The organism is Pseudomonas fluorescens group sp. (genome assembly GCF_020093335.1).
GTDB lineage: Bacteria > Pseudomonadota > Gammaproteobacteria > Pseudomonadales > Pseudomonadaceae > Aquipseudomonas > Aquipseudomonas petroselini.
Map to the genome: position 1 here is coordinate 1 of NZ_JAIOKW010000038.1, position 55,795 is coordinate 55,795.

At 60.9% G+C, this 55,795-nt stretch carries 45 protein-coding genes, 1 tRNA gene and 2 pseudogenes; 24 read left to right on the forward strand and 24 right to left on the reverse strand.

Translation table 11 applies throughout. The annotated features are described in order from the left end of the window. The 3 genes and pseudogenes from K7431_RS25575 to K7431_RS25585 form a co-directional block, all read right to left on the reverse strand. Positions 1-273 (reverse strand): annotated as a pseudogene (locus K7431_RS25575) (DUF1493 family protein); the annotation flags it as partial. A 350-nt stretch (positions 274-623) separates the two neighbouring features. Beyond that, a complete protein-coding gene (locus K7431_RS25580; protein ID WP_012721695.1) occupies positions 624-1,223 on the reverse strand; it encodes a putative adenosine monophosphate-protein transferase Fic in 600 nt (199 codons plus the stop codon). Continuing rightward, positions 1,223-1,393 (reverse strand): YhfG family protein, encoded by a 171-nt coding sequence (locus K7431_RS25585; protein ID WP_003236014.1) that lies wholly within the window; start codon positions 1,391-1,393, stop codon positions 1,223-1,225. Before K7431_RS25585 ends, K7431_RS25580 begins: the two co-directional genes overlap by 1 nt. 176 nt (positions 1,394-1,569) lie before the next feature. Between K7431_RS25585 and K7431_RS25590 the strand changes: the two genes are divergently transcribed. From K7431_RS25590 to K7431_RS25605, 4 genes are all read left to right on the forward strand, one after another. Further along, positions 1,570-2,745, forward strand: coding sequence for a tetratricopeptide repeat protein (locus K7431_RS25590; RefSeq protein ID WP_012721696.1), 1,176 nt, complete (start codon positions 1,570-1,572; stop codon positions 2,743-2,745). Positions 2,746-3,028: 283 nt separating this feature from the next. Next, complete coding sequence (locus tag K7431_RS25595) at positions 3,029-4,972, forward strand: RecQ family ATP-dependent DNA helicase (protein WP_012721697.1); 1,944 nt, start codon at positions 3,029-3,031, stop codon at positions 4,970-4,972. A 128-nt stretch (positions 4,973-5,100) separates the two neighbouring features. Then, positions 5,101-5,955 carry a M15 family metallopeptidase gene (locus K7431_RS25600; protein WP_012721698.1) on the forward strand — a complete coding sequence of 285 codons (855 nt, stop codon included), beginning with the start codon at positions 5,101-5,103 and terminating at the stop codon, positions 5,953-5,955. Between the two features lie 61 nt (positions 5,956-6,016). Beyond that, a complete protein-coding gene (locus K7431_RS25605; RefSeq protein WP_012721699.1) occupies positions 6,017-6,448 on the forward strand; it encodes an acyl-CoA thioesterase in 432 nt (143 codons plus the stop codon). Positions 6,449-6,670: 222 nt separating this feature from the next. On the opposite strand, the gene K7431_RS25610 is transcribed toward K7431_RS25605, so the two are convergent. From K7431_RS25610 to K7431_RS25625, 4 genes are all read right to left on the reverse strand, one after another. After that, positions 6,671-7,150, reverse strand: coding sequence for a glycine zipper domain-containing protein (locus K7431_RS25610; RefSeq protein WP_012721700.1), 480 nt, complete (start codon positions 7,148-7,150; stop codon positions 6,671-6,673). A 367-nt stretch (positions 7,151-7,517) separates the two neighbouring features. Then, positions 7,518-9,866 (reverse strand): FdhF/YdeP family oxidoreductase, encoded by a 2,349-nt coding sequence (locus K7431_RS25615; RefSeq protein ID WP_012721701.1) that lies wholly within the window; start codon positions 9,864-9,866, stop codon positions 7,518-7,520. Further along, positions 9,863-10,702, reverse strand: coding sequence for a formate dehydrogenase accessory sulfurtransferase FdhD (fdhD, locus tag K7431_RS25620; RefSeq protein WP_012721702.1), 840 nt, complete (start codon positions 10,700-10,702; stop codon positions 9,863-9,865). Before fdhD ends, K7431_RS25615 begins: the two co-directional genes overlap by 4 nt. 97 nt (positions 10,703-10,799) lie before the next feature. Beyond that, on the reverse strand, positions 10,800-11,687 hold the full coding sequence (locus tag K7431_RS25625) for a LysR family transcriptional regulator (protein WP_012721703.1): 888 nt from the start codon (positions 11,685-11,687) through the stop codon (positions 10,800-10,802). Positions 11,688-11,819: 132 nt separating this feature from the next. On the opposite strand from K7431_RS25625, the gene lysM reads away from it, so the two are divergent. Beyond that, positions 11,820-12,260 carry a peptidoglycan-binding protein LysM gene (gene lysM / locus K7431_RS25630; RefSeq protein WP_012721704.1) on the forward strand — a complete coding sequence of 147 codons (441 nt, stop codon included), beginning with the start codon at positions 11,820-11,822 and terminating at the stop codon, positions 12,258-12,260. A 45-nt stretch (positions 12,261-12,305) separates the two neighbouring features. On the opposite strand, the gene yrfG is transcribed toward lysM, so the two are convergent. Then, on the reverse strand, positions 12,306-12,968 hold the full coding sequence (gene yrfG / locus K7431_RS25635) for a GMP/IMP nucleotidase (RefSeq protein ID WP_012721705.1): 663 nt from the start codon (positions 12,966-12,968) through the stop codon (positions 12,306-12,308). Between the two features lie 87 nt (positions 12,969-13,055). Between yrfG and nudE the strand changes: the two genes are divergently transcribed. Both nudE and cysQ read left to right on the forward strand, forming a co-directional pair. Then, positions 13,056-13,622, forward strand: coding sequence for an ADP compounds hydrolase NudE (gene nudE / locus K7431_RS25640; protein ID WP_012721706.1), 567 nt, complete (start codon positions 13,056-13,058; stop codon positions 13,620-13,622). After that, the gene (cysQ, locus tag K7431_RS25645; protein ID WP_012721707.1) at positions 13,619-14,455 is read left to right on the forward strand and encodes a 3'(2'),5'-bisphosphate nucleotidase CysQ; all 837 of its coding nucleotides are present in this window, start codon (positions 13,619-13,621) and stop codon (positions 14,453-14,455) included. The genes nudE and cysQ overlap by 4 nt, the downstream gene beginning before the upstream one ends. A 66-nt stretch (positions 14,456-14,521) precedes the next feature. On the opposite strand, the gene K7431_RS25650 is transcribed toward cysQ, so the two are convergent. The 7 genes from K7431_RS25650 to rfbB are packed head-to-tail and all read right to left on the reverse strand — an operon-like array spanning position 14,522 to position 21,584. Further along, positions 14,522-14,977 carry a YiiD C-terminal domain-containing protein gene (locus K7431_RS25650; protein ID WP_012721708.1) on the reverse strand — a complete coding sequence of 152 codons (456 nt, stop codon included), beginning with the start codon at positions 14,975-14,977 and terminating at the stop codon, positions 14,522-14,524. Positions 14,978-15,003: 26 nt separating this feature from the next. Continuing rightward, the gene (locus tag K7431_RS25655) at positions 15,004-16,380 is read right to left on the reverse strand and encodes a sigma-54-dependent transcriptional regulator (protein ID WP_012721709.1); all 1,377 of its coding nucleotides are present in this window, start codon (positions 16,378-16,380) and stop codon (positions 15,004-15,006) included. Further along, complete coding sequence (locus tag K7431_RS25660; protein WP_012721710.1) at positions 16,377-18,185, reverse strand: sensor histidine kinase; 1,809 nt, start codon at positions 18,183-18,185, stop codon at positions 16,377-16,379. The genes K7431_RS25655 and K7431_RS25660 overlap by 4 nt, the downstream gene beginning before the upstream one ends. A gap of 36 nt (positions 18,186-18,221) precedes the next feature. Further along, positions 18,222-19,091, reverse strand: coding sequence for a dTDP-4-dehydrorhamnose reductase (gene rfbD, locus K7431_RS25665; RefSeq protein ID WP_012721711.1), 870 nt, complete (start codon positions 19,089-19,091; stop codon positions 18,222-18,224). Further along, on the reverse strand, positions 19,088-19,633 hold the full coding sequence (gene rfbC, locus K7431_RS25670) for a dTDP-4-dehydrorhamnose 3,5-epimerase (protein ID WP_012721712.1): 546 nt from the start codon (positions 19,631-19,633) through the stop codon (positions 19,088-19,090). The genes rfbD and rfbC overlap by 4 nt, the downstream gene beginning before the upstream one ends. Beyond that, entirely contained in the window at positions 19,630-20,505 is an 876-nt protein-coding gene (gene rfbA / locus K7431_RS25675) for a glucose-1-phosphate thymidylyltransferase RfbA (protein ID WP_012721713.1), read from the reverse strand. Before rfbA ends, rfbC begins: the two co-directional genes overlap by 4 nt. Then, positions 20,502-21,584: a dTDP-glucose 4,6-dehydratase gene (rfbB, locus tag K7431_RS25680; RefSeq protein WP_012721714.1), complete on the reverse strand. Its 1,083-nt coding sequence runs from the start codon at positions 21,582-21,584 to the stop codon at positions 20,502-20,504. The genes rfbA and rfbB overlap by 4 nt, the downstream gene beginning before the upstream one ends. Positions 21,585-21,735: 151 nt before the next feature. Between rfbB and K7431_RS25685 the strand changes: the two genes are divergently transcribed. From K7431_RS25685 to K7431_RS25695, 3 genes are all read left to right on the forward strand, one after another. Then, positions 21,736-24,645, forward strand: a complete 2,910-nt coding sequence (locus tag K7431_RS25685) for an aminotransferase (RefSeq protein WP_012721715.1) — start codon at positions 21,736-21,738, stop codon at positions 24,643-24,645. 121 nt (positions 24,646-24,766) lie between these two features. Then, complete coding sequence (gene aguA, locus K7431_RS25690; RefSeq protein ID WP_012721716.1) at positions 24,767-25,873, forward strand: agmatine deiminase; 1,107 nt, start codon at positions 24,767-24,769, stop codon at positions 25,871-25,873. A 233-nt stretch (positions 25,874-26,106) separates the two neighbouring features. Then, a complete protein-coding gene (locus K7431_RS25695; RefSeq protein WP_043204643.1) occupies positions 26,107-26,322 on the forward strand; it encodes a hypothetical protein in 216 nt (71 codons plus the stop codon). Between the two features lie 64 nt (positions 26,323-26,386). On the opposite strand, the gene K7431_RS25700 is transcribed toward K7431_RS25695, so the two are convergent. Then, complete coding sequence (locus K7431_RS25700; protein WP_012721718.1) at positions 26,387-28,474, reverse strand: TonB-dependent receptor; 2,088 nt, start codon at positions 28,472-28,474, stop codon at positions 26,387-26,389. A 411-nt stretch (positions 28,475-28,885) separates the two neighbouring features. Here K7431_RS25700 and K7431_RS25705 point away from each other — a divergent pair, with 411 nt between their 5' ends. Continuing rightward, positions 28,886-30,187 (forward strand): OprD family porin, encoded by a 1,302-nt coding sequence (locus K7431_RS25705; RefSeq protein ID WP_012721719.1) that lies wholly within the window; start codon positions 28,886-28,888, stop codon positions 30,185-30,187. Between the two features lie 147 nt (positions 30,188-30,334). Continuing rightward, positions 30,335-30,730 (forward strand): annotated as a pseudogene (locus K7431_RS25710) (SDR family NAD(P)-dependent oxidoreductase); the annotation flags it as partial. Positions 30,731-31,018: 288 nt separating this feature from the next. Here the strand turns inward: K7431_RS25710 and K7431_RS25715 are convergent. Further along, positions 31,019-31,094: transfer RNA gene (locus K7431_RS25715), tRNA-Thr, on the reverse strand. 181 nt (positions 31,095-31,275) lie between these two features. On the opposite strand from K7431_RS25715, the gene K7431_RS25720 reads away from it, so the two are divergent. The 11 genes from K7431_RS25720 (at position 31,276) to bcsQ (K7431_RS25770) (ending at position 47,977) form a co-directional block, all read left to right on the forward strand. After that, positions 31,276-31,683, forward strand: a complete 408-nt coding sequence (locus K7431_RS25720; RefSeq protein WP_012721720.1) for a hypothetical protein — start codon at positions 31,276-31,278, stop codon at positions 31,681-31,683. A gap of 736 nt (positions 31,684-32,419) precedes the next feature. Continuing rightward, positions 32,420-33,454, forward strand: coding sequence for a cellulose biosynthesis protein BcsQ (gene bcsQ / locus K7431_RS25725; protein ID WP_012721721.1), 1,035 nt, complete (start codon positions 32,420-32,422; stop codon positions 33,452-33,454). Next, positions 33,451-35,670, forward strand: a complete 2,220-nt coding sequence (gene bcsA, locus K7431_RS25730; protein ID WP_012721722.1) for a UDP-forming cellulose synthase catalytic subunit — start codon at positions 33,451-33,453, stop codon at positions 35,668-35,670. The genes bcsQ (K7431_RS25725) and bcsA overlap by 4 nt, the downstream gene beginning before the upstream one ends. Next, entirely contained in the window at positions 35,667-37,934 is a 2,268-nt protein-coding gene (gene bcsB / locus K7431_RS25735) for a cellulose biosynthesis cyclic di-GMP-binding regulatory protein BcsB (RefSeq protein WP_012721723.1), read from the forward strand. Before bcsA ends, bcsB begins: the two co-directional genes overlap by 4 nt. Next, positions 37,931-39,127 carry a cellulose synthase complex periplasmic endoglucanase BcsZ gene (bcsZ, locus tag K7431_RS25740; protein ID WP_012721724.1) on the forward strand — a complete coding sequence of 399 codons (1,197 nt, stop codon included), beginning with the start codon at positions 37,931-37,933 and terminating at the stop codon, positions 39,125-39,127. Before bcsB ends, bcsZ begins: the two co-directional genes overlap by 4 nt. Further along, positions 39,109-42,948: a cellulose biosynthesis protein BcsC gene (locus tag K7431_RS25745; protein WP_012721725.1), complete on the forward strand. Its 3,840-nt coding sequence runs from the start codon at positions 39,109-39,111 to the stop codon at positions 42,946-42,948. Before bcsZ ends, K7431_RS25745 begins: the two co-directional genes overlap by 19 nt. Positions 42,949-42,964: 16 nt before the next feature. Continuing rightward, positions 42,965-43,630, forward strand: a complete 666-nt coding sequence (locus K7431_RS25750; RefSeq protein WP_012721726.1) for an SGNH/GDSL hydrolase family protein — start codon at positions 42,965-42,967, stop codon at positions 43,628-43,630. Continuing rightward, positions 43,630-44,295 (forward strand): cell division protein FtsQ, encoded by a 666-nt coding sequence (locus K7431_RS25755; RefSeq protein ID WP_012721727.1) that lies wholly within the window; start codon positions 43,630-43,632, stop codon positions 44,293-44,295. The genes K7431_RS25750 and K7431_RS25755 overlap by 1 nt, the downstream gene beginning before the upstream one ends. 17 nt (positions 44,296-44,312) lie before the next feature. Further along, entirely contained in the window at positions 44,313-45,728 is a 1,416-nt protein-coding gene (locus tag K7431_RS25760) for an MBOAT family O-acyltransferase (protein ID WP_012721728.1), read from the forward strand. A 12-nt stretch (positions 45,729-45,740) separates the two neighbouring features. Further along, positions 45,741-46,865 (forward strand): alginate O-acetyltransferase AlgX-related protein, encoded by a 1,125-nt coding sequence (locus tag K7431_RS25765; RefSeq protein WP_012721729.1) that lies wholly within the window; start codon positions 45,741-45,743, stop codon positions 46,863-46,865. A gap of 176 nt (positions 46,866-47,041) precedes the next feature. Next, on the forward strand, positions 47,042-47,977 hold the full coding sequence (gene bcsQ / locus K7431_RS25770) for a cellulose biosynthesis protein BcsQ (protein WP_043204645.1): 936 nt from the start codon (positions 47,042-47,044) through the stop codon (positions 47,975-47,977). 241 nt (positions 47,978-48,218) lie between these two features. Here bcsQ (K7431_RS25770) and K7431_RS25775 read toward each other — a convergent pair whose 3' ends face one another. The 5 genes from K7431_RS25775 to K7431_RS25795 form a co-directional block, all read right to left on the reverse strand. Continuing rightward, complete coding sequence (locus tag K7431_RS25775) at positions 48,219-49,406, reverse strand: methyltransferase (RefSeq protein WP_043204646.1); 1,188 nt, start codon at positions 49,404-49,406, stop codon at positions 48,219-48,221. Continuing rightward, a complete protein-coding gene (locus K7431_RS25780) occupies positions 49,387-50,076 on the reverse strand; it encodes an ABC transporter permease (protein ID WP_012721732.1) in 690 nt (229 codons plus the stop codon). The genes K7431_RS25775 and K7431_RS25780 overlap by 20 nt, the downstream gene beginning before the upstream one ends. Continuing rightward, on the reverse strand, positions 50,076-50,768 hold the full coding sequence (locus K7431_RS25785) for an ABC transporter permease (protein WP_012721733.1): 693 nt from the start codon (positions 50,766-50,768) through the stop codon (positions 50,076-50,078). The genes K7431_RS25780 and K7431_RS25785 overlap by 1 nt, the downstream gene beginning before the upstream one ends. A 74-nt stretch (positions 50,769-50,842) precedes the next feature. Continuing rightward, positions 50,843-51,595, reverse strand: coding sequence for an ABC transporter substrate-binding protein (locus K7431_RS25790; protein WP_003187758.1), 753 nt, complete (start codon positions 51,593-51,595; stop codon positions 50,843-50,845). 13 nt (positions 51,596-51,608) lie between these two features. Continuing rightward, positions 51,609-52,382: an ABC transporter ATP-binding protein gene (locus K7431_RS25795; RefSeq protein WP_012721734.1), complete on the reverse strand. Its 774-nt coding sequence runs from the start codon at positions 52,380-52,382 to the stop codon at positions 51,609-51,611. A 554-nt stretch (positions 52,383-52,936) separates the two neighbouring features. Between K7431_RS25795 and gabP the strand changes: the two genes are divergently transcribed. Beyond that, positions 52,937-54,328 (forward strand): GABA permease, encoded by a 1,392-nt coding sequence (gene gabP / locus K7431_RS25800; protein WP_012721735.1) that lies wholly within the window; start codon positions 52,937-52,939, stop codon positions 54,326-54,328. Positions 54,329-54,446: 118 nt separating this feature from the next. On the opposite strand, the gene K7431_RS25805 is transcribed toward gabP, so the two are convergent. Both K7431_RS25805 and K7431_RS25810 read right to left on the reverse strand, forming a co-directional pair. Continuing rightward, the gene (locus tag K7431_RS25805) at positions 54,447-54,860 is read right to left on the reverse strand and encodes a hypothetical protein (protein ID WP_012721736.1); all 414 of its coding nucleotides are present in this window, start codon (positions 54,858-54,860) and stop codon (positions 54,447-54,449) included. Positions 54,861-54,863: 3 nt separating this feature from the next. Further along, a partial coding sequence (locus tag K7431_RS25810; RefSeq protein ID WP_224316752.1) for an alpha/beta hydrolase family protein occupies positions 54,864-55,795 on the reverse strand: 932 nt, incomplete at its 5' end.

Here is a 55,795-nt window from a genome sequence, read left to right on the forward strand (position 1 = left end):
ACGCAGGAGTGGGTGAGGGGGATGGTTGCGTTGGGGGCGATATTTGTTTCGGGTGATCAGCAAGCGAATGCCGTAGCTAAAAGCAAGCACCGGAATGCTGTCGAATTGTAGCTCGGTTATCCAGCGTGTGGCGCCAAACAGAAGTAGTGGACCTGCAACTATCAGGGCGAATCCAACCCATGTTCTGAGGGCAGGACGCTTGATCTTTCTGTCGAGCAATACGGCGAGTGTGACGAGGGTGATGAGAGTGATCCAAGAAGCATATTCGGTCATCGTTTCATCCACCTTGGTAAGGTCGGACGAAGGATGAGGGTGATCGCTGAGGGCTGACCCCAATGGGGTGATTACCTGGCACCCCTGCGAAGGTGGCGCCATAGTGGCCGATGTGTTGAGTCCTTTCGATGTTCACGGGTTTCTGCCGAGAAAGTGGAGACCGCACTATTTTCATTCAGCAGCGGGTAACTTCTGTAGAGGGGAGAGTGGGTGTTTGAAGCAGTTTGGGAAGAGGATGTCGCAGCGTTTGGAGATTTCTTACAGCGGTTTCCGGCATTTATGGCTTGGCAGCGAGGCAACAGGTAAAAGCGGCCAAATGTGGGCGCCGAGCTTGCCCATGATGACAATGCTCAGGCGCTGGCAGGCCGACTCACACACCGTTCAAAAATCGCCTCCAACCCCCGGTAATCACACGCCACCGCATCAATATTCGCCGGTACCCACGCCGCGTGTTTGACCAGCCACCAGTTCACCGAAAAACCCGCATTCACGATGATCTGTTCGAATAGGATCCGCTGCGCCCGACCATTGCCTTCTCGGAAGGGGTGGATGACGTTGAGGTCGCCGTAGGCTTCAGCAATCTGTGTGATCAACTCGGCCTGACTCGCGCCGACATACCAGTTCGCCTCTGCCATGCGCCGGATGATTTTCGCCGCTTCCGGCGGGATGCGTTCCGGGGTGCAGAACAGGGTGTCGCCTTTCTGGATGTTGACGCTGCGCAGTTCGCCGGCCCAGTCGTAGATATCGCCGAACAGGGTGCGGTGGATATGTTGCAGGCGCTCAAGATCGTAGGGCGGTGCGAAGAGGGGGAGGCTGCCTACGGCGATTTCGGAAAGCTCCCGCTCGGCCTGGTGCAGGCGCGTTTCGTCGAGCAAATCGAGGCGGTTGCGCAGGACGCTGCTACCGGGATAGCAGTACGGATCCTGGCCCACCCCGTATTTGTCGAGCATCAGCGTGGGGTGTTGCGGTACTTGGCGAGGACGGCTTCGCGGGTCGGCAAGGGTTTGTCGACGTCCGCCGGTTGGGTGTCGAACCCTTCCAGGCGCAGGCTGGCCAGGTAATTGGAACGGCGGATCTTGTGGTAGTGATCCTGTTTTTGCTCAAACGTCAGTTCGCTCATCGCAGCGTACTCCTGGGTGGCAAAGCTTGATTGTAGCGCAATGCTTCAATGGGCAGGCGGGATAAAAACCACGTCACATTTTGTGCAAAAAATCCGCCAGTAGCCTGATTTCAGGGTATGTTTCACCGCAAAATCTTGTAGGGCGATTCCGCCCACTACTTAAAGGGAAGTTAAGCATGGGTTTGCTGCGTATCGCCTCGGCGGTGTCTTTGTGTGCGGTGGCTTTTTCGGTTCAGGCCGAGCAATTGCCGATTGAAGTGCTCAGTGCAGTGGTCAAGGATCAGAAGATCGCTGACGCCGAAGTGTTGCTGCAACGCAATGGCGCGCAGAACATAGTGGGCCGCACCAACGTCCAGGGTCAGGTGACGCTCACCAGCGAAGGTGCAGACGATGGCACCAACCTGCTGATCATCAAGAAGCCCGGTTACTCCAATCTGGTGGTGAAGTGCCCGTGCGCAGGCATGACGTATGCCATCAGCCCGGTAATGGAAAACCTCGACGGCCTGCGCGTGGTGCTGACGTGGGGCAAGACCCCGCGTGACCTCGACTCCCACATGATTTTCCCCGGCAATAACATCTATTTCGAGAACAAGAACGGCACCGATGCCGAGCTGGATGTGGATGACACCGACAGCTACGGCCCGGAAACCATCACCTTGCAGAAGAAGCACTACGGCGAAAGCTACGTGTACGCCGTGCACGACTTCAGCAATGGCGGCAATCCGGGCTCGCGTCAGCTGTCCAACAGCGAAGCCAAGGTGTTCGTGTACATGGGGCAATCGCTGGTACGCACCTATTACGTGCCGAAAAACCGCAGCGGTAACCTGTGGACGGTGTTCCGCATGACCGGCAGCGGTGACTTCCAGGACATCAACACCTTCAGCGGCGTGACCGTGAATGCCGCGAGTGTACTGAACGAAGTCAAACCGTTGCTGGACGACAGCGTGGCGATTACCGCTGTCGCGGTCAGTTCTTCCGCACAAACCGATGCGAAACGTCTGAACCTCCAAGGTGAGGCGGCCTACCAGGCGGGTAACCTGGACCAGGCCATCGACCTGTTCCGTCAGGCGATCGAACTGGACAATGGTTTCGGCAAGGCCTACGGCAACCTGGGCCTGGCGTATCAGAAAGCCGGCAATACTGCCGAGTCTATCTGGGCCAACCGCAAGGCCATCGCCCTGGCGAACGGCGCGAACGCTGCGACGGTGCGGGCTGGCGCTTATTACAACATTGCGCGGATCTACGAAGCGGCAGGGCAGTTTGCCGATGCGTTGCGTCACTACCAGTTGGCCAAGGAACAGAAGGCCAATCCGGTGTATGACACGGCGATTGAGCGGGTGCAAAATCGCTGATTCAGCTGCCGTGCAGAGTTAAGGTGCAGGAGGGGGCTTGCTCCCGATGGTGGTGTGTCAGTACAGAGGTACTGCTGACACTCTGCTATCGGGAGCAAGCCCCCTCTCACATTTGGTTGGTGTTATTCCTACAACTGCATTCGACCTTGTCGCATTTGGCCCAAGGCCACCGCAGTACCCTGTGTATCATCCTGTCTCTTTTTTCCTCGCGACCTTTCTCGATTCGCTGAGATTCCCAGGCTATGTTTTGGAGCCAACTCAGCGGTCAATGGAGTGACAGCCTATGCACGACACCCTCCAGCAGGTCTTCGGTTATCCACAGTTTCGTTTGGGCCAGGAGCAAACGATCAGCGCTGTACTGGCCGGCCGTTCGGCGGCGGCAATTTTCCCCACCGGGTCGGGCAAGTCCCTGTGTTACCAGCTGTCGGCGGTGTTGCTGCCGCACCTGACAGTGGTGGTGTCGCCGTTGTTGGCGTTGATGCAGGACCAGTTGGGTTTCCTGCAGCGGCATGGCATTTCGGCAGGCAGTATCGATTCGGCCCAGAGCCGTGACGAGGCCAATGAAGTGATGGCCCGTGCGCGCTCCGGTGAGCTGAAAATCTTGATGATTTCGGTGGAACGCTTGAAGAACGAGCGATTTCGCAACTTCCTGCAAAGTGTGCAGATTTCGCTGCTGGTCGTGGACGAGGCGCACTGTATTTCCGAATGGGGCCACAACTTCCGCCCGGACTATCTGAAGCTGCCGGACTACCAGCGTCAGTTCAATATTCCACAAGCGCTGCTGCTGACGGCTACAGCGACGCCTAAGGTGATTGCCGACATGCAGGCGAAGTTCGCCATTGCGCCGGACGATGTGGTGACTACGGGCTTCTACCGGCCCAATCTCAACCTGTTGGTGGAGCCGGTCAGCGGCTCTGACAAGCGCCGACGCTTGGTGGAGTGGATGAACGAGCGCGCCAATCAACCCAGCATCGTCTACGTCACCTTGCAGAAAACCGCCGAGCAGATTGCCGAGCACCTGAACCGTAATGGCATCCAGGCCGAGGCTTATCACGCGGGTTTACCTCACGATAAGCGCGAGGGCATCCAGCAGCGTTTCATGGGCGGGCGCTCCCATTGCATTGTCGCTACCATCGCGTTTGGCATGGGCATCGACAAGAGTGATATCCGCAACGTGGTGCACTTCGACCTGCCCAAATCCATCGAGAACTACAGCCAGGAAATCGGCCGTGCGGGGCGTGATGGGCAGCCGTCCGACTGCCTGGTGTTGGCCAACCGCGACAGCCTTAATGTGCTGGAAAACTTTGTGTACGGCGATACGCCCGAGCAGGACGGTATTCGCCGGGTACTCGATGAGTTACAGGCAGCACGCAGTGAGGGGCAGTGGGAGTTCCTGCTGAGGTCGCTGTCGGACCACAGTAATATCCGCGAGCTGCCGCTCAAGACGTTGCTGGTGCAGCTGGAGCTCAAGGGCGTGATAGCGCCGCGCTACGCGTTCTACGCCGAATACCGTTTCAAATACCTGATCGAACCTGAGGCTTTGCTGGCGCGTTTCTCCGGCGAACGACAGCAGTTTGTCGCGGCGATCATCCAAGTCTGCAAACGGGCAAAGACCTGGGCGACGGTGGATTTTGACGCGCTTTATCAACAGCACAATGCCGAACGTGGGCGGGTGGTGAAGGCGCTGGACTATTTCCAGGAGCAGGGCTTGATCGAGCTGGAAAGCAAGCAGATGACCGAGGTCTACAGTTTGCTGAATACAGATTTTGACCCACAGGCACTGAGCGAAGCGTTATACACAGGCTTCAAGCAGCACGAGGTGGGCGAAGTGGCGCGAATTCACGCCATGCTCGATCTGTTCGCCACCGAGCACTGCCTGGGGCAGCGCCTGGCGAAGTATTTTGGTGATGAAAACGCACCGCAACGTTGCGGTCATTGCTCGGTGTGTCACGGGCACGTTGCGCACCTGCCGCCACCGCCAAGCTTGCCGCCGCTTGTGGATAAAAACTTCATGGGACTGTGCGGTGATTTTATCCACAGGCATCATGAACACACCGGCCAACTGCCAGGTGCGGAACGCCTGACGCGTTTCCTTGGTGGCATCAGTGTGCCGTTGTTTACCAAGTTGAAGGCGCGGGGGATACCGGGTTTTGCAGCCTTGGAAGAGTACCCGTACGCAGCGGTAAGAACGTGGGCGCAGACGGGGCTGAGTGCTTTGGACCAGTAACCCTGTGTGAAGATATTTCTGTCTCGTCGTGTGGATTTCATCGGGGCTGATCAGCGAGTCGGATGACAGTCGCGATGCGTTCGGAATGCGAGTCTATGGGGCTCTATCTTTCTACATAGGCAATTCCCATGGACATCCCTTCACCGAAGCTTCTCACTGCATTACTGGCGGTCTGTGGTCTGGTGACTGCCTGGCCGCTGATGGCTGCTATCGAGCCGTTGAAAGACGCCGACTGTCGACTGATGACGGAGCGCAGTACCATCAGCGAGAAGAACCCGCTTGCGTGCCAGCGTTTGAGCCGGGTTTCGTTCAGCTATGTGAACTTTGACGGTGTGCGCCAGGACGATGGAAGTATCGTGGTAATGGACGCCGTCGCGCCCTTTGTGCAGGAAATCTTCAGCGGCTTGTTGCAACGCGGGTTTCCGTTGAGGAAGGCCATACCGCTTGAGCATTACAAGGGTGATGACAAGGCATCGATGGATGATAACAACACCAACAGTTTCAATGGGCGAGCGCTGACAGGCCGCCCCGGCTGGTCTATCCACGCCTATGGTGCCGCCATCGATATCAACCCGGTGCAGAATCCGTACGTATCGTTCATGCGTGACGAAAAGGGCGAATACACAGGGATGGCTAAGATCGAGCCTAAGTCTGCGACGCCCGTGGGGCTCAACCGCCTCAACGTCCGTGCTGACGAGCCTGTCTACCCAGGTAGGACAGAAGATGTCATCGATCTGTTTGCTAACAACGGTTTTTTGACATGGGGGGGTTACTGGGACACCCGCATCGATTACCACCATTTCCAGATCGGCCGGGCGTCGTTCGCGGAGTACCTGGCCAGCGTTTCACCTAAAAAGGCAAAGCTGGCCATGGAGACCTATGTTCAGTCCTATCGAGATTGCGTGTCGACCTCGCTGGAGAAGGACCATGGCATGGCGCGTGCCGTCTGCGTACGCCAGGTAGTTGAGGCCAGCCCTGAGTAGGTGGTTGCGGGAGCGCTCGGAAACCCGTATCTAAGAGGCACGACTCTCCAGGGCCTCATCGATGACTCAAACCACGCCACAACGCTCGGACTACCGTCATTTTCAGCCGATCATCACGCGCTGGCACGACAACGATGTGTATGGCCATGTGAACAACGTGACCTACTACAGCTTTTTCGACACGGCGGTGAATACCTACCTGATCGAACACGGTGGGTTGGATATTCATGACGGCGAAGTGGTGGGGTTTGTGGTGAGCTCAGCGTGCGATTACTTTGCGTCGATTGCCTTTCCCGAGCGCATTGAAATCGGCCTGCGGGTGGGCAAGTTGGGCAATAGCTCAGTGCAGTACGAGTTGGCGGTATTCAAGGCCGGCGAGGAAGAGGCCTGTGCGGCAGGGCGCTTTGTGCATGTGTTTGTGGATCGGGGGTCGAACCTGCCGGTGAGTATTCCGGGGTCGTTGCGTGAGGCGTTGCAGCGGTTGGTGACCTGACCTGATACCCCGAACACCATGGCGCTAAATGTGGGAGGGGGGTCGTTGTGGTGAGCAGGCTTGCCCTGCGCCGGGCCGCGAAGCGGCCCCAAAACCCGACAATCAGTTCTGACTGAAAGAACGCGGCGCCTGGATCAGGGGCGCTTCGCGCCCCAGCGCGGGGCAAGCCCGCTCACTACGACAAACCCGCACACACCTTGGGTGTGGGGTGTATTTCAGATGTTACCGGTGACGGTAGTGATGCTTGTTTTTGCGATGCCCATAGGCATGCCCGCGTCCACGATGATCATCCCGGTCATAACGACGGTTATCACGCCCACGATAACGACGATCATCGTCATCGCTCTTGTTGCCCATGTAGTTACCCAGCGCGCCACCTGCACCACCACCCGCGGCTGCGCCGATCAGGCTGCCGGTGTTGCCGCCCATGCTACGGCCTACCACGTTGCCGCCGGCTGCGCCGAGGGCACCGCCAATGGCTGCTTCGCCGCGGCTGCGCTTGTCTGCACCGACCGCACTGCCGCCTGCGCCGCCGAGAGCTGCGCCGATGGCCGAGCCGGTGTTACCGCCGATCTGCTGGCCGACAACCGAACCGAGTACCCCGCCCAATGCGCCGCCCACACCGGCTTCGGTGGTGCCACCGGCCATGGCTGCGCCACTGACCAGGCCAAGGGACAACAAGAGAATCGAGGAGAACTTCATAGAGAGACCTCAAGAGGATGACGGCGCGATCCTGAGGCTGTGTCGAGATTGTGACAATAGAAATCCGACCAGTAACACGAGTTGTACACAATTCTATAAGTTACTGTTTTAACACGGGAACTTAAGTTGAATTCGTCAGTCTTTAGCTACTTGGGAACGGCCGCTTTTATGCAAAAGCGGCCTTTTTTGTGCCCGCAATTCAGGATGATCAACACGCCATCGTTGTAGTGAACGGGCTTGCCCCGCGCTGGGCTGCGCAGCAGCCCCAATAAGAACGCCGCGTTGTCTCAGACACTCTGCGGCGCCTGGTTTTAGGGCCGCTTCGCAGCCCCGCACGGGGCAAGCCCGCTCACTACAGGTCCGGTGATCAGGCCGAGCGTGCCATGATCAAGCCATTGTTACTTGCCGCTTCCAAACGGATCGCCACGAACTTCGACGTCGGCGTATGGCTGCCATCCCCGGTGCTTTCCAGCGGCACCAGCGGGTTAACCTCCGGATAGTAAGCCGCTGCCTGCCCTGCCGGGATATCAAACGCCAGCAAGGTAAAGCCCTTCACGCGGCGTTCACGGCCGTCTTCCCACAATGACACGATGTCGGCCTTCTGCCCCGGCTTGAAGCCCAGGCGAATAATGTCGGCTTCGTTGACGAACAACACATCACGCTGGCCCTTGACCCCACGGTAGCGGTCGTCCAGGCCATAGATCGTGGTGTTGTACTGATCGTGCGAGCGCATCGACTGCATGATCAGGTCCGGCACGCGGCCGGTGGCGTGGGTGCGTTCGTGGATCAAGTCCTTGGGCAGGATGTTGGGGCGGAAGTTGGCACGGCCCGATGGCGTGTTCCAGCGGCGCGCACCGGCGGAGTTGCCCAAGTAGAAGCCGCCTGGGTTTTTGATCTTCTCATTGAAGTCCTTGAAGCCTGGGATGGTGTCGGCGATCAGGTCGCGGATGCGGCTGTAGTCGGCCACCAGCCAGTTCCAATCCACCGGTTTGCTGCCCAGGGTCGCGGCGGCGATACCGGCCAGGATCGCCGGCTCCGATTTCATCAATTTCGACAGCGGCTGCAACTGGCCGTTGGAGCCGTGGACCATGCTGAACGAGTCTTCCACCGTCACCGCTTGCGGGCCTTCGGCCTGGATGTCGATGTCGGTACGGCCCAGGCACGGCAGGATCAGCGCGTCTTTGCCGTGCATCAAGTGGCTGCGGTTGAGCTTGGTGCTGATCTGCACGGTCAGGTCGCAATTGCGCAGCGCTTCGAAGGTGCGCGGGCTGTCCGGCGTGGCTTGGGCGAAGTTGCCGCCCAGGCCGATAAACACTTTGGAGCGGCCTTCAAGCATGGCGTGAATCGCTTCCACCACATTGTGGCCGTTGTCGCGCGGCACCTTGAATTGGAAGCGACGTTCCAGTGAGTCGAGGAACGCCACCGGTGGGCGTTCGTTGATACCCATGGTGCGGTCGCCCTGCACGTTGCTGTGGCCACGCACCGGGCACAGGCCGGCGCCCGGGCGACCGATATTGCCGCGCAGCAGCATCAGGTTGGCGATTTCCTGGATGGTCGGGACCGAATGGCGGTGCTGGGTGATGCCCATCGCCCAGCACATGATCACGTTCTTGCCTTTGGCGTACATGCGCGCGGCTTGTTCGATCTCGACCAAGGGCAGGCCGGACTGCGCGACGATTTCATCCCACGAGGTGTCGTCGATCTTGCCCAGGTAATCCAGCACGTTGGTGGTGTGTTCGTTGAGGAAGTCGTGGTCGAACACGGCCTCTTTGCCTTCGGCCTGGGCCTCGCGTTCCCACAACAACAGGAACTTGGCCATGCCGCGCAGGATGGCCATGTCGCCACCCAGCGCCGGGCGGAAGTACGCGGTGTTGGTCGGTTTGTCGCCGTTGGTGAGCATTTCCAGCGGGTGTTGCGGATGCTGGAAGCGTTCCAGGCCGCGCTCTTTCAATGGGTTGATACACACCACCTGAGCACCGCGCTTAACCGCTTCACGCAGCGGTTCGAGCATGCGTGGGTGGTTGGTGCCGGGGTTCTGGCCCCAGACGAAAATCGCGTCGGCGTGTTCGAAGTCATCAAAGGTCACGGTGCCTTTGCCCACGCCCACGCTTTGTGCCAGGGCAACGCCGCTGGCTTCGTGGCACATGTTCGAACAGTCCGGAAAGTTGTTGGTGCCGTAGGCGCGCACGAACAGCTGATACAGGTACGCCGCCTCATTGCTGGCGCGGCCCGAGGTGTAGAACTCGGCCATGTCCGGGCTGGGCAGGGCGTTGAGATGCTTGCCGACCAGGTCGAACGCCGCCTCCCAACTGATGGGCGTGTAGCGGTCGGTTTCGGCGTCGTAGCGCATCGGCTCGGTCAGGCGGCCTTGGTATTCCAGCCAATAGTCACTCTGCTCCAGCAAGGCAGTGACGCTGTGTTTGGCAAAGAACGCAGCATCCACACGGCGCTTGGTGGCTTCCCAGTTCACCGCCTTGGCGCCGTTTTCGCAGAACTTGACCATGCCGCTTTCGGGCGAGTCGCCCCAGGCACAGCCGGGGCAGTCGAAGCCGCCGTTCTGGTTGGTCTTGAGCATCATGCGCAGGTTTTTCAGCGCGTTGTCGCTGGTCAACCAGGCTTGCGCCACGCTGATCAGTGCCCCCCAGCCGCCCGCCGGGCCTTTATAAGGCTTATAGCGCGGGGTTGGGGTTTGGTCGGCTTGATGATGATTGCTCACGGCTGGTTCTCCATCGCAGGGCTGTAGACCCGCGGCGCACTTTTCTGCGGCAGGTGGATGAGATTGAGGTTATGCCGGCGTGCCCATTGCAGGGCCAGGCCGGTGGGCGACGACAGGCTGACCAGGGTCTGGATGCCCGCGCGCAGGACTTTCTGGATCAATTCAAGGCTGCAACGGCTGGTGACAATCGCCAGGCCGCCTTCGGTCGGAATCTTTTGGCGGATCAGCGCGCCGATCAGCTTATCGAGGGCGTTATGCCGGCCGATGTCTTCGCGACCCAGGAGCAATTCGCCTTGGCTGTTCATAAATACCGCGGCGTGCACGGCGCCGCTGTACTGGCCCAGGGGCTGGAACGCACTGATGCGCTGACGCAGGCCATCGAGCCATTCGGCGGGCGGCAGCGGCGCACCGGGCAGTACCTGAAGGTCTGGCAGCGCTTGTTCCACGGCTTCCACACCGCACAGGCCACAGCCGCTGGTACCGGCCAATTGGCGGCGTTGCTGCTTGAGGTTCCAGAAGGCGCGGCTGGAAATCTGCACCTGTGCATACTGGGTAGAGCCGGTTCCGCTGAGTTTCAGGTCATAAATATCGCTAACGTCGGCAATAATGCCGCTGCCGATGCTGAAGCCGACGATAAAGTCTTCCAGGTCCGTCGGCGTCACCAGCATCACCGCCTGGCTGATATCGTTGAAAGCAATCGCCAACGCCACTTCTTCCGCCAAGGCTGTGCTGGCGGATTCCGTGTGATCGAGGTTGCAATACTGATAGCTCTGGCTGGCGGCGGGCGCGGGCGTTTCAAGAGCGGGCGCCGCGCAGACTGGGCGCTTGGCGTTCATGGGGCAGTACCACCGGCGGATTGGTCAGTGTTTAGACTAGGCGCGACAAAGCGTCGCGTCTAATTGCCAGTACTGATCTACCGATAGATGACGTCGATCAAGACTCTTTTTGCGATTTCTGAAACAGCGCGAAACACGCTTCCGCCAAGGCAGAGCGGGGTGCGCTGCGGCGCATGATCAGCCCCAGGCGCGCCAGGGTGTGGGCGTCGTCGATGGGTTGCAGGCGCAAATGCTCGGTGAGCGCGTCCAGGCCCCCGTCCAATGGCATCACCGCGCAACAGAGTCCGCCGTGCACGGCTTGTAACAACTGATGGACGGCATCGGTTTGTAACAGCGGCTGCGGGTGCAAGCCCCGGCTGTGAAAGTTGTGGTCGATGGACTGGCGAAAGTGCATGCCGCTGGTGAGCATGCCCAAGGGCAGTTCGATCAGTGCTTCCCAGCTCAGCGGCGTGTCGCCGAAGCTGAAAAAGCGCTGGTCGTAAAGCAGGCCCATACGGGTTTCGCCCAAGGCCAGCGAGTCGAAGCGTTCATTGTCCAGCCGCTCCAGGTAGGACACGCCTAAATCCAGGCGATTGCTCGCCAGTTGTTCAAGGATTTGTTCGGAGCTGAGTGCCGACAGCTCGAAACGCAGGCTTGGGTGCTCTTTGTGCAGTTGCTGCATTAGTGCCAGTGGATCAAAGCTCGACAGTGGCACCACGCCCAGGCGCAACGTACCCACCAGGTTGCCGCGACAGGCGGCTGCTTCAGCCTGCAAGCCGTCATACGCCGCCAGCACGGTGCGTGCCCAGGCCAGTACCCGTTCGCCAGGCGCGGTGAACCCCTCAAAGCGCTGGCCGCGATTGACCAGGGGAAGATCAAGTTCTTCCTCAAGGCTGCGCAGGCGCATCGACAGGGTCGGTTGGGTGATATGGCATCGTGCCGCCGCCTGGCCGAAGTGACGCGTCTCGTCGAGGGCGATGAGGAATTTCAGCTGTTTGATGTCCATCTTCGCTCCAGGGCTTATTCCAATGGCGGGGGGATTCTAGCGCGTTTGGGTCTTTGGTCGGGCTGGAACCCAAGTCTGTGGGACTGGTCTAGTCTTTGGCATCTGGAAACCAAACATCAAGGAGAGCGCACCATGAGTCTTATTAGCTTTATTAAGGAAGCGGGCGAGAAGTTGATCGACCTGTTGACGCCGGGTAATGCGAACGCGAGTGAGCAGTTGAAGGAGCACGTGGCGAAAGTGGGTCTGGGTAATCCGAATGTGCAGACCACGGTGGATGGCGACAAGGTAACCGTCACCGGTGAAGTCGCCACCCAGGAAGAGAAAGAAAAGATTTTGCTGGCGCTGGGCAATATTGCCGGTGTGGCCAGTGTGGATGACCAGATCACCGTATCCGGCCCGGCCGTAGCTGCCGCCCGTTTCGTCGTGGTGAAAAAGGGTGACACCCTGAGCGCGATTTCCCTGGCGGTGTATGGCAACGCCAACCAGTACAACAAGATCTTTGAGGCCAACAAGCCGCTGTTGTCTCATCCAGACAAGATTTATCCAGGGCAGACGCTGCGTATTCCTGAGTAAGCCCAATACGAAAGGTGGGAGGGGGCTTGCCCCTCCCACATTGGTTCAAAGTCCGACAATGAGATCACGGTAGTCGCCGACGGCGGCAAATTCTGCCGTGTCCTTGGGCCCTTTTTGGCTGTCCGGCTCCTTCACCGCGAGCAAATGCTCCACACCAAACGCCTGGGCACTGCGCAGGATCGGCAGGGTGTCGTCGATAAACAAGCTGCGGGCCGGGTCGAAGTTAATGTCGGCTTGCAGGGCATCCCAGAACTGCGGGTTTTCCTTGGCGAAACCGTAGTCGTGGGAACTGATCAATCGCTCGAAATACGGCGCCAGTTCAATGCGTTCCAACTTCAATGACAGCGAATCACGATGAGCGTTGGTGATCAGGATCACACGCTTGCCGGCCTGTTTGATCGCCGCCAGAAAGGTATCGGCGTCTGGGCGCAGCGCGATCAGGTGGGCGGTTTCCAGCTTGAGTTCACGTACCGGGATATTCAGCTCGGCACTCCAGAAATCCAGGCAATACCATTGCAACTGTCCCGCGTTACGCTCGAACAGTGGCTGCAACTCCATCTCGGCCATGGCGCGGCTCACCCCATGCAACTCGGCGTAACGCTGCGGCAGGTGCTCCATCCAGAAGTGGTTGTCGAAATGCAGGTCGAGCAGCGTGCCGTCCATGTCCAGCAGGACAGTGTCGATGGCGTGCCAAGGCAAAGAGGGCATGGGACGTTCTCATGTAAGTAAAGATATCCGACACAGACAATCGGAAAAGCCACGGTATAGTAACCCGATCACGCCAAGGAGCCGCTTATGCGCCAGAAACCCACCGTCCTCGCCCGCGAAATAGTCGCCAGTAGTCGTTTGTTCCGCGTGGAGGAAGTGCAATTGCGCTTTTCCAATGGCGTTGAACGGACCTACGAGCGCCTGGTGGGCCGCGGTGCCGGCTACGGGGCGGTGATGATTGTGGCGATGATCGACGAAGATCATGCGTTGCTGGTGGAAGAGTATTGCGGCGGCACGGATGAATATGAATTGTCCCTGCCAAAGGGCTTGATCGAGCCCGGCGAGGATGTGCTGGCGGCGGCGGACCGCGAGTTGAAAGAAGAAGCGGGCTACGGCGCGCGACAGTTGGAGCACATCACCGAGCTGTCGTTGTCGCCTGGTTATATGAGCCAGAAAATCCAAGTGGTGCTGGCCACCGATCTGTATGAAGAGCGCCTGGAAGGCGATGAGCCTGAGCCCATGCGTGTGGAGCGGGTCAACCTGCGTGAGCTGTCGCAGCTTGCGCAAAACGAGCAATTCAGTGAGGGCCGCGCCCTGGCCGCGCTGTACCTGGTACGAGACCTGCTGACCCAGCGAGGAGCGTTTAGCGCATGAGCGAACTGTTTTTAGGTCACCCGTTTATTGCCCCTGTGATCGAACTGGCCCGCCAGGCCGGTGAAGTGATATTGCCGTACTGGCGCGCCGACGTGGCCGTCACCTCCAAGGCTGACGATTCGCCCGTGACGGCAGCGGACTTGGCCGCTCACCATCTGATTCTCGCCGGCCTCACCGCGCTGGACCCAAGCATCCCCGTGCTGTCCGAGGAGGATGCCGATATCGACCAAAGCGTGCGTGCCGGCTGGCAGCGCTGGTGGTTGGTGGACCCGTTGGATGGCACGAAGGAGTTCATCGCTGGCAGTGAAGAGTTCACCGTCAACATCGCCTTGATCGAACAAGGCCGGGTGATATTTGGCGTGGTGTCGATGCCCACCAGTGGCCGTTGCTACTTCGGTGGCGCGGGCCTGGGCGCCTGGCGCTCGGATGTGAATGAAGCGCCCAAGCAGATTCAAGTTCGCGAGGCGCCGGCGGCGGGCGAGTCGTTTACGGTGGTGGCCAGTCGTCGGCACACCAGCCCCGAGCAGGAACGCTTGTTGGACGGTTTGAGCGAAGGCCTGGGCGCACTGAAGCTGGCGAATATAGGCAGTTCGTTGAAGTTTTGCTTGTTGGCCGAGGGCAGCGCGGATTGCTACCCGCGCCTGGCGCCGACGTCGCAGTGGGACACCGCAGCCGCCCAAGGCGTGCTGGAAGGCGCGGGCGGTGAGGTGTTGGAGTTGAGCGGTGAACCGTTCAGTTATCCGGCGCGGGCATCGTTGTTGAACCCGTTCTTCCTGGCGTTGCCGGCGAAGGCAGCATGGCGTGAGCGGTTGCTCACCCTGGCCAGGTCGTAAGGCCACAGCCGATCAAAATGTGGGAGAGAGCAAGCCCCCTCCCACAGGTGTTTTGTGTTGGGGCGGTTAGCGGTGCAGGACGTACTGGCCAGTAAACGTCACCGCTCGTTCCTCACTGCCCTCATTCACAATCCACGTCTCCAACGTCAATCGCGCGCGGCCATAGCGCTTGTACGTCGCCACGAAACGTTTCCACACCTTCTCCTCCGGCGCCTGGCACACCACCGTCGCATCCCGCGTAACCGGCAGCGGATAACTGATCTGCCCCTCCTGAATCACGATATGCCCGTCTTCAATGCCTTCTTCGCGCAACTGCAAGTGCAGCCAGCCCCAGCCCGCCAGCACCGCGCCGCAATACAGGCTGCCGCCGAACATGGTGCTCTTGTGGTTGATGTTGGCGTGCAAGGGCAGATGCAGTTCCAACCGTTGGTCGTGCCAGTCGAGCACCTTGAGGCCCATTTCCCGGGTAAGGGGGATGTCATGGTGAAGGATGGATTCCAGGTAACGGCTGTCGCGGCTCATGGCGGCCTCATGGCGGGTGGGAGTGGTCATTCGTCGTCGCCACTTTGGTTGGCGAAATTCAGGCCGTGCTTGCGCAGTTTGTCGTGCAGTGTCTTGCGCGGTACGCCCAGGGCTTCGGCGAGGCTGCGCATGGAACCGTGGGGGCGAGTCAGTTCGGCAGCGATCAGGCTCTTTTCGAACTGCTCGACTTGCTCGCTCAGGCCGCCGGGTGTGGAGGTCAGGACGCCAGCCGCTGGGTTGTCCGGCGAGCTGTCCAGCGCCAGTTCCAGGCCCAGCGCGAAGCGTTCGGCGGCGTTCTGCAATTCACGTACGTTGCCCGGCCAGCTATGGCGCAACAGCAGCGCGCGCTGCCCCGGTTGCAGCTCATGCAGTGGCAGGCCGTGGCGGCTGCTGGCTTCATCGGCGAAGTGCTGGAACAACATCAGTGCATCTTCACCGCGCTCACGCAGTGGCGGAATGCGCAGCGGCGCGACGTTGAGGCGGTAATACAAGTCGGCACGGAAGCGGCCCTGGTCGGCGGACTGGCGCAGGTCTTCCTTGGTCGCGGCGATGATGCGGATATCCAGCGGGATCAACTGATTGCCGCCCAGGCGCTCCACCACGCGCTCCTGCAACAGGCGCAAGAGTTTGACCTGTACATCCAGGCTCATGCTTTCAATTTCATCGAGGAACAAGGTGCCGCCGTTGGCGAATTCGAACTTGCCGATACGGCGCTTCTGCGCGCCGGTAAAGGCGCCGGGCTCATGGCCGAACAGCTCGCTTTCGACGACCGATTCGGCCAACGCCCCGGCGTTGATCGCCACAAAGGGGCCGCTACGACGACTGGACAGGTCGTGCAGTGCGCGGGCGACCACCTCTTTGCCGGCGCCGGTTTCGCCGAGAATCAGCACATCGGCCTTGGTCGCGGCCAACGCGCCGATCTGTTCGCGCAGGCGCAGCATTTGCGGGGAGTGCCCCACCAGGCGCGTGCTCAGTTGCTGGCGGTCGCTGAGGGCCAGGCGCAGGCTGCGGTTGTCCAGCACCAGGCGGCGCAGGGCGAGGGCGCGACGCACGCTGTCGAGCAGGGCGTCGCTGGCGAACGGCTTTTCCAGGAAATCATAGGCGCCGGCGCGCATGGCCTGCACCGCCAGCGGCACGTCGCCGTGGCCGGTGATCAGCAGCACCGGCAGGTCCGGGTCCTGGCCGTGCAGTTCTGCCAGCAACTCCAGACCGTCCATGCCGGGCATGCGGATGTCGCTGACCACCACGCCTGGCCAGTCCCGCGACAAGCGCGCGGTGAGGCCGGTGGCTTCGCCCAGGGTCAGGACTTTCAGCCCGGCCAGGTCCAGGGTCTGGCACAAGGCCTGACGCAGGTGTGGATCGTCGTCGATCAACACCACCTGAATCTGGTTATCGATACTCATACACTGCGGTCCTCGGACGGTTGCAGACTGACGCCCGGCGAGCCGGCACGCAATTTCAAGGTTAACAGCGCGCCGCCTTCCTTGTGGTTGGCGAACAGCAGTTCGCCGCCAAAGGCACGCATCAGGGTGTCACAGATCGCCAGGCCCAAGCCCAGGCCCTGGGTGCGTGTCTTGGTGGTATAGAACGGCTCGCTGGCGCGGCCCAGGGCCTCCATGCAAAAGCCCGGGCCGTTGTCGCGAATGTACAGGTTGACGCCCTGTTCGGTGGTTTCGGCACTCAGCCACAGTTTGCGCGGCGGGCCTTTTTCGGTGAGGGCGTCGAGGGCATTGGCCAGCAGGTTGCCGAGCACCTGTCGCAGGCGGGTTTCGCCGGCTTGCACCCACAGGGTCGCTTCCGGCAAGTCGCGGATCAGCTCCACCTCCATCGACCGCCGCCGCTTGGCCAGCAACGCCAGCGCATCGTCCAGCGCCGGTTGCAGGGCCACGCTCTCTGGCGCATGGCGGTCGCGGCGGGCAAAGGCGCGCAGGTGGGCGATGATCGAGGCCATGCGCCCGGTCAGTTCGCTGATCAGCTTGAGATTGCCGCGCGCATCAGTGGTGCGCTCATGGTCGAGCAGGATCTCGGCGTTTTCCGCGTAGCTGCGAATCGCCGCCAGGGGTTGGTTGAGTTCATGGCTGATGCTCGCCGACATGGTGCCCAATGCCGACAGTTTGCCCGCCTGCACCAGGTCATCCTGGGCGCGCACCAATTCCTGCTGGGCGTGTTCGCGTTCCAGCACTTCCTGTTTCAGGCGACGGTTGAGGCCTTCCAGGTCGCTGGTCCGCTCGACCACGCGCGCTTCCAGCTCGCGACGGGCCTTGGCTTCAAAGGCAATGCGTTCCAGGTAATGGCGGCGGCGTTGCATCATCAACCCCAGCAGCAACATCAAGACCAAGAGCGTGGCGCCGCCCACCGCAACGACTGTACGCACCGGCCGGTTGATCAGCGAGCGCGGCGCGAGGATCTCCACGTTCCAGCCCGTCTCGGCGATGGCCGTGGATTGACGCAGCCAAGCGGTGCTGCTCAGGCTCAGCGGCTGCGGATCGCGGGTCGGGTAGGGCTGGATGGCGATGATGGCCTGGCGCTCTGCGGCGGTCAGCGGCCGGGTGGCGCGGAATCGCCATTGCGGGCGCGACGTCAGGATGACCACGCCGTTATGGTCGGTCACCAAGAGCTGTTCCGGGGTGTTGCCCCACAGGCTTTCGGTGTGGTCCAGGTCCACCTTGACCACCAGCACACCGATGATTTTCTCGCCATCACGCACGGCGGCGGCAAAGAAGTAACCGCGTTTGGCCGAGGTGGTGCCCAGGCCGAAAAAGCGCCCCAGGCGTCCGTCCATGGCTTCGCTGAAGTAGGGGCGGAACGAGAAGTTGCGCCCGACAAAGCTGTCCTGTTTATCCCAATTGGACGCGGCGAGGGTCTTGCCGCGGGTGTCCATCAGGTACATCACTTCCACTCCGGCCTGGGCGGCGACGTCCTTGAGCAGCAGGTTGGCGTTGACCAGGTTGGTGCTGACTTGGGGCGCATCCAGCGCTGTGCGCAGGGCCGGCAGGTCGCCGAGGATCTGCGGCAACACTTCATAGCGGTGCAGGGTGCCGAGCAGGTTGGCCACGTACAGATCGAGGGTCTGACGATTCTGCCCCGCCAGCTCGCTGCGGTAATAACGCTCAGCCAGGTGCTCCAGTGGCCACAGCAGCGGTGCCAAGCACAACGCCAGCAGGGCGAGGCTGCGCCAGCGGGGTCTACGCGGGAGGGATGGGGTCATGGGAGTCATGCGCCTGTGGGGACAGGCGCATTATGCCTAGTGCGGCTGTGCAAGACACTCGCGCAATGCGTCTTGCCAGCTCGGCTGGCTGACGTGCCATTGCTGCTGCAGGCGGCTGCAGTCAAGGCGCGAGTTCAAGGGGCGCTTGGCTGGCGTCGGGTAGGCACTGGAAGGGATCGCTTCCAGTTCGGCGCACGCTTTGCCCTGCGTGCGCAGATGCGCGCCGATGGCCTCGGCAAAACCGAACCACGAGGTCTCACCTTGGTTGGTCAGGTGGTAGATACCCCATTCTCCCGGTTCGCCCGCTTGCCAGCGCTCGATCAGCGCACGCGTGCTGCGCGCGATGCTGCCAGCCCACGTCGGCGCGCCGATCTGGTCGGCGACGATGCGCATCTGCGGTTTCTCCTGCAGCAGGCGCTGCATGGTCAGCAGGAAATTCTTGCCATGGCTGGAATAGACCCAACTGGTGCGCAGGATCAGGTAGTCGCCGCCCACGGCCGCAATCGCCTCCTCGCCCGCCAGTTTGCTCTGGCCGTAGACACCCAGCGGGTTCGGCGTGTCGGCTTCGGTATAGGGGTCCGGCTTGCTGCCGTCGAACACGTAGTCGGTGGAGTAGTGGATCAACGGGATGCCCAGTGCCTTGGCTTCTTCTGCGAGAACACCAGGAGCAATTGCGTTGATCGCGAAGGCCGCGTCCGGCTCGCTTTCGGCTTGATCGACGGCAGTGTGGGCTGCGGCGTTGATGATCAGGTCGGGGCGATGGGCCCGGATTTGCTGGCGGATCTGGTCGGCGTTGGCCAGGTCAAGCTGGTCGCGGCCCAGGACGATGAGCTCGCCCAGGCCTTGGAGCTGCAGTTGCAGTTCTCGGGAGACTTGGCCGTGTTGGCCGGTGATCAAGACCTTCATGGGAAAAGGTCTGCCTCTTTCAGGCTCTTGCCGTTTTGATCCTTGCCGGACAGCGTCGGGGTACCGGCAAACTGCCAATCGATATCCAGATCAGCATCGTCCCAGCGAATGCAGCGTTCCGCAGAGGGCGTGTAGTAATCGGTGGTTTTGTAGAGGAATTCAGCAGAGTCACTGAGCACGACAAAACCATGGGCAAACCCCGGCGGAATCCACAGTTGACGGCTGTTTTCGGCAGACAAGCGCACGCTGGCCCATTTGCCAAAATGCGGTGAGCTGCGGCGGATGTCCACCGCTACGTCCAGGACTTCACCCGCTGTGACACGCACCAGTTTTCCCTGAGCGTGTTCGATCTGGTAGTGCAAACCGCGCAAGACGCCTTTTTGCGAACGCGAGTGGTTGTCCTGGACAAAATCCACGTGCTGACCAGTGGCTTGTGCGAAATTCCGGGCGTTGTAGCTCTCATAGAAAAAACCGCGTTCATCGCCAAAAACCTTCGGCTCGATGATCAGTACACCGGGCAACTCAGTGGCGGTCACATTCATGCAGTTTCCCCTGCGAGCGTGAAAAGATATTGACCATAGCCGGTCTTGCCAAAGTACTTGGCACGCTCCAGCAGATAGTCACGGTCGATCCAGCCATTTTCGTAGGCGATTTCTTCCAGGCAGGCGACTTTCAAGCCCTGGCGATGCTCGATGGTCTGCACATAGGTGGAGGCTTCGAGCAGGCTGTCATGGGTACCGGTGTCCAGCCAGGCAAAGCCGCGGCCGAAGCGCTCTACGTGCAGGTCGCCACGCTTGAGGTAGGCGTTGTTGACGTCGGTGATCTCAAGCTCCCCACGGGGCGAAGGCTTAACGTCCTTGGCGATCTTGATCACGTCGTTGTCGTAGAAATACAGGCCGGTGACCGCATAGGGCGACTTGGGCTTGGCCGGTTTTTCTTCGATGGACAGGGCACGGCCTTCCTTGTCGAAGTCGATCACGCCAAAACGCTCCGGGTCCTTGACCCAGTAGCCGAATACCGTGGCCCCGCTAGCGCGTTCGGCCGCGGTGCGCAATTGATCGCCGAAGTGCTGGCCGTGGAAGATGTTGTCGCCCAGGATCAGGCACACCGGGTCTTCGCCGATAAACTCCTCGCCAATCAGGAACGCCTGGGCCAAGCCATCGGGCGACGGCTGTTCGGCATAACTGAAACGCACGCCAAACTGGCTGCCATCCCCCAGCAGGTTGCGGTATTGCGGCAGGTCCACCGGTGTGGAAATCACTAGGATGTCTTTGATCCCCGCCAGCATCAGCACCGAGATCGGGTAGTAGATCATCGGCTTGTCGTACACCGGCAGCAATTGCTTGGAGACGCCCAGGGTAATGGGGTGCAAACGCGTGCCGGAACCGCCGGCCAATACGATTCCCTTCATCATGCAATCAGATCCTTAAAGTCGGTGTTGCCCAAACGTTCGCCCTGATAACTGCCGTCCTGGACCCTGCGGCACCATTCCAGGTTATCGAGGTACCACTGCACGGTCTTGCGCAAACCGGATTCGAAGGTTTCTTCAGGAACCCAGCCCAGTTCGCGTTCAATCTTGCTGGCATCGATCGCATAGCGCTGATCGTGGCCTGGGCGGTCCTTGACGAAGGTGATCAGGTCGGCAAATTGCGCGACCCCGGCCGGGCGCTGTGGCGCGAGCTCTTCGAGCAGGGCGCAGATGCCGCGCACCACGTCGATATTCTTCTGCTCGTTGTGCCCGCCAATGTTGTAGGTCTCGCCGACCACGCCTTCGGTGACTACTGTGAGCAGTGCGCGGGCGTGGTCTTCGACGAACAGCCAGTCACGCACCTGCAAGCCATCACCGTAGACCGGCAGTGGCTTGCCCGCGAGGGCGTTGAGGATCACCAGCGGGATCAGCTTCTCGGGGAAGTGGAACGGCCCGTAGTTGTTCGAACAGTTGGTCAGCAAAACCGGCAGGCCGTAGGTGCGCTGCCAGGCGCGGACCAGGTGGTCGGACGCCGCCTTGCTGGCCGAGTACGGTGAGCTGGGCGCATAGGGTGTGGTTTCTGTGAACAGATCGTCCACACCATGCAAGTCGCCGTACACCTCGTCGGTGGAAATGTGATGGAAGCGGAACGCACGCTTGGCCGGCTCATCGAGCTTCTGCCAATAGGCGCGGGTGGCTTCGAGCAAGCTGTAGGTGCCGACGATGTTGGTCTGGATAAAATCCGACGGGCCGTCGATGGAGCGGTCGACATGGGACTCGGCTGCCAGGTGCATGATCGCCTGCGGCTCGAAGCGCGCCAGTACGGCGCTGACGGTGGCCTGGTCGACGATATCGGCCTGGACGAACTCATAGCGGCTGTCGGACGCGATGCTGGTCAGCGACTCCAGGTTGCCGGCGTAGGTGAGTTTGTCCAGGTTGAGCACTTGGTGCTCGGTGTTTTCAATCAAATGGCGGATCAGGGCAGAGCCGATAAAACCAGCGCCGCCGGTGATGAGAATGCGCATGTCGGGGGCCTTTTCCTTAGACGGACATTAAGCGAATGAAGCATAGCTTGAGTTGTGACGCAGGGCTGCGCAAGCGCGGTGTGCATTGGGGGTTGCCTTAACCCCCTTTAAGGTGGCGATATAGACGCCTGAAAAAACAGAGGTCGTCACAATGTTGCTCGCCACGTTGATTCATCGCGCCAGCCTGCCTTGCCCACACGTCAGCTCCGACCGGGCCGCACAGTTGCTCGAGCAGCATTACGGCCTCACCGGCACCTTGCAGTCACTGGGTAGCCAGCAAGACCTCAATTATAGAGTCGACAGCGACCGTGGCCGCTTTGTTCTGAAGATCTGCCGGGGTGACTACGCGGCCGTTGAGCTGCAGGCGCAGCACGCGGCGCTGAACAGTCTGAAGGCCGATGCACACGTGCAGGTGCCCGAGGTCATCCAGGCGCTCACCGGTGAAGAGTTGCTCTCCGTCGTGGTGGACGGCCAGACCCTGCATCTGCGGCTGTTGGGGTACATCGACGGCCAGCCGCTGACCCATCAGCCCCATCTGGGCCGTGACGTGATCGCAGGCTTTGGTGAGCTGTGCGGACGCATGAACCTGGCGCTGGCCGATTTCAAGCACCCTGGCCTGGATCGCACCTTGCAGTGGGACCCGCGTCACGCCCAGGCATTGATTGCCCACCTGCTGGCAACGCTTGAAAACCTGCCCCAGCGCGCCGCACTGGAGCAAGCGGCCGAGCAGGTAGCGACGCGCCTGCACGCCGTGGCCGACCGCCTGCCGTGGCAAGCGGTGCACATGGACATCACCGACGACAACGTCGTGTGGCAGCGTGATGCGCAGCGGCATTGGCAGGTCCGGGGCGTGATCGATTTCGGCGACCTGGTGCACACCTGGCGCATTGCCGACCTATCGGTCACCTGCGCCGCCCTGTTGCATCACGCTGAGGGCGATCCCTTTGCGATCTTGCCGGCGATCCAGGCCTGTCACGCGGTGACACCGTTAGAGCCGGCAGAATTGCAGGCGCTGTGGCCGCTGATCGTCGCCCGTGCGGCGGTGCTGGTCTTGAGCAGCGAGCAACAGCAGCGCCTGGACCCGGATAACACTTACCTGTTGAAAAACGCCGAGCATGAGTGGGAAATTTTCCATGTGGCGACGTCAGTGCCGTTTGAGCTGATGGAGGCGGCGATTCTAAGCAGCGTCGGGCAGGCACCGGCACCGATCGACGGGCAAGGCTTCGCGCCTTTGCTGCCGGGGCTGGTCGGGCGCGAGTTCGCGCTGATCGACCTGGGTGTACTCAGCCCGCATTTCGACGCCGGGAATTGGGAGCAACCCGGTATCGATCAGCGTTTGTTGCAGGATGCGGCGGTGGTGCACGGCCTGGCCGCGAGTCGCTATGGGCAATACCGTTTGTCGCGTACCCAGCCGGACAGCGCCCACGAGCCCGAGACCTTCCCGTTGCACGTCGAATTACAGGTGCCTCAGGGGACTGCCGTTGAAGCGCCGTTCGCCGGCATTGTGCGATCGGGTGTCAATGGCGAACTCCAGGTGCACAGCAACGCGGTAAACGTACGACTGTGGGGCGTAAAAGCGCTGGTTCAGCCGGGTGGGGCGGTGCTCAAGGGCCAGGTGATCGGTGCGGTTGAAGGCCCGCTGACCGTGCAACTCTGTCGCACTGACGGGCCCGCACCGCTGTTTTGCACGCCTTCCCGCGCGCAGGCCTGGCAAACGCTGTGCCCTTCACCCGCAGCGGTGCTGGGATTGGCCTGCGACGCCGAACCCGAGTTGGACCCCGAGGCCCTGCTGGCCCGCCGCGACGCCAGTTTCGCCCGTTCGCAAAAGCACTATTACGTCGACCCGCCGCGCATCGAGCGCGGCTGGCGCAATCACTTGATCGATATGCAGGGCCGTTCCTACCTGGACATGCTCAACAACGTGGCCGTGCTGGGCCACGGTCACCCGCGCATGGCGGCGGTGGCGGCGCGGCAATGGTCATTGCTCAACACCAACTCGCGCTTTCACTACGCGGCGATTGCCGAGTTTTCCGAACGTTTGCTGGCGCTGGCACCGGAAGGCATGGACCGGGTGTTCCTGGTCAACAGTGGTACCGAAGCCAATGACCTGGCGATCCGCCTGGCCTGGGCCTACAGCGGCGGGCGCGACATGCTCAGCGTGCTGGAGGCTTACCACGGCTGGTCGGTGGCGGCGGATGCAGTGTCCACGTCGATTGCCGACAACCCCAAGGCCTTGAGCAGCCGCCCGGATTGGGTGCACCCGGTGACGGCGCCCAACACCTATCGCGGTGAGTTCCGTGGGCAGGACAGCGCGCCCGATTACGTCAGAAGCGTGGAGCACAACCTGGCGAAAATCGCCGCGAGCAAGCGCCCATTGGCGGGCTTTATCTGTGAGCCGGTGTACGGCAATGCCGGTGGTATTTCGTTGCCACCGGGCTATCTGCAGCAGGTGTATGCGCGGGTACGCGCCCAGGGTGGCGTGTGCATCGCCGATGAGGTGCAGGTGGGTTACGGCCGCATGGGGCATTTTTTCTGGGGCTTTGAAGAGCAGGGTGTGGTGCCCGATATCATCACCATGGCCAAGGGCATGGGCAACGGCCAGCCCCTCGGCGCGGTGATTACCCGGCGTGAAATTGCTGAGGCGCTCGAGGCCGAGGGGTATTTCTTCTCGTCGTCGGGAGGCAGCCCGGTGAGTTGCCGGATCGGCATGGCCGTGTTGGATGTGATGCAAGAAGAAAAGCTGTGGGAAAACGCCCAGGTGGTCGGTGGGCATTTCAAGGCGCGGCTGGAAGAACTGATCGATCGCCATCCTCTGGTGGGCGCCGTCCACGGCTCTGGCTTCTATCTGGGCCTCGAGTTGGTGCGCGACCGGCAAACGCTGGAGCCCGCCACCGAAGAAACAACGTTGTTGTGTGACCGCCTGCGGGAGTTGGGGATTTTCATGCAGCCCACCGGTGATTATTTAAACATCCTCAAGATCAAGCCGCCGATGGTCACGTCCCTACGCAGTGTGGACTTCTTCGTCGACATGCTGTCGAAGGTGCTGGATGAGCAGCTGTAAATAATCGATTGTTATCGGTTAATTACTGTCATATTCATCGTCTATCATCTTTTTTAGCTTCTAAAGCCGATTTTTATCCGCTATAAAGTCGGCCTTCACCCCATTCGGAGTCCTGAACGCCATGACCACCCTGCACAGCACCCCTCGCGCCGATGGCTTCCACATGCCTGCCGAATGGGCGCCACAGACCCAGACCTGGATGATCTGGCCTGAGCGCCCGGACAACTGGCGCCTGGGCGGCAAGCCGGCGCAGGCCGCTCACGTGGCGGTGGCCAAGGCCATCGCGCGTTTTGAGCCGGTCACCGTGGCGGTTTCCGCCGGCCAGTACGAAAACGCCCGTGCGCGCCTGGATGTGCCGAATATCCGTGTGGTGGAGATGTCCAGTGACGACGCCTGGGTGCGCGACACCGGCCCTACCTTTGTGATCAACCGCAGTGGCGAAGTGCGTGGCGTGAACTGGGACTTCAACGCCTGGGGCGGTTTTGACGGCGGCCTGTATTCGCCGTGGAACCGCGACTCGCAGATCGGCGGCAAGATCCTCGAGATCGAACGCGCCCCGCGCTATTGCACCGAAGGCTTTGTGCTGGAAGGCGGTTCGATCCATGTCGACGGCGAAGGCACCCTGATCACCACCGAAGAATGCCTGCTTAACTCCAATCGCAACCCGCACCTCGACCGTGCACAGATCGAAGCGGTGCTGAGCGCCAATCTGGCGGTGGATAAAATCATCTGGCTGCCGGACGGTCTGTTCAACGACGAAACCGACGGCCACGTGGATAACTTCTGCTGCTACGTGCGTCCAGGTGAAGTGCTGCTGGCCTGGACCGATGACCCGCAAGACCCGAACTACGCACGCTGCCACGCCGCGATGAACGTGCTGCAAAGCAGCACTGACGCCCAGGGTCGCTCGTTCACAGTGCATAAAATGCCGATCCCGGGGCCGCTGTATGCCACCGAGGCAGAGTGCGCCGGTGTAGACCCGGTTGACGGCACCCAGGAGCGTAATCCGACCGTGCGGTTGGCCGGTTCCTACGTCAACTTCCTGATCGTCAACGGTGGCATCATCGCGCCGAGCTTTGATGATCCGCTGGACAGCCAGGCCAAGGCGATCCTGCAGGACCTGTTCCCGCAGCACGAAGTGGTGATGGTGCCCGGCCGCGAACTGTTACTGGGTGGCGGCAATATCCACTGTCTGACCCAACAGCAGCCCGCGCCGCACAAAAATTGAGTGCAGTTGTAACAGCCTCCTGGCGATAGCCGGGGCCACCCGGTTTCAACGCCCCCAGCAAGCCCGCGCCCCAGTAAGGTCGCGGGCTTTTTTGTGTCCACCTGCCTATGAACACGAGACATTGGCATAGCTCTTGTATCGCTGTTGTCACAGTGGCCCAGGGTGATGACTGCGCAGTTCTGTCATAAACCTTGAGTAAGTTAGCCGCTCACGCAGTAGGAGAGAGCGCTGAAATGAATGCCGATATCAACCTGATGTACACGCGTACGTTCCACCCTTTGCGGGTCGACGGCGACGCGATTCATGCGCTGGCGCTCTGGTTGAAGGAAAACGGCTCGCGGCAGATCCGGCAGCAGCCTGATTGGCGCAGCGTGATGAGTGAACGGTACCCGGTGGGCTTGTTCAGTGAGGACGAAGTGCACGCGTTGTGCGAGTTGATAAACAACTAGAGAACACTGAGATCAAAATGTGGGAGCGAGCACGCCCGCTCTCACATTTGAATGGTGTGTAGCTTTAGAAACTGTACGTGCCTGTCACCACCAGACTGCGCGGATCCCCTGGCTGAATCTGCGCCACACTGGTCGCAGACGCGTAGTAGGTTTTATCCGCGATATTGTTCAGCGCCGCCCGCACATCCCATTCCTTCTGGCGGAAGCCGGCCAATGCGTCCCAACGGCCATAGCCCGGCAGCACCACGGTGTTGAGGCTGTCGGCATAGCGATCGCCCACCAACGTCAAACCGGTTTCCGCATACCAGCCCATCTCTGGTTTCCAGGTGATGAACAGGCTGGCATTGCGCTTGGCCACATCGCTGACGCGCTTGCCTTCGAAGCCGTTGTTGTCCTTCTCGACCTTGGCATCTTGCAGGCCGACACCACCGCGCACGTACCAGTTGCCGACGAGCTTGCCGGTGGCGGTCAGCTCAACGCCGCGTGAGCGCTGCAAACCGCTGAGCAGGGTGATGGTGCGGTTCAGTGGGTCGCTGGTGCGGCGGTTGTAGAGTTCCAGTTCGTACACCGCCAGGGTGGTGCTCAGGCGGTCGTCGAGCCAGTCGCTCTTGACCCCGATTTCCTTCTGTTTGGTCAGCTCGGGACTCAGGTCGTTGACGCTCCCGGCGGCGTTTGGCGTGATGCCGATCAGGCCGCCACCCGCAGGCGAGAAGGTCTTGCTCCATGAGGCGTAGAACGAATGATGCTCCAGTGGCGTCCAGACCAGGCCGAAGCGCGGGCTGGTGCTGTGGCTTTTAACGTCCTGCCGGGTGTTGAGCAGCTTGTTCTTGGTGTCGACCTCGAAGCGGTCGTAGCGCAGGCCTGCGAGTATCTGCCACTGGTCATTCAGGCGCAGTTGGTCCTGTACATAAAGGGCACGGCTTTCGACTTCGGTGTGGTTGTCACTCGACACACTCATCCGCCCGGTATGGCTGAGGTTACGATTGGGCTGGTTGAGGTCCAGGGGCGGTACGACGCGGCCGCCTTGTGCGACAGTAGTGGCGGTGTACAGCTTCGGATCACGGCGCTGGCTGCCCAGTTCAAGGCCGGTGAGCAGGCGGTGTTCCAGGCCGAAGGTGCTGAAGCCACCTTCGAGCTCGACGTTATTGAAGATGTTGAGGGTGGTCAGGTCCTGCTGCCAGCGCTGGCGCGTGACGCTGTTGGTCGCCGGGGTGTAGCCGGTGAGATAGGTGTTGTCGAAATCACTGTCGAGCTTGAACACACCTAAGGTCTGGCGCAGTTGCCAGTTGTCGTTGAGCTCATAGGCCAACTTGGAGCGCAGCGACTGGGTCTTGTCGTCGATGTAATCGCGGCTGTCGCCGTAGGTCGTGCTGCGGCTCACATCTGCCGGCCGGCCGTTGACCCCGGGAATGCCACGGTCCGGCGTGCGGTTGTAGCGGCTGTATTCGTACTGCACCAGCCAGTTCAGGTCCGGCGTGAGCTGCCAGCTCATGGACGGCGCAAACAGTTGGCGATTGCCGCTGACGCCATCACGAAAGCTGTTGTTGTCCTGGTTGCCCATGTTCAGGCGCAGGCTGATGGTGTCGGTGGGGTCGGTGCTGAGGTCGGCATACACACTGCGCAGATCGTTGCTGCCGCCTTGGGCCTCGATGCTCGACGTGTGCCCGGCGGTAGGCAGTTTGCTCACGCGGTTGACGATCCCTCCCTGACCGCCTCGCCCGTAGAGTACCGCGGCTGGGCCTTTGAGCACTTCGATGCGCTCGATGTTATGCAGGTCGCGAACGTACTGGCTGTCGTCGCGGATGCCATCCAGATAGAAGTCATTGCTCGCGTCGAAACCGCGGATGCGCAAACTGTCAAAACGCGTGTCTGCGCCGCTGCTCACGTTGGGAATCCCGCTCAACGCCTGGCCCAGGTCATTGGTGCCGTAGGAACGCAGGCTTTCGGTCTTCACTGAATCGATGGCCTGGGGCACATAACGCACCGGTGTGGCGGTGCGGGTGGCGGTGCTGGTTTCCTTGACGCGCGGGTCGTCTTCGTCAGCTTCGGCGCTGATCGAGGTTTCGGGCAAGGTGGTGGCCGCACAGGCAAAACCGGCAGACAGCAGAACAGAAAGCCCAAGGGTAAGGGGCGTCAGGCGAGGGGCTGGCATGAAGGAATGTATCCGAATTGTTAGGGAGGAAAACTGCGCGTTAATGGTAATGCTTTGCATTTGCGCAAGTTATGTATTCCCAAACGTACCGGCTTTGAAATGTATTACTAAATGTGTTTTTTGACGTTTCAGGTGCGGTTTTTTGTCGCTTTTAGAACGGCTAAAGCGCATCGCTTAGAATTATTTCGCCTAAATACAGACGATTCGCGAAATTGACACATAGTTCCGGGCGCGACTAGGATTGCGCCCAACGCCTGTGGCTAACCGCCATGACTCATCCAATAAAAAAGGCCCGCGGCATGTTCAGTCGTCCGCGGGCCTTCTTTTTTCCGGAATCAGTCGACACCAGAAAAGCGACACGGAGCCTGGTGTCACAGCGCGTACTCAACCAGGAATAAGGAATACAAGAAAATGTTGAAGCAACGGATGAGTCTGATCGCTCTGGGGATTTTGAGCGCATCGACAGCAATGGCAAACGACCAGGACCAGTCCAAGGGTTTTATCGAAGACAGCCACCTGAACATCGCCGCACGTAACGCCTACATCAGCCGTGACTACAAAAACGGCAAGCAAGACAAAGCCGAATGGGGCCAAGGCTTCATCGGCAAGCTCGAGTCTGGTTTCACCCAAGGCACCGTCGGTGTGGGTGTGGACGTGATTGGCCAATACGCTATCCGTCTGGACGGTGGTAAAGGTCGCGCCGGCGCGGGCGGTATCGACTTCTTCAAACCGGGCAATGGCACCACCGACAACCCTGGCTCGGCACCACACGACCTGGTCAAGGGCGGCGCTGCCGTGAAGTTCCGCGTTTCCAACACCGTGCTCAAGTACGGTGACCAGTTCCCGGCCGTACCTGTGCTGCAGTACGACAACTCCCGTCTGTTGTCGGAAACCTACACCGGTACGTCGATCGTTTCCAAAGAGATCGCCGGTCTGCAACTGGACGCGGGTCACTTCACCAAAGAAGCGCGCAAGAGCGCGGAAGGCACCGACAGCGGCCGCCTGAAAAGCATCGACTACATCGGTGGTAGCTACAAATTCACCGAGAGCCTGTCGGCTGCGCTGTATGCCTCTGACATGCAGGACGTGCTGAAGAAGCAATACGTCAACGTCAACTACGTCCTGGCCCTGCCAGAGAAGCAGTCGCTGACGTTTGACTTCAACGGCTACAAAACCAAGCTGGACCGCAGCTTCGCCCTGGAAAACCAGAAAGATGCTGACGCCCGCGACAACAAAATCTGGAGCCTGGGCGCCACGTGGGCCGTTGGCCCGCACAGCTTCACCGTCGCTCACCAGCGCAGCACCGGTGACACCGGCTACCTGTACGGCGGCTACCGCAACGCTGGCGGCATCGGCGACGGTGGTAACACCATCCTGCTGGCCAACTCTTACTGGTCTGACTTCAACGGTAAGGACGAGCGTTCGTGGCAACTCGGCTACGGCATCGATTTCGCCACCTTCGGCGTACCGGGCCTGACCTACAACGTCGCCTACGTGCGCGGTACCAACATCGACGACGGCACCAACCGCGGCGATGGCTCCGAGCGTGAAATCTGGAACCAGTTCAAGTACGTGGTCCAGAGCGGTCCGGCCAAAGACCTGAGCCTGCGTGCTCGTGCCTCGTGGCTGCGCGTCTCCAATAACGCTGACCAGTACAACGTAGGCGGTAACGAAATCCGTCTGTTCGCCGACTACCCGATCAACGTTTTCTAATTGATCTGGCGTCGCGCCTGATGCCAGGCGCTAAAAAACCCCGACTGGTTCGGGGTTTTTTTATGCCCGCCAGTGCGAGACACGTTTGTTACACCACGGCACTGATGATGTACCCGGCCCCACCTTTATCCCCTCCCGGCGCATGCCTACGGCTTCTTCTATATCCCCCAACTCGCCCTTGCCGAGATGGAAAAGAACAACGCCGGCCGCATCGTCCACATCACCACCAGCCTGGCTGACCATGCAATCGATGGCGTACCGTCGGTACTTGCCAACCTCACCAAAGGCGGCCTGAACTCAGCGCCCAAATCATTGGCGATTGAATACGCCAAGCGCGGTATCCGAGTGAATGCGGTAAGCCCGGGGATCATCAAGACGCCGATGCATGGCGAGGAAAGCCATGCTGCGCTGGGGCAAATGCACCCGGTTGGGCACATGGGGGAGGTGAGTGAAATCGCCCAGGCGATTATTTATCTGGAGAATGCGGGGTTCGTGACGGGGGAGATTCTTCATGTAGACGGCGGGCAGAGTGCCGGGCATTGATCTACACGTCCCGGCTTGATTGGGCCGGGCGTTATCTTGTCTTGGTGAGGTTGTGCGTAGGCTGGGAGGGGGGCACCTGCCATTTGGTACTTTAAGAAATTGAGCTCTTCCGGGAAATAGGCAGAAGGTGACAAGGTCGGAGAAGCTATCAACCAGGTGAGGGCGTCGGTTGAGCAAAAATGAAGCGTGGACACTTTTTGGGCATTTTGGCCAAAACGACGCCCAAGATTTTTCGTGTTTTCCAAACCCAAGAAACCACAAAGCCCCGCATTGCGGGGCTTCGAGATATGGTGCCGGCACCAGGAGTCGAACCCGGGACCTACTGATTACAAGTCAGTTGCTCTACCAACTGAGCTATACCGGCGTGTTAGGGCGACGATTATAGCGATTGGAAAGGTTCTGTAAACCCCTGAATTCTGACTATTTTTGCAAAACCCAAGCTTTTCTCACACTCGCCCCTTTTTTCGACCAGCAAGGGTAGGATTCTTCTCTTACTGCCGAAGGGTCTAACTCGGCAATCTTGTCCAAACTAAAGGAAGCCCCATATGAAACGGACTCTCTCCCTGTCCCTCGTCCTCCTCACCGCCGCTCTCGGCGCGTGCTCCACCCATCAGTCGGCCAACGACCCCGCGCTGGTTGGCACTTGGAAAGGCTTGCGCACCGAGACCGGTAAATGCCAGTTCCTGTCGTGGACCAATACCCTCAAGCCTGACGGTCGTTTCGTTATTACCTTCTACCGCGATGCGCAGCAGACGCAGGTGATCCAGACGGAGCAGGGTTCGTGGGCGGCGGCCAATGGTAAGAATGAGCTGCGCACAGATGGCGTGCGTTCGCCGGATGTGTACACCTATAAGCTGCTGGACGCAGACACTGTTCACTATGTGAGTGTGGCATCGGACCCCACCAGCGATTGCCAGGACGACTACCAGTTCACCGAGCGCCGTGTCCGCTGACAAGGCAGGTTTGCTTCAAAACCGGGCACTCGGGTGCCCGGCCGTCACAAGTTTCAACTCCCTTGCGCGCACGTGCCCGCACCTTTCTCGTAGTCCAATACCTGTTTTTGCCGGGCGTGAGCATCAGCAGCAAAAGCCTACAGCCTGACTGCGATCAATTTGGTCTAGTTAATGGGGCGTATCTTCCAGGCTCAGCAGGTTTAGCGCTCTGGAGGTGTCTGCCCTGTGTCATTCGGCGTGGGTTTTGCTTCGTCGTCTTGGCTGCCTGCGCAGCGATATACGGGCCGTGGCTTTGCGGGCGGTTGCGGATCGACCGCTCGGCAGTTTCGTCCTTGAATACAGGCGAGGTTTCCGTATTCTGTCGCGCGATATAAACCGTCCGTTTAATCGCGGTTGTGTGTAGGCAAATTTTTGAGACAGTGTAGGGCAATCGAATATTTGTTTATGGGTATGTCAGATTAGTGCCGTTTCTGACCACTCAGCCAACAAATAATACGATAAATCAGTGCAAGTTCATGTTCTTACAGCGAATGCATTCTCTCTAAATAATCTGTCATAAAAATGGCGCCACGCCGTTCGTCGGATAAGATTGAGCGAAAAGCATCAAAATACTGACACCATCATTGTGATATCACAGAATGAGCCCGACACCACATAACTAAAAAAATACAAGGTCAGCCTATTGCTGACCTTTTTATCGCCTTTAAAGCGCAAACCAGGTGGGGAGGGGCAGTGAGTGAGTCGAGCAGATGACATTTCAAAACTATTCAACAAGCTGGGTGCCAACCCGAGTGGCTACCGCGAGATCGACTTCGTCCACGAGTTCATCGAGGACGATGTAGAGGTCCTGGAAACCCCGGCGGTCGTTCGAGCCCTGCCTGTGATTGAAGCGCCGTCAGCGCCTTTGCTGCGTCTGTTGGAAGAGCTGAGCCAAGGCGAAGCCGACCACCTGCAGCCGCCCGAAGTGGTGGAAGGGCGGGACGGTGAGGTGTACTCGGAGCATTCCAGCCCCAACGTCGTGGTGGTTGTCTCGGTAAAAGGCGGCGTTGGCCGCAGCACCCTGACTGCCGCGATTGCCAGTGGTTTGCAGCGTCAGGGGCGCCCGGCACTGGCCCTGGACCTGGACCCGCAAAACGCCCTGCGCCACCACTTGTGCCTCGGTCTCGACATGCCCGGCGTGGGCGCGACCAGCTTGCTCAATGAAAGCTGGGAAGCGCTGCCCGAGCGCGGTTTTGCCGGGTGCCGCCTGGTGGCATTCGGTGCTACCGACCACGAGCAGCAACAGAGCCTGAATCGCTGGCTGGGCCAGGATGACGAATGGCTGAGCAAACGCTTGGCCGGCCTCAAATTGAACGGCCAGGACACCGTGATCATCGACGTCCCGGCCGGCAATACCGTGTACTTCAGCCAAGCCATGTCGGTCGCCGACGCAGTGCTGGTAGTGGTGCAGCCGGACGTGGCGTCCTTCAGCACGCTCGATCAGATGGACAGCGTGCTCAAGCCCTCTCTCAATCGCAAAAAAACGCCACGACGCTTCTATGTGATCAACCAACTGGACGGTGCCCACCGCTTCAGCCTGGACATGGCCGAGGTGTTCAAGACCCGCCTGGGTGCTGCCCTGTTGGGGACGGTCCACCGCGACCCCGCGTTCAGCGAAGCCCAGGCCTACGGGCGTGATCCCCTTGACCCCACCGTCAACAGTATCGGCAGCCAGGACATCCATGCCCTGTGCCGCGCATTGCTCGAACGAATCGACTCGGACCTCCCATGACCGACACTACGTCCTCCACGCCCTTCGTCGAAGGGCGCGCTGAACAGCGCCTAAATGGCGCCATCGCGCGCTTCAATCGGTGGCCTTCGGCGCCGCGTACGGTACTGGTTGTTGCCAGTTGCGTGCTCGGCGCCATGCTGCTGCTGGGCATTATCAGCGCGCCGCTCGACCTCTACAGCCAATGCCTGTTTGCCGCCGTGTGCTTCCTGGCGGTGCTGGTACTGCGCAAGATCCCGGGGCGCCTGGCGATCCTCGCCTTGGTGGTGTTGTCGCTGGTGGCGTCGTTGCGCTACATGTTCTGGCGCCTCACCTCCACCCTCGGCTTTGAAACCTGGGTCGACATGTTCTTCGGCTACGGCCTGGTCGCGGCCGAGTTCTACGCCCTGATCGTGCTGATCTTCGGCTACGTGCAAACCGCCTGGCCGCTGCGCCGCACGCCGGTGTGGCTCAAGACTGAGCCGGAAGAGTGGCCGACGGTCGACGTGTTCATCCCGACGTATAACGAGGCGCTGAGCATCGTAAAGCTGACCATTTTCGCCGCCCAGGCGATGGACTGGCCCAAGGACAAGCTGCGCGTCCACGTGCTCGACGACGGTCGCCGCGACGACTTCCGCGAATTCTGCCGCAAGGTCGGCGTGAACTACATCCGGCGCGACAATAACTTCCACGCCAAGGCCGGTAACCTCAACGAAGCGTTGAAGGTCACCGACGGCGAATACATCGCCCTGTTCGACGCCGACCACGTGCCGACGCGTTCCTTCCTGCAAGTGAGCCTGGGCTGGTTCCTGAAAGATCCGAAGCTGGCGATGCTGCAAACGCCGCACTTCTTCTTCTCGCCGGACCCGTTTGAAAAGAACCTCGACACGTTCCGCGCCGTGCCCAACGAAGGTGAGCTGTTCTACGGCCTGGTGCAGGACGGCAACGACCTGTGGAACGCCACCTTCTTCTGTGGCTCCTGTGCCGTGATTCGCCGTGAGCCGCTGCTGGAAATCGGCGGCGTAGCCGTTGAGACCGTGACCGAAGACGCCCACACCGCGCTCAAGCTCAACCGCCTGGGCTACAACACCGCTTACCTGGCCATCCCACAAGCCGCGGGCCTGGCCACTGAAAGCCTGTCGCGCCACATCAACCAGCGCATTCGCTGGGCACGGGGCATGGCGCAGATTTTCCGCACCGACAACCCGCTGCTGGGCAAAGGCCTGAAGTGGGGCCAGCGCATCTGTTATGCCAACGCCATGCTGCACTTCTTCTATGGTTTGCCGCGCCTGGTGTTTTTGACCGCGCCGTTGGCCTACCTGATTTTCGGCGCCGAAATCTTCCACGCATCGGCGCTGATGATCGTCGCCTATGTGTTGCCGCACTTGGTGCACTCCAGCCTGACCAACTCGCGGATCCAGGGGCGCTTCCGTCACTCGTTCTGGAACGAGGTGTACGAGACCGTACTGGCCTGGTACATCCTGCCGCCGGTGCTGGTCGCGCTGGTCAATCCCAAGGCGGGTGGCTTCAACGTCACCGACAAGGGCGGCATCATCGACAAGCAGTTCTTCGACTGGAAACTCGCCCGGCCCTACCTGGTGTTGTTGGCGGTCAACCTGATCGGCCTCGGCTTCGGTATCCACCAGTTGATCTGGGGCGATGCGTCCACTGCCGTGACGGTGGCGATCAACCTGACCTGGACCCTCTATAACCTGATCATCACCAGTGCCGCCGTGGCCGTGGCCTCGGAAGCACGCCAAGTGCGTTCCGAGCCGCGTGTCAGCGCCAAGCTGCCAGTGAGCATCATTTGCGCCGACGGCCGCGTGCTTGATGGCACCACCCAGGACTTCTCGCAAAACGGCTTCGGCTTGATGCTTTCCGATGGTCACTCGATCACCCAGGGTGAACGCGTGCAATTGGTACTGTCGCGCAACGGCCAGGACAGCCTGTTTGACGCCCGCGTGGTGTTCAGCAAGGGCGCGCAGATCGGCGCCCAATTCGAAGCCCTCAGCCTGCGCCAGCAAAGCGAACTGGTTCGCCTGACTTTCTCCCGCGCCGATACCTGGGCCGCGAGTTGGGGCGCCGGTCAGCCGGATACGCCGCTGGCGGCCCTGCGCGAAGTCGGCTCCATCGGCATCGGCGGCTTGTTCACCCTCGGCCGCGCCACCCTACACGAACTGCGTCTGGCCTTGAGCCGCACCCCCACAAAACCGCTAGATACGCTGATGGACAAGCCATGACCTCGAACATATTCGCTCGCCCTCATCCGCGCCGTGCACTGGCGCTGATGATCGCCTCGCTGATGGGCTTCAACACCCTCGCGCAAGCTGCCGAGCAAGCGGTTGCCACCGTGCCGGTACAAAGTACCGACACCGGCTACAGCCTGACCCTCAAGCAATTGGGGCGTCGCGACACCATGAACCTGCAAGGTGTGGAGTCGTCCGACAGCGTCAACTTTGATATCCGTGCCGATGAAGTGGTGAAGGGCGCGCAACTGTTGCTCAAGTACAGCTACTCGCCGGCGCTGCTGGCCGATCTGTCGCAGATCAACGTGCTGGTCAACGGCGAAGTCGCCGCCAGCCTGCCGCTGCCTAAAGAAGGCGCGGGCACGCCGCAAGAGCAGTTGGTGCAGATCCCAGCGCACTTGATCACCGAGTTCAACCGCCTGAGCCTGCAGTTCATCGGCCACTACACCATGTCTTGCGAAGACCCACTGCACAGCAGCCTGTGGGCCAAGATCAGCAACAGCAGTGAGCTGAAAGTGCAGGTCGAGCCGATCGTGCTCAAAGACGACTTGGCCGTGCTGCCGCTGCCGTTCTTCGACAAGCGTGACGCACGCCAGGTGAGCCTGCCGTTCGTGTTCGCCACCGCTCCCGACAGCGCCGCGCTGGAAGCCGCCGGCGCTCTGTCGTCGTGGATCGGCGGCCTCGCCAGCTACCGCGGCGCGACGTTCCCGACCACCCTCGGTGAGTTGCCGGCCAAAGGCAACGCCATCGTGCTGGTGCAAACTGCCGACGCGATGGACATACACGGTGTTGCCGTTGCCAAGCCGGCCGGCCCGACCCTCACCCTCATCGCCAACCCGAACGACGCCAACGGCAAGCTGCTGATCGTCACCGGCCGTGACGGTGCAGAGCTCAAGCGCGCCGCCAACGCGGTGGTGCTGGGCAACCCGGTATTGGCCGGTAACAGCGTGGTGATCACCAAGCTGGATACCCTCGCACCGCGTCGTCCATACGATGCCCCGAACTGGCTGCCAAGCAACCGCCCGGTCCGCCTGGGCGAGTTGATCGAACAGCAAAAACTCAGCGTGTCGGGCTACAACCCAGGCGCGATCAGCGTCGATATGCGCCTGCCGCCAGACCTGTTCAACTGGCGTGAAGAGGGTGTGCCGCTCAAGCTCAAATACCGCTACACGCCGCAGCAGGTGTCGACCAACTCGTCGCTGCTGATCGGCCTGAATGATCAGTTCATGAAGTCCGTGGCATTGCCGTCGGTGAGCAACCTGGGCGGCGGCCAAACCCTGCTCGACCAGTTGAAGAAAGACGAAAGCCTGCCGCGTGAAGTGACGACCCTGTTGCCGATCAGCTCAGCATCGCCCAAGTCCAAGCTGCAAGTGCGCTTCATGTACGACTACATCAAAGAAGGCGAATGCCGCGACATCATCGTCGACAACATGCGCGGTTCGGTCGACCCGGACTCGACCCTCGACGTCACGGGCTACCAGCACTACATCGCCATGCCGAACCTGGGCGTGTTCAACGACTCGGGTTTCCCGTTCACCCGTTTGGCTGACCTGTCGGAGTCGGCCGTGGTCATGCCCGACAATTACGGTACCGACGAGCTGACCGCCTACCTGACGGTGCTTGGCCGTTTTGGCGAAGCCACCGGCTACCCGGCCACTGCGGTAAAAGTAGTGCAGGCCAAAGACGTGCAAAGCGTTGCCGACAAAGACCTGTTGGTGCTCGCTACCGCTGCCAACCAACCGCTGCTCAAGCAGTGGCAGCAATACCTGCCGGCGACCAGCGATGGCGAGCAACACCAGTTCCTGCTGTCTGACCTGCCACGTTATGTGCGCAGCTGGATCAGCCCGGACCCGGCGGCCAACCAACACCCGGCCAACACCGGCATTACCTTCAAGGGCCTGAGCAACAGCACGTGGCTGGCGGGTTTCCAATCGCCGCTCAAGAGCGGTCGCAGCGTGGTGCTGATCGCCAGCAACCAGCCTCAGGGCCTGCTGGAAGCGACCAACGCGCTGATCGGCGGTGACGACTATAAAGACTCGATCCAAGGCAGCCTGGCGGTGGTGCAAGGCACGCAAATCAGCTCGCTGGTAGGCGATGAGCAGTACTACGTCGGCAAGCTCAACTACTTCAAATTCATGCAGTGGCAACTGTCGCAGAACCTGGGTTGGATGCTGTTGATCACCTTCCTCGGCCTGGCCGTGGTCACCAGCCTGATCTACTTGTCGCTGCGTGCCCGTGCAAAACGGCGGTTGGCATGAGCCCGCTTAAGTGCATGGCCCTGGCGGCGCTGGGCGCTGTGATGTTCGTCGGTAGCGCGCAAGCGCAAACCTGCGACTGGCCGTTGTGGCAGAACTACGCCAAGCGCTTCGTGCAGGATGATGGGCGCGTGCTGAACTCGTCCATGAAACCCACCGAGAGCAGCTCGGAAGGCCAATCCTATGCGATGTTCTTTGCCCTGGTCGGCAACGACCGTGCTAGCTTCGACAAGCTGTGGACCTGGACCAAGGCCAACATGTCGGGCGCCGACATCGGCCAGAACCTGCCCGGCTGGTTGTGGGGCAAAAAAGCCGATAACACGTGGGGTGTGATCGACCCGAACTCCGCCAGCGACGCCGACTTGTGGATGGCCTACGCCTTGCTCGAAGCGGCACGCGTGTGGAATGCACCGCAGTACCGTGCCGACGCGCAATTGTTGCTGGCAAACGTTGAACGCAACCTGATCGTGCGTGTGCCTGGCCTCGGCAAGATGCTGTTGCCAGGCCCGGTGGGCTACGTGCACGCCGGTGGCCTGTGGCGCTTCAACCCGAGCTATCAGGTGCTGGCGCAACTGCGTCGCTTCCACAAAGAACGCCCGAATGCCGGCTGGAATGAGGTGGCCGACAGCAACGCCAAGATGCTTGCCGATACGGCCAGCAACCCTCACGGCCTCGCGGCCAACTGGGTCGGTTACCGCGCCACCAGCGCCAACACCGGGCTGTTCGTGGTCGACCCGTTTTCCGATGACTTGGGCAGCTATGACGCGATCCGCACTTACATGTGGGCCGGCATGACCGCCAAGGGCGATCCGCTGGCGGCGCCCATGTTGAAATCCCTGGGCGGCATGACGCGGGCCACCGCAGCATCGGCCACCGGCTACCCACCGGAAAAAATCCATGTACTGACCGGCGAAGTCGAGAAAAACAACGGCTATACGCCGATGGGCTTCTCGGCCTCCACCGTTGCCTTCTTCCAGGCTCGCGGCGAAACCGCACTGGCGCAGTTGCAGAAGGCCAAGGTCGACGACGCGCTCGCCAAAGCCCTGGCCCCTTCGGCGCCGGACACCGCGCAGCCGATCTACTACGACTACATGCTCAGCCTGTTCAGCCAGGGCTTTGCCGATCAGAAGTACCGTTTTGAACAAGACGGTACGGTCAAACTTTCCTGGGAGGCCGCATGCGCCGTCACACGCTAGCCATTGCGATTCTCGCCGCCCTGGCCTCCACCGCCAGCGTCGCTGAAACCAGCGACCCGCAGTCCCTGCTGATTGAGCAGGGCTACTACTGGCAGTCGAAAAAGAACCCCGAACGCGCTCTGGAAACCTGGCAGAAATTGCTGCGCCTGAGCCCGGACCAACCGGATGCGCTGTACGGGATCGGCCTGATCCAGGTGCAACAGAACCACCCGGCCGAAGCGCAAAAGTACCTGGCCCGTTTGCAAGCGTTGAGCCCGGTGCCGCGCCAGGCCTTGCAACTGGAACAGGACATCACCGTTGCGGTTCCGGACAACGCCAAGTTGCTGGAACAGGCGCGTGAACTGGGCGAGCCGGAGGCCGAGCGTGAACAGGCTGTGGCGTTGTATCGCCAGATTTTCCAGGGCCGTCAGCCTCAAGGCCTGATCGCCCGCGAGTACTACAACACCCTGGGCTTTACCGCCAAAGGCAGCAGCGAGGCCATCGCCGGCCTGCAGCGCCTGACCCGTGAACGCCCGAACGACCCGATCGTTGCGCTGTTCCTGGCCAAGCACCTGGCGCGTAACCCGGCCACCCGGCCTGACGGTATACGGGCCCTGGCTAAACTGGCATCGAACAACGACGTGGGCGGCAACGCTGACGAAACCTGGCGCTTCGCGCTGGTCTGGCTCGGCCCGCCGAAACCGGACCAGGTTTCGCTGTTCCAGCAGTTCCTCACCGTGCACCCGGATGACAGCGAGATCCGCGCGCTGATGAACAAAGGCATCGCCCAAGGTAAAGGCGGTGGCACCTGGCAGCGTGATCCGCAGATGACCAAGGCTTTCAAGGCGTTGGATGACGGCGACCTGAAAACCGCCGAGCCTCTGCTGGCGGCGCGCCTTGCGCAAAAGTCCAATGACGTTGATGCCCTCGGCGGCATGGGCGTGTTGCGTCAACAGCAAGAGCGCTACAGCGAGGCGGAAAACTACCTGGTCCAAGCCACGCGCTTGCCGGGTGGCGCTGCTTGGCAGTCGGCCTTGAATGATGTGCGCTACTGGAATCTGATCAGCCAAAGTCGTGACGCCCAGCGTGCCGGTCGTAGCGCCCAGGCCCGCGACCTGGTGGCCCAGGCCGAACGCCTGAACCCTGGCCAGCCTGGCGCGGCTATTGCGCTGGCGGGCTTCCAGGCCCAGGACAACCAGTTCGACGACGCCGAAGCGGGCTACCGCAAAGTGCTGGCTCGCCACCCTGGCGACCCGGATGCCTTGAGCGGCTTGATCAACGTGCTGTCCCAGTCGGGCCAGCCGGATGAAGCCTTGAAGCTGATCGACTCGGTATCGCCGGCCCAGCGCGCCAAGTTCGCACCGAGTGTGAAAATCAACGCGTTGCGCGCGACCCAGGTGGGCAAGCTGGCCGAGCAGCGGGGGGATCTGAAGGCCGCGCAAGCCGCCTATCGCCAGGCCCTCGATGCCGACCCGGAAAACCCCTGGACCCGCTTCGCCTTGGCGCGCATGTACCTGCGCGACGGGCAGATCCGCAACGCGCGAGCCTTGATCGACGGCTTGCTCAAGTCCCAGCCCAACCAACCCGATGCGCTGTACACCAGCACCTTGTTGTCGGCGCAATTGAGCGAGTGGAAGCAAGCCGAGGCCACCTTGGGGCGTATCCCCACGGCACAGCGCACGGCGGACATGAACGAACTGGCAACTGACATCGCGCTGCACCAACAGACCGACATCGCTATCGAAACCGCTCGCCGTGGCCAGCGCCCGGAAGCCTTGGCGTTGCTCGGGCGTTCCGAACCGCTGACCCGCAATAAACCTGAGCGTGTGGCCGTGTTGGCCGCCGCCTATGTGGAAGTGGGGGCTGCGCAGTACGGTCTGGACATGATGCAGAAGGTGGTGGAGAACAACCCCAACCCGACGGTCGACCAGAAGCTGCTGTACGCCAACGTGCTGCTCAAGGCCAACAAATACAGTGAGGCGGGCGAGATCCTGCGCGAAGTGCAAGGCCAGCCTTTGACCGAGACCGGCCGCCAGCGCTACGACGATTTGATCTACCTGTACCGGGTCAAGCAGGCCGACGCCCTGCGTGAGAAGAACGACCTGGTGGCGGCTTACGACATGCTGTCCCCGGCCCTGGCCCAGCGCCCGAACGACGCGTTGGGCGTCGGCGCCCTGGCGCGGATGTACGCCGCCAGCGGTAATGGCAAGAAGGCCATGGAGCTGTACGCGCCGTTGATCCAGCAGAACCCCAATAATGCGCGACTGCAACTGGGCCTTGCGGACATCGCCCTGAAAGGTAATGACCGTGGCTTGGCGCAAAGCGCCAGTGACAAGGCGTTGGCCCTGGAGCCGGGTAACCCGGAGATCCTCACCTCGGCCGCGCGCATCTATCAGGGCCTGGGCAAGAACAGCGAAGCCGCGGAACTGCTGCGCAAGGCCCTGGCGATTGAAAACGCCATGAAGGCCAAGACCCAGGTAGCCCAGGCCAGCGCTCCAGGTACGTCGTATAACCCGTTCGTGGGCTTGCCGGGCCAGCGTCGCCAGGTCACCGACCTGACCGTTGCCGGCGCGGTACCGCCACCGATCGATGCACCGACCAAGTCCGTGACGTCCAACGCGTTTGCGAGTGCCACGTCCAACGACTTGAGCGACCCGTTTGTGCCGCCATCGAGCATTGCGTCGATCGACAGCCCCGAGCTGAGCCCGGCGCGTCGTGCGCTGGACACTATCCTGCGTGACCGTACCGGTTATGTGGTGCAGGGCTTGAGCGTACGCAGCAACAACGGTGAGAAAGGCTTGAGCAAAATCACCGATGTGGAAGCGCCGTTTGAAGCGCGGATGCCGGTGGGGGATAACACTGTGGCGCTGCGGGTGACGCCGGTGCATTTGAGTGCTGGTAGCGTCAAGGCTGAGTCGTTGTCGCGCTTTGGTAAAGGCGGCACAGAGCCGGCGGGCTCTCAGAGCGATAGCGGTGTCGGTTTGGCCGTGGCGTTTGAAAACCCGGATCAAGGCCTCAAGGCTGACGTCGGCGTGAGCCCTCTGGGCTTCCTCTACAACACCCTCGTGGGCGGCGTGAGCGTGTCGCGTCCGTTCGAGGCCAATTCGAACTTCCGCTACGGCGCCAACATCTCGCGGCGCCCGGTCACCGACAGCGTCACTTCCTTTGCCGGCTCCGAAGACGGCGCGGGCAACAAGTGGGGGGGCGTCACCGCCAACGGCGGCCGTGGCGAGCTGAGCTATGACAACCAGAAACTGGGCGTCTACGGCTACGCGTCGTTGCATGAGTTGCTGGGCAACAATGTTGAAGACAACACCCGCCTGGAGTTGGGCAGCGGTATCTACTGGTACCTGCGTAACAACCCGCGCGACACGTTGACGCTGGGTATCAGTGGTTCGGCGATGACCTTCAAGGAAAACCAGGACTTCTACACCTACGGCAACGGCGGTTACTTCAGCCCGCAGCGCTTTTTCTCCCTCGGCGTACCGATTCGTTGGGCGCAAAGCTTTGATCGCTTCAGTTACCAGGTAAAAAGTTCGGTGGGCCTGCAGCATATCGCGCAAGATGGCGCGGATTATTTCCCTGGCGACAGCACGCTTCAAGCCACCAAAAATAATCCAAAGTACGACAGCACCAGCAAGACTGGCGTCGGCTACAGCTTCAACGCCGCCGCCGAATACCGCTTGAGCTCGCGCTTCTACCTGGGCGGCGAAATCGGTCTCGACAACGCCCAGGACTACCGCCAGTACGCCGGTAATGCTTATCTGCGCTACTTGTTCGAAGACCTGAGCGGGCCTATGCCCTTGCCGGTCAGTCCGTACCGTTCCCCTTATTCCAACTGATTAATCGGAGTCATTCATGCCTGTTTCTGCGATTGCCGGCCTAACCATGCTGGTATTGGGCGAAAGTCATATGAGCTTTCCCGATTCGTTGCTCAACCCGCTGCAAGACAACCTCACCAAGCAAGGCGCGGTGGTTCACTCCATCGGTGCGTGCGGTGCCGGTGCGGCGGATTGGGTTGTGCCGAAAAAAGTCGAATGCGGCGGCGAACGCACGCCCACCGGCAAGGCCGTGATCTATGGCAAAAACGCCATGAGCACCACGCCGATCCAGGAGCTGATCGCCAAAGACAAACCCGACGTGGTCGTGTTGATCATCGGCGACACCATGGGCTCCTACACCAACCCGGTGTTCCCTAAAGCCTGGGCCTGGAAAAGCGTGACCTCGCTGACCAAAGCCATCACCGACACCGGCACCAAGTGCGTGTGGGTCGGCCCGCCATGGGGCAAGGTCGGTTCGCAGTACAAGAAAGACGACACCCGCACCAAGCTGATGTCGTCGTTCCTCGCCAGTAACGTGGCGCCGTGCACCTACATCGACTCGCTGACGTTCTCGAAGCCAGGCGAGTGGATCACCACCGACGGCCAGCACTTCACCATCGACGGCTACCAGAAGTGGGCCAAGGCCATCGGTACAGCCTTGGGTGACCTGCCGCCATCGGCCTACGGTAAAGGAAACAAATAATGAAACGGATGACCCTGGGCCTGGCGACCTTGCTCGCCAGTGTCAGCGCCTACTGTGCCGACATCCCGCTGTACCCGACCGGCCCGGAGCAAGACGCAGCATTCCTGCGTTTTGCCAACGGCACCCCTGGCGAATTGAAGCTGGTGGCGGACGGTTCCAAGGCCAGCCTGGTGTTGAGCGGCGACAAAGCCGTGTCGGCGTTCCTGCCGGTTGTCGGCGGCGACAAACCGATCAAAGGCGTATTGAGCAGCGGCGGCAAAAACGCTGATTTCTCGGTGAAAGTGGCGCCGGGCGAATTCGCCACGGTGGTTGCACTGGTCGACGCCAAGGGCGCCACGCGCCAATTGGTGGTGCGTGAAGTGCCGGACGACTTCAATGCGCTCAAAGCCTCACTGGCGTTCATCAACGCCGACGCCACCTGCGCCGACGCCAGCCTGGAAGCCGTGGCGCAAAAGGCCGAGCTGTTCAAGCAGGTCGCTGAAGGTGCCGTGCAGCGGCGCATGATCAACCCGGTGGAATTGTCGGTGCAGCTCAAATGCGCCGGCTCGCCGGTGGGCCAGCCGTTGACGTTCACTCTCAAGGCGGGCGAGCGCTACAGCGTATTGGCCGTTCCTTCAGACACAGGCTCGAAGTTGCTGTTCGCCTCTGACGCACTCGCTAACTGATCGGGCCCGACACCACCATGGTCTTTGCCTCACTCGAATTCCTCACGCTGTTCCTGCCGGCCTTCCTGTTGATCTATGCCCTGGCTCGTCCGAGCTGGCGCAACGTGATCCTGTTGATCGGCAGCTGGTTGTTCTACGGCTGGTTGAGCCCGTTGTTCCTGTTCCTGCACATGGTGTTGACCGTGGTGGCATGGGTCGGCGGCTTGCTGGTGGACCGCTCCCGTGAGGACGGCAAAGGCCGGGTGCGCCTGTTGATCGCGTTGATCGTGTTCAACACGGCCGTGCTGTGTTGGTACAAGTACGCCAACATCGTCGCCGGCACTGTGAGCGAGGTGATCACCTGGTACGGTGCGATGCCGCTGGACTGGCAGCGCGTGGCCTTGCCGGCGGGCTTGTCGTTCATCGTCTTGCAGGCGATTTCCTACCTGGTGGATGTGCACCGTCATACGGTGCCGGTGGAGCGCAGCTTCATTAACTACGCCACCTATATCTCGATGTTCGGGCACTCGATTGCGGGCCCGATCATCCGTTACGACTGGGTCCGCCGTGAGCTGAACCAGCGGTATTTCAACTGGGCGAATTTCTCCCTGGGCGCACGGCGCTTCATGATCGGCATGGGCATGAAAGTGCTGGTGGCCGACACCTTGTCGCCGCTGGTGGACATTGCCTTCCACCTGGAAAACCCCAGCCTGGTGGACGCCTGGATCGGTTGCTTGGCGTATTCGCTGCAACTGTTTTTCGACTTCGCCGGCTACAGCGCCATGGCCATCGGCTTGGGCTTGATGCTGGGCTTCCACTTCCCGGAAAACTTCAACCGGCCGTACCTGGCCAGCAGCATCCAGGACTTCTGGCGGCGTTGGCACTTGTCGTTGTCCAGCTGGCTGCGCGACTACCTGTACATCGCGCTGGGCGGTAACCGTGACGGTGCCTGGCGCACCTACCGCAACCTGTTCCTGACCATGGCGATTGCCGGGTTGTGGCACGGCGGCGACAGCTGGAACTACCTGTTGTGGGGTTCGGCCCACGGCGTGGCGCTGTGTGTTGACCGTGCATGGTCGCGGTCGAGCTTGCCGAGCATTCCGCCGGTGCTGTCGCACGTTCTCACGCTGCTGTTTGTGTGCCTGGCCTGGACGTTGTTCCGCGCGCCGGACTTCCATTCGGCACTGACCATGTACGCCGGCCAGTTCGGTCTGCACGGCATGGCCTTGGGTGACGCGATGGCCGTGGCCATGCGCCCGGCCCATGGCATGGCGGCGTTGCTGGGGCTGGTGTGCATCATCGCGCCGATCTGGCAGGTGCGTTGCGAACAGCGCTTCGGCACCCAGCCGTGGTTTGTGGTGGCGGCCTCGCTGTGGCCGGTGGCCGGGTTTGTGTTGTCGTTCGCGCTGATTGCCAGCCGCGACGCCGTACCGTTTCTGTACTTTCAGTTCTAAGGACGCCCGACCATGCCTGCTCCTACCGCGCCGACTCCACCGAGCGACTTGGCCGTTCGCACCAGCCCCTTGGCGGCCTGGGTGCTGGTGCCCTTTTTGGCGGCGGGGCTGCTGTCCTGCGTTTGGCTGATGGTGAAGGGGCCGATCAGTTATGTGCCGGCCAAGGTCGACAGCGACATGTTGCTGCACGGTGACCTGACCCACCGGTTTGCCAAGGAATTGGCCAAGGCGCCGATGGCGATCCAGGCCGCCAACCTGGAGCGCGGCGGCAGCTGGCTGGCGTTTGGCGACACCGGGCCGCGCGTACGTCCGGGTTGCCCCGGCTGGCTGTTTATCAGCGATGAGCTGCGCATCAACCGGCATGCCGAGGCCAATGCCCAGACCAAGGCCCAGGCGGTGATCGACCTGCAAAAACAACTGGGTCAAAAAGGTATCGACCTGCAAGTGGTGGTGGTGCCGGACAAGAGCCGCATCGCCGCCGCCCAACGCTGTGGCCTGTACCGCCCGGCGGTGCTCGATAACCGGGTGCGGGATTGGACCGCCATGTTGCAGGCCGCCGGCGTTTCCGCGTTGGACCTCACCGAAACATTGAAACCGCTGGGCGCCGAAGCCTACCTGCGCACCGACACCCACTGGAGCGAAATCGGCTCCAACGCGGGGGCCAAGGCCGTGGCGCAGCGTACCCAGCAGCGCGGCATCAAGGCCACGCCGGAGCAAACCTTCGACATCACCCAGGCGCCGCTCGCCGTGCGTCCGGGCGACTTGGTGCGCCTGGCCGGTCTCGACTGGTTGCCGCCCACGTTGCAGCCGCCAGGGGAATCGGTCGCGGCCAGCACGACCCATGAAACCGGTGGTGCGACCAGTAATGCCGACGATCTGTTTGGCGATGCCGGCCTGCCCAATGTGGCGCTGATCGGCACGTCGTTCTCGCGTAACTCCAACTTTGTCGGCTTCCTGCAAAAGGCCCTGAATGCGCCTGTGGGCAATTTCAGCAAGGACGGCGGCGAATTCTCCGGTGCGGCCAAGGCGTACTTCGACAGCCCGGCGTTCAAGCAAACCCCGCCTAAGTTGTTGATTTGGGAGATTCCAGAGCGCGATTTGCAAACGCCATACGATGTCATCACGATTGGCCAGTAATTTGACGATTGTCCGTTTGTCTAAAAAATAAACAGCGCAAGCATCAAAATAATGACACTCTTGTGAGCTTGAAGCAGACTGCCTGCACAAGGGCGACGACAAAAAGACCTGCGGTAAGCAGCCGGGTGAGCTGGCCTTTTCACGTCGTTAAGCTTCGCCGTGATGAGGAATCCGCTATGAGCTTTACAGATGGTCTTCTCGTTCTGCTGGGGAAAGACGTCAGCCGTGACGCCCAAGGGCTGGATGCGCGGCTGCATTTTTTTGGCAGCATTCCCGTGGATGACGGCACCCCGTTTCCCCCTCAAGCCCCCAGTGCGCAGGCGCAATCCCAGTCCGTGGATAAGGGGGTACGACGTCCGTGCGTGGTGGCGTTGGTGTCGGTCAATGGCGGCGTGGGGCGCAGTACCTTGGCGACGGCCTTGAGCAGCGGTTTGCAGCGCCTGGGTGAGTCGGTGGTCGCCGTGGACCTGGACCCACAGAACGCCCTGCGGATGCACTTCGGTGTCAGCCCCGCCTCGCCGGGTATCGGCCCGACAAGCCTGCGCAATGCGCAGTGGGACAATATCCAGCAGCCAGGCTTTGTCGGCAGTCGTGTGATCACCTTTGGCGACACCGATATGCGCCAGCAGGACGACCTGCAACGTTGGCTCAAACATGAACCGGACTGGTTGGCGCAGCGCCTGTCTGCATTGGGCCTGAGCGCCCGTCATACCGTGATCATCGATACCCCCGCCGGCAATAACGTCTACTTCCATCAAGCCTTGAGCGTGGCCGACGTGGTGCTGGTGATTGCCCAAGCCGACGCCGCCTCCCTGGGTACGCTGGACCAACTCGACGGGCTGTTGGCACCGCACCTTCAGCGCGAACGCCCACCGCATGTGCACTTTGTGATCAACCAACTGGATGAGGACAATGCCTTCAGCCTGGATATGGTGGAGGCGTTCAAGCAGCGGCTCGGCACCAGAGAGCCTCTAGAGGTGCACCGCGATATGGCGATCAGCGAGGCGCTGGCGTTTGGTATCGACCCATTGGATAGCCAGGCATTGAGCTTGGCGGGGGACGATATCACCGAGCTTTGCCGGCTGCTGATTGCACGTAAAAAACGGCTTTAAATTGCGCTTTATTCGCTTAACGCCAGATGCTTATGCACAATCGGTTGGAGGGCAATGTCCCGAAACAGCCGTTGTGTGGAGGCATTCTCATCACGCCGCAACTGCCTGTTTTGAGTGCGTTTTATTTTGTGAACAAAAAATGACCAGCCTGGCTTTTGGCCTGTAACGTAGATGGCTACGGGCTCTGTAAAGAATTCATCAACAGAGTTATCCACAGGATGTGCCGCGACAATTTCGCCCTTTAATCGCGCTCGGCAAGCACCATCAAGTTGCGCGGCGTCAAGGCCGGTTCGCAGAAGGTGCCGACTTCCACCCTGTAGCCGTTTTCGCCGAGAAACAGTGCACGATCCAGCACCAGCCATAACTCCAGCGGCCGCCGAAACAGACCACGCACCAATTCCAGGTTTCTGACCTCTGCCAGGCGTCGCCAGCCATACGCCTCTAAACCGGCCCAATCCTGTTCGTCTGTGGATAACCCTTTGAGCTTTGCCAGCGCGTGGCAGTAGTCCGCGAAGGGCCTGTCCAGCCAGCTCGCGGGCAGCGACGGCGTGGACAGGTACTCGTCACAGCCACGCAACTGGCGTTGCAGTTGATCGAAACCCAGGCGTCGCGCCATGGACGTGTCCCGCTGCAAACGCACCCGTTTGCCCGCGGTGACGGTTTCGCTCAGCGGCAGGCCGAGGTCATCGATCGACAGTTGCAGGGGTGAAGCACGACCGGCGCTGGACAGTGGCTGGTAGGCCTGGGCGTTTATGCGGTTGTAGCAGCAGGGCGCCAGCGCCAACTGTTTGCAGCCGGCGGCGCTGGCCAGGTGCAGCAGGCGTACATGCAGGTCGCCACAGGCATGCAGGGCGACGGGCGTGTGTTCGGGGCCGATAGCCACAGCGGCCATCACGTCTTGCAGGCAATGCGTGACGGGCAGGCCGTGATGCTCGCTCAAGGCCTGGCCTGCGGCGATCAGCGCCGGGTCGTATTCCAGGCAGGTCAATGCTTGATCTGCCTGCAACAGGCGACGACCCAGATGGCCTTTTCCCGCACACCAGTCCAGCCAGTGCCTGGGCTTTTGCGCAAACTGCAGCGCGGCGCCGAACGCTTCGATTTGTGCCCATTTACGGCCAGGTACATCGACGCTAAGGCGATGGCGAGCGGGCGCCAAGGGCTGCATCGGTAACTTATCCACAGCACTGAGCTGCCGGGCTTGCGCGGCAAGCTGCGGAAACGGCGCGGGTGCCGCCAGGTCGTGGGGCTGATTGTGGCTGGCTTCGGCAGCGGCTAACGAACGTCGGCGTAGCCACTGGGCGAGTTCGGGGTGCTGGGTTTCCCAAGGTAAATACAGGTGCGTAAAGGGCCGTGGTTTCCACAGCCCTTGGTGGTCGGTCAGGAATGCATCCAGCGCCTGGAAGCGTGCCTCAACGTCCTTGACAGGCATCAACGCGCAGCCAGCGTTCCAGCAGTTTGAAGCCGCGTACCAGCAGGTACGACATCAGCAGGTAGAACACACCAGCGGTGAAGAACATATCCACTGTCAGGTAGTTGCGCGCAATGATCGTCCTGGCCATGCCGGTCAGCTCAAGCAGCGTTACCGTACTCGCCAGCGAGCTGGCCTTGAGCATCAGGATCACTTCGTTGCTGTAGGCCGGCAAGCCGATACGCGCGGCGCGCGGCAGGATGATGTAGAACAACGTCTTGGGCTTGGACATGCCCAGGGCGCGAGCGGCTTCGATCTCGCCCGGGGGAATAGCCTGGATCGCACCGCGCAGGATCTCAGCGATGTACGCGGCGGTGTGGAGGGTCATGGTGGCCGTGGCACACCAGAACGGATCACGCAGGTACGGCCACATGGCGCTGGTGCGCACGGCATCGAACTGGGCCAGGCCGTAGTAGACCAGGAACAGTTGCACCAGCAGCGGTGTGCCACGGAAGAAAAAGATGTAGGCGTAGGGCAGCGAACGCACATACCAACGCTTGGACGCACGAGCGACGCCCAGCGGAATCGCGAGTATCAGGCCAAGAATGACAGCGATGCCCACCAGTTCCAGGGTCAGGATGGCGCCTTGGATAAACTTTGGCAGCCACTTGATGATGACTTCCCATTCCATTACGTCGTCCTCACGAAGCCGCGGGCGGCGCGTTGTTCCAAGAAGTGCATGCCGACCATCGACAGCGAGGTCAGGCCCAGGTAGATGAAGGCCGCGACCAGATAGAAGGTGAAGGGTTGCCGGGTAACGGTGACCGCGATCTGCGCGTGACGCATGATTTCTTCCAGGCCGATGACCGTGACCAGCGCAGTGTCCTTCATCAGGATCATGAACAGGTTACCCAGGCCTGGCAGCGCGATGCGCCACATCTGCGGCATGATCAGGCGGGTGAAAATCCGGGTTTTCGACAGCCCCAGCGCCAAACCGGCTTCGCGATGGCCCTTGGGGATGGCGATGATCGCGCCACGCAGAACCTCGGTGGCATAGGCGCCGTAGCACAACCCTAAGGCGATGACCCCGGCGGCGAAGGCGCTGAGCGAAAGGTCGGGGATGCCGAAAACTTCACCCAGTTCGCGCACCACATTGATCGTGCCGAAATAAATGAGCAGCACCCACAACAGTTCCGGCACGCCACGCACGATGGTCGAATAGGCTCCGCCCACCCATTGCAGCGATTTGTGCGCAGAAGTCTTGGCCAAGGCACCGGCCAGGCCGAGCACCAGCCCCAGGCACAGGGCCGTGAGCGCCAGTTTGACGGTCATCAGCGCGCCAGCGGCAAGCGCCGGGCCGAATCCGTAGAGATCGAAATTCATGGTGTTTTCATATCGCGGCAGGTAGTGCAAAAAGCCGACGCGCTCAACTGAGCGCGTCGGGCATACCGTTCAGATCATTCGATGCTGAAAGGGAAGTACTTGTCGTTGATCTTCTTGTAGGTGCCGTCCGCCTTGATCTCTGCCAGGGCTTTGTTCAGGCGCTCGCGCAGTGGGTCGCCCTTGCGTACAGCGATACCGATCTTGTCGCTTTCGACCACCGGATCACCTTTGAACTCGTAGGCGGAACCGTCTTTGCTCTTGAGCCATTCGTACTGCACGTACTTGTCGGCGAGGATGCCGTCGAGGCGACCGGAGGTCAGGTCGAGGTAGGCGTTTTCCTGGGTGTCATAAAGCTTGGCTTCGGTGTCAGGCAGCTTGTCTTCCAGGTAGGTGCCGGCCAAGGTCGCACGCTGTGCACCGATGACCTTGCCTTTCAAGTAAGCCGCGTCAGTCTTGAAATCGGCGGTGGCTTTCGGCGCGATGAACTGCAGCTTGTTGGAGTAGTACGGGTCGGTGAAGTCGACGGCTTGCTTGCGCTCATCGGTGATCGACAGCGAGGACACCAGGAAGTCGAATTTCTTGGCGTTCAGGGCCGGGATGATGCCGTCCCAGTCGGACACATACACTTCGCACTTTTCGACTTTCATCTTGGCGCACAGGGCGTCGCCGATGTCTTTGTCGAAGCCCACGACGTTGCCGCTGGCGTCTTTGTTGTTGAACGGCGGGTAGGCCGCTTCGATCCCCATTTTCAAGGTTTCTGCCATGGCCGTGGCGCTGAACGCCATCGAGACGGCCGCGGCCAGAAGGAATTTTTTATAGTTCTGCATGCATGTTGCTCCGTTAGCGGTTGCTGGACATGAATTGTTTGCAGCGCGCCGAAAGCGGGTTTTCAAACACCTGCTGTGGCGATCCTTGCTCTTCGACCAGGCCTTGGTGCAGGAACACCACTTCACTGGACACCTGGCGGGCGAAGCCCATTTCATGGGTGACCAGCAGCATGGTGCGGCCTTCTTCGGCCAGCGCGCGGATCACATTAAGTACTTCCTGAACCATTTCCGGGTCAAGGGCCGAAGTGGGCTCGTCAAACAGGATGACTTTAGGCTGCATCGCCAGGGTGCGTGCGATGGCCGCCCGTTGTTGCTGGCCGCCGGACAATTGCGCCGGGTAAGCATGGCGCTTGTCGGCGATGCCGACCTTATCCAGCAGGGCTTCGGCCACTTCGATGGCCTCGGCCTTGCTTTGGCCGAGCACGCGGCGAGGGGCCTCGATGATGTTGTCGAGGATGCTCATGTGCGGCCACAGGTTAAAGTTTTGAAACACAAAACCGATTTCGCTGCGCAGGCGGTTGATCTGCTTGCCGTCGGCGGCCATCAACTCGCCGTTTTTCGCGGCCTTGAGCTTGAGTTCTTCGCCGGCCACCAGGATCTGGCCCTGGTGCGGGTTTTCCAGCAGGTTGATGCAGCGCAGGAAGGTGGACTTGCCGGAACCGGAGGAACCCAGGATCGAGATCACATCGCCGTCGCGAGCGGTGAGCGAGATACCTTTGAGTACCTCCAGCTCACCATAGCGTTTATGCAAGTTGCGGATTTCAAGCGCGGGCGTGGCCTCGGCCATGTGGGGTCCTCATTGTGTTCATTGCGATCTTCGCTGTTGGGCCGCCTTCCTGGCGAGGCGCCAAGCTAGCATAGCGTCTTGATAGCAGCCAACAGCGTGGCTTGGGGTAAACAGGTGGTGTGCGGCAGGGTGTCGCATCGGCACAGCAGCGTGTCGCGCCATCAACAACCGAACAACCGTTTGAACCCGAAAAACCGCGGGCTTCGCTTAAAAAGGGCGCGATGGTGCCAGCTTTGGCCGGGTGTTGGAAGGGTTAACCGGGCAAACGGTGCGTATCAGCCCTTTTGTGGGGCGTCACGTACTTTTTGTGTGTGTTTATGGTGCGTTTATTCGTCTTGAATGTGAGTCGCACGGTAACGCTATAGCGGAATGCCATTGTTCTCAATGACTTGCGATGGTTGTTGAATCGTCCTGCAGCCCGCGTCAATCGTGGCCCTGTAACATTTTGGCGCAAATATTGCGTAAAAAATAAAGAACGCCCCGTTGGTTTCTTTTCACGAGAAAGATCCCGGGCCGGGCCGACCGTTTTCGCAATTCCTCGTAAAGGTGTGTCAATGAGTAGTACGCAAAGCTCCAATGACCTCGAACAGGGGCTCAAACCGCGTCACGTCACCATGCTCTCGATTGCCGGCGTCATCGGTGCCGGTCTGTTTGTCGGCTCCGGCCACGCGATTGCCGCCGCCGGCCCGGCGGTACTGCTGGCGTATGCCGCTGCGGGCACACTGGTGGTATTGGTGATGCGCATGCTGGCAGAAATGGCCGTCGCGTCGCCTGACACCGGTTCGTTCTCCACTTACGCCGACCGCGCAATCGGTCATTGGGCCGGGTTTACGATCGGTTGGTTGTACTGGTGGTTCTGGGTGCTGGTGATTCCGTTGGAAGCCAACGCTGCCGCGACCATCCTGCACGCCTGGTTCCCGGATGTGGCCATTTGGGCCTTTACCCTGATCATCACCTTACTGCTGACGGCCACCAATCTATTCAGCGTGAAGAACTACGGCGAGTTCGAGTTCTGGTTTGCGTTGATCAAGGTCGTGGCGATCGTGGGCTTTGTGATCCTTGGCCTGGCCGCGATTTTCGGCTTCCTGCCGACCAGCCAGGTCAGCGGTGTTTCGCACCTGTTCGACACCCAAGGCTTTATGCCAAATGGCATGGGCGCCGTACTGGCCGCGATCCTCACCACCATGTTCTCGTTCATGGGCACCGAGATCGTCACCATCGCCGCCGCTGAATCGAAGAACCCAGGCCAGCAGATCACCAAGGCCACCAACTCGGTGATCTGGCGGATTGGTTTGTTCTACCTGCTGTCGATCTTCATCGTGGTGTCCCTGGTCCCTTGGAACGATCCGACCTTGGCGGCCGTAGGTTCCTACCAGACCGTGCTGGAACGCATGGGCATTCCGAACGCCAAGCTGATTGTCGACCTGGTGGTGCTGGTTGCCGTAACCAGCTGCTTGAACTCGGCGCTGTACACCGCTTCGCGCATGCTGTTCTCCCTGGGCCGTCGCGGTGATGCACCGGCCGTGGCCAAGCGCACCAACAAGAGCGGCACGCCTTATTGGGCAGTGTTGTTGTCCACCGGCGCCGCGTTCCTGGCGGTATTCGCCAACTACGTGGCCCCGGCGGCGGTGTTCGAGTTCCTGCTGGCCAGTTCCGGCGCCATCGCGTTGCTGGTGTACTTGGTGATTGCGGTGTCGCAACTGCGCATGCGCCAGAAGCGCACGGCGGCGGGCGAGAAGATCGTCTTCAAGATGTGGCTGTTCCCGGGCCTGACTTACGCGGTGATGGTGTTCATCGTGGGTACGCTGACCATCATGCTGTTCCAGGAAGCGCACCGGGTTGAGATCATCGCGACCGGCGTGCTGAGTTTGCTGGTGGTGGCGGCGGGACTGTTTGTATCAAACCGTCGCAAGGCGCAGAGGGTTGGCGCTGCGGTATTGAACTGACGAAATGCTGTAAAAAATGTGGGAGGGGGCTTGCCCCCGATTGCGGTGTGTCAGCGTCAGATGTGCTGGCTGATCTACCCCAATCGGGGGCAAGCCCCCTCCCACATTTGGTTTTGTATCAGTCCTGGGAGCTGGTCAGCGCCTGTGATGCCGCCACGTAATCTGCCTGGAACTGCGGCGACTCGATCCATGCCAGCGCGGCGGCTTCATCGTCGGTGTCCGTGGCCCACTGCCGATACTCGATCAGTGCCGCAAGAATGAAGTCGGTGGCTTCCTCCTCGCCTTCCTGTTCCAGCACCAGCGCCAGCAACGGATGAGCCAGGAACACGGCACACAATGCCTGCTGGCTGATCTCGCCTGCGGTGCGCATCTCCACGAACAGCTCGGTCAAATCCACTGACTCAAGGTCGATGCGGCTGTCATCGCCGGCAAACGCGTCCGGCTTGGTCGCGACAGCGCGTTGGGTACGGTTTTGCTTGGCCTTGGCCTTTGCCCGGTGGGCGCGTTTTTGCTGCTTGTTCGGCGAGGCCATGGCTCAACGTCCTGGAATGCTGGATCTGGGTGGGGTATTGAAGCGCAGGTTGGCAGAAATCCCAAGGGTATCCGCCGTTAATTGCCCGTTTTGAAGCCATTCCAGTGCAATCGGCCACAACCGATCCTGATACTCGCTGCGAAAAAAAGCGAAATGTCCGACTTCCTTTTCGCCGATGTCTTCAGGGGCGATGCGCAGATGTGTGCGCTCACTGCTGTCGAAGTAACCCAGTAGCCGCTCGATGGCCGCGACTGTCCCGAACGGATCATCGGTCATGCTGATGGCCAGTATCTGCGCGTTTACACGACTGAAAGGCAGCTCACCCAACGCTCGTCCACTGGGGCGCGTTTCATACCTGGGCGTCAGCGTGCTCCAGTCCCGCACCACGCCCGCCGGCGTGTCTTCCAGCCAGCCCAGGCGCTTGCCGGGGAAGTGCCCGCACAGCGCCGTCACCAGCGGCATCACCACATGCCACTTGGCAAACATCCGCCAACGCACGCTCGCCGCATAGTCGCGCCAGTACGCAAACTGCGCACCGACTGTCACCATCCGCCGAATGACCGCGCCCGATGCGCCGAGCCCTGCCGCGCAGCCGCCAAAACTGTGGCCGACGACGTCAATCGGCTGCCCTGGAAACTCCCGCTGCGCTCGCTGCAGCATCGCCTCGAAATCCAGCACGCCCCAATCCGACCACGAGGCGTTGAACCCCCGCAACGACCCGCTGCGAGATTCGCCGATGCCACGGTAGTCGTAGGTGATGACGTCGAAGCCGTTGGCGAACAGGTAGTCGGCGAAGCGGGCGTAGTGGCGGCAGCGCACGGAGGTGGCGGCGTTGATGATGACGACCGGGCGTTCGACGTCGGTGCGCAGGTGGCGCCAGGTGAAGCCGCCCAGGGAGTAGCCGTCGGTGGCGGGTTCGTGGAACGCTAGCGGGG

Bases quoted from the DNA above. Each gene is read 5' to 3' on its own strand.
- K7431_RS25785 (WP_012721733.1), bottom strand. From the start codon at position 50,768: ATGAATTTCGATCTCTACGGATTCGGCCCGGCGCTTGCCGCTGGCGCG.
- K7431_RS25625 (WP_012721703.1), bottom strand. From the start codon at position 11,687: ATGGACATCAAACAGCTGAAATTCCTCATCGCCCTCGACGAGACGCGT.
- K7431_RS25750 (WP_012721726.1), top strand. From the start codon at position 42,965: ATGCCTGTTTCTGCGATTGCCGGCCTAACCATGCTGGTATTGGGCGAA.
- nudE (WP_012721706.1), top strand. From the start codon at position 13,056: ATGCGCCAGAAACCCACCGTCCTCGCCCGCGAAATAGTCGCCAGTAGT.
- K7431_RS25720 (WP_012721720.1), top strand. From the start codon at position 31,276: ATGAAACGGACTCTCTCCCTGTCCCTCGTCCTCCTCACCGCCGCTCTC.
- K7431_RS25760 (WP_012721728.1), top strand. From the start codon at position 44,313: ATGGTCTTTGCCTCACTCGAATTCCTCACGCTGTTCCTGCCGGCCTTC.
- K7431_RS25655 (WP_012721709.1), bottom strand. From the start codon at position 16,380: ATGAGTATCGATAACCAGATTCAGGTGGTGTTGATCGACGACGATCCA.
- K7431_RS25595 (WP_012721697.1), top strand. From the start codon at position 3,029: ATGCACGACACCCTCCAGCAGGTCTTCGGTTATCCACAGTTTCGTTTG.
- K7431_RS25580 (WP_012721695.1), bottom strand. From the start codon at position 1,223: ATGCTCGACAAATACGGGGTGGGCCAGGATCCGTACTGCTATCCCGGT.
- K7431_RS25755 (WP_012721727.1), top strand. From the start codon at position 43,630: ATGAAACGGATGACCCTGGGCCTGGCGACCTTGCTCGCCAGTGTCAGC.
- rfbB (WP_012721714.1), bottom strand. From the start codon at position 21,584: ATGCGCATTCTCATCACCGGCGGCGCTGGTTTTATCGGCTCTGCCCTG.
- rfbA (WP_012721713.1), bottom strand. From the start codon at position 20,505: ATGATGAAGGGAATCGTATTGGCCGGCGGTTCCGGCACGCGTTTGCAC.
- K7431_RS25610 (WP_012721700.1), bottom strand. From the start codon at position 7,150: ATGAAGTTCTCCTCGATTCTCTTGTTGTCCCTTGGCCTGGTCAGTGGC.
- bcsA (WP_012721722.1), top strand. From the start codon at position 33,451: ATGACCGACACTACGTCCTCCACGCCCTTCGTCGAAGGGCGCGCTGAA.
- K7431_RS25605 (WP_012721699.1), top strand. From the start codon at position 6,017: ATGACTCAAACCACGCCACAACGCTCGGACTACCGTCATTTTCAGCCG.
- cysQ (WP_012721707.1), top strand. From the start codon at position 13,619: ATGAGCGAACTGTTTTTAGGTCACCCGTTTATTGCCCCTGTGATCGAA.
- K7431_RS25775 (WP_043204646.1), bottom strand. From the start codon at position 49,406: ATGCCTGTCAAGGACGTTGAGGCACGCTTCCAGGCGCTGGATGCATTC.
- K7431_RS25705 (WP_012721719.1), top strand. From the start codon at position 28,886: ATGTTGAAGCAACGGATGAGTCTGATCGCTCTGGGGATTTTGAGCGCA.
- K7431_RS25805 (WP_012721736.1), bottom strand. From the start codon at position 54,860: ATGGCCTCGCCGAACAAGCAGCAAAAACGCGCCCACCGGGCAAAGGCC.
- K7431_RS25795 (WP_012721734.1), bottom strand. From the start codon at position 52,382: ATGGCCGAGGCCACGCCCGCGCTTGAAATCCGCAACTTGCATAAACGC.
- gabP (WP_012721735.1), top strand. From the start codon at position 52,937: ATGAGTAGTACGCAAAGCTCCAATGACCTCGAACAGGGGCTCAAACCG.
- K7431_RS25590 (WP_012721696.1), top strand. From the start codon at position 1,570: ATGGGTTTGCTGCGTATCGCCTCGGCGGTGTCTTTGTGTGCGGTGGCT.
- yrfG (WP_012721705.1), bottom strand. From the start codon at position 12,968: ATGCCCTCTTTGCCTTGGCACGCCATCGACACTGTCCTGCTGGACATG.
- lysM (WP_012721704.1), top strand. From the start codon at position 11,820: ATGAGTCTTATTAGCTTTATTAAGGAAGCGGGCGAGAAGTTGATCGAC.
- K7431_RS25745 (WP_012721725.1), top strand. From the start codon at position 39,109: ATGCGCCGTCACACGCTAGCCATTGCGATTCTCGCCGCCCTGGCCTCC.
- K7431_RS25650 (WP_012721708.1), bottom strand. From the start codon at position 14,977: ATGAGCCGCGACAGCCGTTACCTGGAATCCATCCTTCACCATGACATC.
- K7431_RS25660 (WP_012721710.1), bottom strand. From the start codon at position 18,185: ATGACCCCATCCCTCCCGCGTAGACCCCGCTGGCGCAGCCTCGCCCTG.
- K7431_RS25585 (WP_003236014.1), bottom strand. From the start codon at position 1,393: ATGAGCGAACTGACGTTTGAGCAAAAACAGGATCACTACCACAAGATC.
- bcsZ (WP_012721724.1), top strand. From the start codon at position 37,931: ATGAGCCCGCTTAAGTGCATGGCCCTGGCGGCGCTGGGCGCTGTGATG.
- K7431_RS25765 (WP_012721729.1), top strand. From the start codon at position 45,741: ATGCCTGCTCCTACCGCGCCGACTCCACCGAGCGACTTGGCCGTTCGC.
- K7431_RS25695 (WP_043204643.1), top strand. From the start codon at position 26,107: ATGAATGCCGATATCAACCTGATGTACACGCGTACGTTCCACCCTTTG.
- K7431_RS25600 (WP_012721698.1), top strand. From the start codon at position 5,101: ATGGACATCCCTTCACCGAAGCTTCTCACTGCATTACTGGCGGTCTGT.
- K7431_RS25780 (WP_012721732.1), bottom strand. From the start codon at position 50,076: ATGGAATGGGAAGTCATCATCAAGTGGCTGCCAAAGTTTATCCAAGGC.
- K7431_RS25700 (WP_012721718.1), bottom strand. From the start codon at position 28,474: ATGCCAGCCCCTCGCCTGACGCCCCTTACCCTTGGGCTTTCTGTTCTG.
- K7431_RS25685 (WP_012721715.1), top strand. From the start codon at position 21,736: ATGTTGCTCGCCACGTTGATTCATCGCGCCAGCCTGCCTTGCCCACAC.
- bcsQ (WP_043204645.1), top strand. From the start codon at position 47,042: ATGAGCTTTACAGATGGTCTTCTCGTTCTGCTGGGGAAAGACGTCAGC.
- bcsB (WP_012721723.1), top strand. From the start codon at position 35,667: ATGACCTCGAACATATTCGCTCGCCCTCATCCGCGCCGTGCACTGGCG.
- rfbC (WP_012721712.1), bottom strand. From the start codon at position 19,633: ATGAATGTGACCGCCACTGAGTTGCCCGGTGTACTGATCATCGAGCCG.
- fdhD (WP_012721702.1), bottom strand. From the start codon at position 10,702: ATGAACGCCAAGCGCCCAGTCTGCGCGGCGCCCGCTCTTGAAACGCCC.
- K7431_RS25790 (WP_003187758.1), bottom strand. From the start codon at position 51,595: ATGCAGAACTATAAAAAATTCCTTCTGGCCGCGGCCGTCTCGATGGCG.
- aguA (WP_012721716.1), top strand. From the start codon at position 24,767: ATGACCACCCTGCACAGCACCCCTCGCGCCGATGGCTTCCACATGCCT.
- rfbD (WP_012721711.1), bottom strand. From the start codon at position 19,091: ATGAAGGTCTTGATCACCGGCCAACACGGCCAAGTCTCCCGAGAACTG.